The 57,671-nt window shown below is 54.5% G+C and carries 43 protein-coding genes (2 of these 43 running past the window's edge); 19 read left to right on the top strand and 24 right to left on the bottom strand.

The window, feature by feature from the left end:
- The 6 genes from CRO33_RS10060 to speA all read right to left on the bottom strand — a co-directional run.
- Positions 1-984, bottom strand: the 5' portion of a protein-coding gene (locus CRO33_RS10060; RefSeq protein WP_409566147.1) for an HlyD family type I secretion periplasmic adaptor subunit. 240 nt of this gene lie to the left of the window's left edge; 984 of the gene's 1,224 nt are visible here — the first part of the coding sequence; the start codon lies at positions 982-984; its stop codon lies beyond the left edge, outside the window.
- Positions 984-3,167, bottom strand: coding sequence for a type I secretion system permease/ATPase (locus CRO33_RS10065; RefSeq protein ID WP_097118052.1), 2,184 nt, complete (start codon positions 3,165-3,167; stop codon positions 984-986). Before CRO33_RS10065 ends, CRO33_RS10060 begins: the two co-directional genes overlap by 1 nt.
- Positions 3,164-4,618: a TolC family outer membrane protein gene (locus CRO33_RS10070; RefSeq protein WP_097118053.1), complete on the bottom strand. Its 1,455-nt coding sequence runs from the start codon at positions 4,616-4,618 to the stop codon at positions 3,164-3,166. The genes CRO33_RS10065 and CRO33_RS10070 overlap by 4 nt, the downstream gene beginning before the upstream one ends.
- Positions 4,619-4,694: 76 nt before the next feature.
- Complete coding sequence (locus CRO33_RS10075; RefSeq protein ID WP_097118054.1) at positions 4,695-16,823, bottom strand: Ig-like domain-containing protein; 12,129 nt, start codon at positions 16,821-16,823, stop codon at positions 4,695-4,697.
- Positions 16,824-17,133: 310 nt separating this feature from the next.
- Positions 17,134-17,829, bottom strand: a complete 696-nt coding sequence (locus CRO33_RS10080; RefSeq protein WP_097118055.1) for an EAL domain-containing protein — start codon at positions 17,827-17,829, stop codon at positions 17,134-17,136.
- A 718-nt stretch (positions 17,830-18,547) separates the two neighbouring features.
- Entirely contained in the window at positions 18,548-20,527 is a 1,980-nt protein-coding gene (gene speA, locus CRO33_RS10085; RefSeq protein ID WP_097118056.1) for a biosynthetic arginine decarboxylase, read from the bottom strand.
- A gap of 805 nt (positions 20,528-21,332) precedes the next feature.
- On the opposite strand from speA, the gene metK reads away from it, so the two are divergent.
- From metK to ruvX, 8 genes are all read left to right on the top strand, one after another.
- The gene (gene metK, locus CRO33_RS10090; RefSeq protein ID WP_058959339.1) at positions 21,333-22,484 is read left to right on the top strand and encodes a methionine adenosyltransferase; all 1,152 of its coding nucleotides are present in this window, start codon (positions 21,333-21,335) and stop codon (positions 22,482-22,484) included.
- A gap of 413 nt (positions 22,485-22,897) precedes the next feature.
- On the top strand, positions 22,898-24,292 hold the full coding sequence (locus CRO33_RS10095; protein WP_097118057.1) for a sugar porter family MFS transporter: 1,395 nt from the start codon (positions 22,898-22,900) through the stop codon (positions 24,290-24,292).
- Between the two features lie 96 nt (positions 24,293-24,388).
- Positions 24,389-24,901, top strand: coding sequence for a SprT family zinc-dependent metalloprotease (locus tag CRO33_RS10100; protein WP_097118058.1), 513 nt, complete (start codon positions 24,389-24,391; stop codon positions 24,899-24,901).
- Between the two features lie 76 nt (positions 24,902-24,977).
- Entirely contained in the window at positions 24,978-25,685 is a 708-nt protein-coding gene (gene endA, locus CRO33_RS10105; RefSeq protein WP_097118059.1) for a deoxyribonuclease I, read from the top strand.
- A gap of 74 nt (positions 25,686-25,759) precedes the next feature.
- Positions 25,760-26,491 carry a 16S rRNA (uracil(1498)-N(3))-methyltransferase gene (gene rsmE / locus CRO33_RS10110; protein WP_038644914.1) on the top strand — a complete coding sequence of 244 codons (732 nt, stop codon included), beginning with the start codon at positions 25,760-25,762 and terminating at the stop codon, positions 26,489-26,491.
- Between the two features lie 92 nt (positions 26,492-26,583).
- A complete protein-coding gene (gene gshB, locus CRO33_RS10115) occupies positions 26,584-27,528 on the top strand; it encodes a glutathione synthase (RefSeq protein WP_034823266.1) in 945 nt (314 codons plus the stop codon).
- A gap of 82 nt (positions 27,529-27,610) precedes the next feature.
- Entirely contained in the window at positions 27,611-28,174 is a 564-nt protein-coding gene (locus CRO33_RS10120) for a YqgE/AlgH family protein (RefSeq protein WP_034823267.1), read from the top strand.
- Positions 28,174-28,590, top strand: coding sequence for a Holliday junction resolvase RuvX (ruvX, locus tag CRO33_RS10125; RefSeq protein WP_034823268.1), 417 nt, complete (start codon positions 28,174-28,176; stop codon positions 28,588-28,590). The genes CRO33_RS10120 and ruvX overlap by 1 nt, the downstream gene beginning before the upstream one ends.
- Before the next feature lie 342 nt (positions 28,591-28,932).
- Here the strand turns inward: ruvX and CRO33_RS10130 are convergent, their stop codons facing one another.
- Positions 28,933-29,925, bottom strand: a complete 993-nt coding sequence (locus tag CRO33_RS10130; protein WP_097118060.1) for a type IV pilus twitching motility protein PilT — start codon at positions 29,923-29,925, stop codon at positions 28,933-28,935.
- A 16-nt stretch (positions 29,926-29,941) separates the two neighbouring features.
- On the opposite strand from CRO33_RS10130, the gene CRO33_RS10135 reads away from it, so the two are divergent.
- The 4 genes from CRO33_RS10135 to hemW are packed head-to-tail and all read left to right on the top strand — an operon-like array spanning position 29,942 to position 32,953.
- Positions 29,942-30,649 (top strand): YggS family pyridoxal phosphate-dependent enzyme, encoded by a 708-nt coding sequence (locus tag CRO33_RS10135; RefSeq protein ID WP_097118061.1) that lies wholly within the window; start codon positions 29,942-29,944, stop codon positions 30,647-30,649.
- A gap of 12 nt (positions 30,650-30,661) precedes the next feature.
- Positions 30,662-31,216 (top strand): YggT family protein, encoded by a 555-nt coding sequence (locus CRO33_RS10140; protein WP_034823271.1) that lies wholly within the window; start codon positions 30,662-30,664, stop codon positions 31,214-31,216.
- Positions 31,217-31,236: 20 nt separating this feature from the next.
- On the top strand, positions 31,237-31,830 hold the full coding sequence (locus CRO33_RS10145; RefSeq protein WP_097118062.1) for an XTP/dITP diphosphatase: 594 nt from the start codon (positions 31,237-31,239) through the stop codon (positions 31,828-31,830).
- Positions 31,823-32,953 carry a radical SAM family heme chaperone HemW gene (hemW, locus tag CRO33_RS10150; protein ID WP_034823273.1) on the top strand — a complete coding sequence of 377 codons (1,131 nt, stop codon included), beginning with the start codon at positions 31,823-31,825 and terminating at the stop codon, positions 32,951-32,953. Before CRO33_RS10145 ends, hemW begins: the two co-directional genes overlap by 8 nt.
- Before the next feature lie 51 nt (positions 32,954-33,004).
- Here hemW and CRO33_RS10155 read toward each other — a convergent pair whose 3' ends face one another.
- The 3 genes from CRO33_RS10155 to trmB form a co-directional block, all read right to left on the bottom strand.
- A complete protein-coding gene (locus CRO33_RS10155) occupies positions 33,005-33,724 on the bottom strand; it encodes a DUF2884 domain-containing protein (RefSeq protein ID WP_058959333.1) in 720 nt (239 codons plus the stop codon).
- A 257-nt stretch (positions 33,725-33,981) separates the two neighbouring features.
- Positions 33,982-34,308, bottom strand: coding sequence for a YggL family protein (locus CRO33_RS10160; RefSeq protein ID WP_034823275.1), 327 nt, complete (start codon positions 34,306-34,308; stop codon positions 33,982-33,984).
- The gene (trmB, locus tag CRO33_RS10165) at positions 34,308-35,027 is read right to left on the bottom strand and encodes a tRNA (guanosine(46)-N7)-methyltransferase TrmB (protein ID WP_097118063.1); all 720 of its coding nucleotides are present in this window, start codon (positions 35,025-35,027) and stop codon (positions 34,308-34,310) included. The genes CRO33_RS10160 and trmB overlap by 1 nt, the downstream gene beginning before the upstream one ends.
- A 153-nt stretch (positions 35,028-35,180) precedes the next feature.
- Between trmB and mutY the strand changes: the two genes are divergently transcribed.
- The 4 genes from mutY (at position 35,181) to CRO33_RS10185 (ending at position 39,599) form a co-directional block, all read left to right on the top strand.
- Positions 35,181-36,266 (top strand): A/G-specific adenine glycosylase, encoded by a 1,086-nt coding sequence (gene mutY, locus CRO33_RS10170; RefSeq protein WP_034823277.1) that lies wholly within the window; start codon positions 35,181-35,183, stop codon positions 36,264-36,266.
- Positions 36,266-36,538: an oxidative damage protection protein gene (locus tag CRO33_RS10175; protein WP_034823278.1), complete on the top strand. Its 273-nt coding sequence runs from the start codon at positions 36,266-36,268 to the stop codon at positions 36,536-36,538. The genes mutY and CRO33_RS10175 overlap by 1 nt, the downstream gene beginning before the upstream one ends.
- A 53-nt stretch (positions 36,539-36,591) precedes the next feature.
- On the top strand, positions 36,592-37,671 hold the full coding sequence (mltC, locus tag CRO33_RS10180) for a membrane-bound lytic murein transglycosylase MltC (protein WP_097118064.1): 1,080 nt from the start codon (positions 36,592-36,594) through the stop codon (positions 37,669-37,671).
- A gap of 503 nt (positions 37,672-38,174) precedes the next feature.
- Positions 38,175-39,599 (top strand): amino acid permease, encoded by a 1,425-nt coding sequence (locus CRO33_RS10185; RefSeq protein ID WP_097118065.1) that lies wholly within the window; start codon positions 38,175-38,177, stop codon positions 39,597-39,599.
- 48 nt (positions 39,600-39,647) lie between these two features.
- Here the strand turns inward: CRO33_RS10185 and CRO33_RS10190 are convergent, their stop codons facing one another.
- On the bottom strand, positions 39,648-41,798 hold the full coding sequence (locus CRO33_RS10190; RefSeq protein WP_097118066.1) for an ornithine decarboxylase: 2,151 nt from the start codon (positions 41,796-41,798) through the stop codon (positions 39,648-39,650).
- Positions 41,799-42,346: 548 nt separating this feature from the next.
- Here CRO33_RS10190 and acuI point away from each other — a divergent pair.
- Positions 42,347-43,330, top strand: coding sequence for an acrylyl-CoA reductase (NADPH) (gene acuI, locus CRO33_RS10195; protein ID WP_097118067.1), 984 nt, complete (start codon positions 42,347-42,349; stop codon positions 43,328-43,330).
- 31 nt (positions 43,331-43,361) lie between these two features.
- Here the strand turns inward: acuI and CRO33_RS10200 are convergent, their stop codons facing one another.
- Genes CRO33_RS10200 through CRO33_RS10220 form a run of 5 tightly spaced genes read right to left on the bottom strand, consistent with a single transcriptional unit; the run spans position 43,362 to position 49,391 of the window.
- Positions 43,362-44,141, bottom strand: a complete 780-nt coding sequence (locus CRO33_RS10200) for a heme ABC transporter ATP-binding protein (protein WP_097118068.1) — start codon at positions 44,139-44,141, stop codon at positions 43,362-43,364.
- Positions 44,134-45,135, bottom strand: a complete 1,002-nt coding sequence (locus tag CRO33_RS10205) for a FecCD family ABC transporter permease (protein WP_097118069.1) — start codon at positions 45,133-45,135, stop codon at positions 44,134-44,136. Before CRO33_RS10205 ends, CRO33_RS10200 begins: the two co-directional genes overlap by 8 nt.
- Complete coding sequence (locus CRO33_RS10210) at positions 45,128-45,952, bottom strand: heme/hemin ABC transporter substrate-binding protein (protein ID WP_097118070.1); 825 nt, start codon at positions 45,950-45,952, stop codon at positions 45,128-45,130. The genes CRO33_RS10205 and CRO33_RS10210 overlap by 8 nt, the downstream gene beginning before the upstream one ends.
- Positions 45,949-46,971, bottom strand: a complete 1,023-nt coding sequence (locus CRO33_RS10215; RefSeq protein ID WP_097118071.1) for a hemin-degrading factor — start codon at positions 46,969-46,971, stop codon at positions 45,949-45,951. Before CRO33_RS10215 ends, CRO33_RS10210 begins: the two co-directional genes overlap by 4 nt.
- Positions 46,972-47,021: 50 nt before the next feature.
- Positions 47,022-49,391 carry a TonB-dependent hemoglobin/transferrin/lactoferrin family receptor gene (locus tag CRO33_RS10220; RefSeq protein WP_097118072.1) on the bottom strand — a complete coding sequence of 790 codons (2,370 nt, stop codon included), beginning with the start codon at positions 49,389-49,391 and terminating at the stop codon, positions 47,022-47,024.
- 230 nt (positions 49,392-49,621) lie between these two features.
- On the opposite strand from CRO33_RS10220, the gene CRO33_RS10225 reads away from it, so the two are divergent.
- Positions 49,622-49,909 (top strand): SelT/SelW/SelH family protein, encoded by a 288-nt coding sequence (locus CRO33_RS10225; RefSeq protein WP_097118073.1) that lies wholly within the window; start codon positions 49,622-49,624, stop codon positions 49,907-49,909.
- 68 nt (positions 49,910-49,977) lie between these two features.
- On the opposite strand, the gene CRO33_RS10230 is transcribed toward CRO33_RS10225, so the two are convergent.
- The 7 genes from CRO33_RS10230 to CRO33_RS10260 all read right to left on the bottom strand — a co-directional run bounded on the left by CRO33_RS10230 (position 49,978) and on the right by CRO33_RS10260 (position 55,891).
- Positions 49,978-50,517, bottom strand: a complete 540-nt coding sequence (locus tag CRO33_RS10230; RefSeq protein ID WP_097118074.1) for a PadR family transcriptional regulator — start codon at positions 50,515-50,517, stop codon at positions 49,978-49,980.
- 90 nt (positions 50,518-50,607) lie between these two features.
- Positions 50,608-51,390, bottom strand: a complete 783-nt coding sequence (locus tag CRO33_RS10235) for a siderophore-interacting protein (RefSeq protein ID WP_255253265.1) — start codon at positions 51,388-51,390, stop codon at positions 50,608-50,610.
- 395 nt (positions 51,391-51,785) lie between these two features.
- Positions 51,786-51,995 (bottom strand): hypothetical protein, encoded by a 210-nt coding sequence (locus CRO33_RS10240; RefSeq protein WP_034823294.1) that lies wholly within the window; start codon positions 51,993-51,995, stop codon positions 51,786-51,788.
- A gap of 184 nt (positions 51,996-52,179) precedes the next feature.
- Positions 52,180-53,046, bottom strand: a complete 867-nt coding sequence (locus CRO33_RS10245) for a helix-turn-helix domain-containing protein (protein WP_097118076.1) — start codon at positions 53,044-53,046, stop codon at positions 52,180-52,182.
- A gap of 256 nt (positions 53,047-53,302) precedes the next feature.
- Complete coding sequence (locus tag CRO33_RS10250) at positions 53,303-53,467, bottom strand: DUF2474 domain-containing protein (RefSeq protein ID WP_097118077.1); 165 nt, start codon at positions 53,465-53,467, stop codon at positions 53,303-53,305.
- A gap of 1 nt (position 53,468) precedes the next feature.
- Complete coding sequence (gene cydB / locus CRO33_RS10255) at positions 53,469-54,473, bottom strand: cytochrome d ubiquinol oxidase subunit II (RefSeq protein WP_097118078.1); 1,005 nt, start codon at positions 54,471-54,473, stop codon at positions 53,469-53,471.
- Between the two features lie 2 nt (positions 54,474-54,475).
- A complete protein-coding gene (locus CRO33_RS10260) occupies positions 54,476-55,891 on the bottom strand; it encodes a cytochrome ubiquinol oxidase subunit I (RefSeq protein ID WP_097118079.1) in 1,416 nt (471 codons plus the stop codon).
- Positions 55,892-56,460: 569 nt separating this feature from the next.
- Between CRO33_RS10260 and yghX the strand changes: the two genes are divergently transcribed.
- Positions 56,461-57,351 (top strand): YghX family hydrolase, encoded by an 891-nt coding sequence (yghX, locus tag CRO33_RS10265; protein ID WP_097118080.1) that lies wholly within the window; start codon positions 56,461-56,463, stop codon positions 57,349-57,351.
- 90 nt (positions 57,352-57,441) lie between these two features.
- On the opposite strand, the gene CRO33_RS10270 is transcribed toward yghX, so the two are convergent.
- Positions 57,442-57,671 carry the 3' portion of a winged helix-turn-helix transcriptional regulator gene (locus CRO33_RS10270; RefSeq protein ID WP_097118081.1) on the bottom strand. It continues 136 nt past the right edge of the window, so the window shows 230 of its 366 coding nt (coding positions 137-366); the start codon falls outside the window, past its right edge; the stop codon is at positions 57,442-57,444.

The raw sequence follows: 57,671 nt of genomic DNA on the forward strand, positions 1-57,671 counted from the left end.
CATGCCACCATAAATCGCGTAGTCATAGGCCGAGATCTTCACCACCGCACGCTGGCCGGGATGGATAAAAGCAATATCTCGCGGTGACAGGCGCGCCTCAATCAGCAGACGGTCGTTGAGTGGCACGATGTTCATCAGTTCGCCATTGGGAGGAATCACCCCGCCGACCGTGGAGACTTTGATGTTTTTCACGATGCCATTCATCGGCGCACGGATGGTCAGGCGTGTCACCGTATCTTCACGCCCTTTGATCACCTCAGCCAGGCTGTCCGCTTCGGCACTGGCTTTTGCCAGCTCCTCACGCGCCTGCACATAGTATTGCGAGCGCATGTCGGTGAGTTTCAGCTCCAGATCCGATTTATCGCGCTGCAAACGCAACACTTCAACGCTACTGGCGGCGCCGGTTTTCGCCAGTCGCTGTGTGATCGCTAACTCTTTGTTTGCCAACGCCAGCGACTCTTTGAACTGCTTTGTCGAGTCATTAAGCTGGGCGCGTTTGGTTTTATACAACCGCGTCTCGGAGGCAATCAAATCAGGATAAGCCTTGAGCTCATTGGGGAACGTAAGGGGATCGTCGTTGACCTCGGCTCTCAGGCGCGAGGCCGCTGCCAGTGCCGCACGATAACGCGCCGCACTTTCACCCACGCTGGATTGCGAGCGCGTGGCATCAAGACGCGCCACCACCTGCCCCGCTTTCACCCGATCGCCTTCGTGCACATAAAGCTCGGTAAGGATGCCGCCTTCTAAGGATTGCAGCACCTGGTCACGTGAGCTCGGAATCACTTTGCCCGTGCCGGTTGAGACTTCATCCAGTACGCCGAACCAGGCCCACACCAGCGATATCAGGATCAACGCGGCGCTGATGGTGATCAGCCTAACCGCACCGGTGTAGTGAGTCTCAGATTTGAGTTCCCCCAACAGATCGTCAGAGGAATTGACTTCTGCCGCGGTGACCAGTCGCAGTTTGCCGGGGAGTTGCTTCATCATGAGTGCACCTCCGGTGAGTTACCGCCGGCACGCGGTGGCGGCAACGCATTCTCTTTCGGGCTGTCCATCACCAGTTGCCCATCTTTGAGTACCAACACGCGATCCACCAATGCAAGGATCGCCGCACGGTGAGTGGCGACGATTAAGGTGCGGCCATTGAGCCAAGCCCCTAAACGCTCGATAAACTCTTTCTCGGTATGATCATCCAGCGCCGCCGTGGGTTCATCCAGCAGGATAATGTTGGGATCGCGCAACAGCATGCGAGCCAATAGTACTGACTGGCGCTGGCCGCCTGATAAGCCTACCCCGCCTTCCATAACCGGATGATCGAGACCGAGTGGCAAACGACGAATGAAATCCGCCCCGCCGCTGACCGTTAATGCACCGAAGATGGCATCGTCAGTCGCGTGGGCCGCGCCCATGGTGAGGTTTTCACGCAGCGTGCCGTGGAACAGGCGTGCGTTTTGCGTCATTAAACCCACGTTGCGGCGCACATCCGACACATCAATATGCGGTAAGCTGAGGTTATCCAGACGCAGTTCGCCGCCCACCAGATCCATGCCGCCGATCATCGCTTGCAACAAGGTTGACTTGCCCGAACCGTTGCGACCCAGCACGGCAATACGTTCACCCGGTTTGATCGTCAGGCTTTTAATACGCAGTGCGACGGTGAGTGAATCACTGTAATAGCGGAACATCGCATCATTGAACTGGTAATGGCCAAACAGCACCGGGCAATGAATACGGGTTTCGTCTTTACTGTTTTCCACCGGCAGGTTCATCAACGCATCCAGACCGATTTTGGCGGCTTTCACTTGCTGCCAGCGCGCCAGCACACCACACAGTGTTGCCATGGGGGCAATCATTCGAGAGGAAAGCAGGGATGCCGCCACAATCGCACCGGTAGAGATATCGCCATTAATCACCATTGGCGCGCCCACTACGATGACACTGGCATATACCAGACCTTGTACCGTCACACCCCAACTGATCAGCGAATGCATGACTTTTCGCATCTCAACGCCGGATTGCGCGGTAATGCGAATGTAGCTGTTCCACTGCTGCAGGAAGCGATCTTCTGCCTGCATCAGCTTGATATCCTCCAGCCCCTGCACACTCTCCACCAGCACCGCATTGCGTAGCGTGGACTCTTTCATCGCCTGCTGTGCCAGCTTCGCCAGTTTTTTCTGGCTGAACAGGCCTGGCAGCACCATCAAAATCACCGCGATGGGCGCTATCCATGCCAGCTGGGGAGCGATAATCGCCATCACCAGCAGGAACAGCAGGAAGAACGGCATATCGACGATGGCGGAGACGGTGGTTGAAGTCACCATCTCACGGATCGATTCCAGCTCGCGCAGCTGCGAAATAAAGGTACCAGTCGAACGCGGCACCGCACTGTTTCGCAGCCGCAGCGCATGGCCAAACACGCGATCCGATACACGCATGTCAGCGCGCTTACCCAGTAAGTCGGTGACGTGATCGCGGCCGACTCGCAATATGTAGGTGAACACCACCGAGATAATTACGCCGATATAGAGCACATACAGCGTGGGATAAGATTGCGCGGGGATCACGCGGTCATACACCTGCATGGAGAAGATAATGCCGACCAGCGCCATCAGATTGATCAGGAAGGAGGCCAGCATGACATGGCCGTAAGGCCGCATATCGTGCAGCACCAGCTTCATCAGCCAGTTGGGTTTTACGGTTGCCAGATAACGATCGACACGGCTGTCTTTGGCGGCCGTTACCGGGCGTAATGCGGCGGCGAAGCGGATTTCAGGCAGCAACGTTGCCAGCGCGACGGGGGCGGGTTGTTCATCTCCGGAGAAATGTACGCGCACTTCATCATCACCGTCAAAACTGGTGATAACACCGACTTGCCCATCGTTCAGTTCTACCGCCAGCGGCAAACGCCAGCTGGTGATTTCCCATTTATTCTCTTCATAAAGCTGTAGCGATAAACCAGCCTGACGCGCCAGATGGCGCAACGCTTTGTCACGCGTCTGTTTACCCTGCCATTCGGCGGCGGCCATAATCATGCCCGGAGAACAGGGCAAACGATAATGGGTGGCGATCTGAATGATCGCCGTCGCCCATCCATTTAACGGAACGTGACCGTCGGCACCACTGCTGGTATCACCATTCGGGGCATCGGGAATTTGTAATTGGGTCATGGCTGGATCTCCACATTCTGGATCCGCTGATTATTCAAAGCGAACGCCGATCGGATATGCCCGGTGCTGTATAAGCAGTCGAGTTGCAACGATCGTAATTGACTGATGGTTTGCTGCAGGGTGAAACGGGTCTGGAATACTTCCTGCTCGGCGTTAAGCACGTCCAGCAGCGGACGGGTGCCGAGTTGCAGATACTGATCCTGATAGAGCTGCTGGGTTTTCTCACCCAGCCTCTGTTGCCGCCCCATAATCGCCAGACTCTGCGACAAGCTAAGGGCTGCACTTTGCGATTCACTGAGTTGCTGCCGTGCTTTCAGGCGCGCGGAGTTGACGGCCGCGTTGGCCGCTTGCAAGGCGTTGGCAGCGGCGTCACGCGCGGCAGTGATCCCGCCTCCCTGATAGATCGGCATCTCCACTTTGACGAAGGCCTGATACTGAGTGCGATCGAGCGTTTCACTGCCGGAGTAGTGATTGTTGAGGTAGTGCGTGACCTGGGGTTCCAGCGAAATCGTTGGCAGGTTCTGCGCGTTAGCATTATCCAGTTTTGCCTGTGCCTGATTGGCCTGTGCCCATGCCGACAGCACTGCCGGGTTGAGTTTGTCATCCGCTTTACCCACCGCGCAGGAGCGCGTCAGGTTCACCGGAAAGTCCTCATTCACTTTCTTCACCAGCGGCCAACCGAGATAGGTCGCCAACGTGGCACGCCAGCGATCGAGGTTGGCCTGATACTGAATCAGCGTGGTGCGCGCCCCTTCAATACGCGCATCAGTTTGCGTGGCATCGGAGAGCGAAGCCGCGCCTTCATCATTTCGCTGACGGGCCAGATCGCCAATTTTGCTCAGTGCATCGAGCTGCTGCTGGGCAATTTTCACCAGTTGCTGATAGCCCTGCACTTCCACCAGCGCGGAAGCCGTGTCATGTGCCACCGTATCAATACTCACCAGCACGTTGGCTTGTTCCATCGCCACGCCAGCTTCAGCGGATCGCACAGAACTGCTGACTTTGCCAAAGTCATACAACATCTGCGAAACCGATAACACAAACGATGGGCTGAATCCCTTCTCGGTATAGGCATTGCTGTAGCCGTTGTTCATCCCGCCGCTGATCTGCGGATAATATTTGGCTTTCGCCACATCCACCTGGTTGGCCTGTTCCAGCATTTTCCCCACCGCCTGCGCGATATCCGGATGCCACTGAATGGCACGCTGTACGGCCTGGTTAATCGTGAGTGAATCCGGGACGTGAGCCAATGCGGGTTCGGCCACTTCACCGGTTAATGACGGCAGATCCTGCTGCTGTTGTGCCAGGCCTGCGGAGGTGATTCGGCTGGCCGAGGTGAGCGCATCACTGGCAGCCATGAGTTGTGAACAATGAAATAAAGCGATGCCCGCACAGAAGACGCTGAGCTTAGAATAACGGCGAGTTGGAGCGCCTGATTGCATCAAATCCATCGATAATCCACCAGTCAGTAACAAAGAAAGGGGCACATCCCTGTGCCCATACTGCTTCCCTGCTTGATTTACACCGTTAAGCCGTGGTGTTTTGGTGCGGTTGTTGCAGCAGTTCCTCCAGAGATACGTTGACGCCTTCCAGCGTGACCAGTTGAGTAATGCTGTACGCCGTACCTGTACCATCACGGTCAATTGAGAGCACGGTATTGCCATCAGAAGTATGATCTACTTTGACGAAATCATTAATATTACTTGTTGAATCATTCCAGCCAATGAGCAAGTTACTGATGTCAACTTTGTCGCCTTGCGCAACATTAAAGTCGGTCCAGGTATCGTGCCCGTTACCACCAGTGGCATCCGCAGTCGCCAGCAGGTGGTATACCAGCGTGTCTGCGCCGGCACCGGTGGTGATGGTGTCGTCGTAGGCACCGCCGGTGATGGTGTCAGCGCCTGTCGTACCCGTGATGGTCGGGTGTAGATCGATGGTGAACGAGTGGGTGGTGATGGTGCCATCGGTTGCTGCCAGCGTGTAAGTGAATACCTCTTTATGCAGAATGTTTTGCCCCTCGACATTCGCATTCAGGTTATAGGTGTAGCTACCATTGGCGGCAATAGTGAGCACACCGTACTCGCCCGCAACCGAGGTGGTACCCGTACTGCTCACGGTAGTAAGATCGCCGTTTTCATTAGTGATACTCAAGGTTCCGGTATGCGTGGCAGAGGAATCACCATAAATACTGCCGCTGGCGTCATGCTCTGCAGAGGTGGTTTCAGCAACCAGAGTGCTCACGGTGATCGACGTTGCCGCACCGTTATGCAGAGTCACGGTCAAGGTGGCAGAGGTGACTGCACCACTCGCATCCCTCACCGAGTAAGTGAAGGTATCGGCTGTTGGCAAGGTATCAATGTTCAGACCCGCCTTCAGGGTATAGGTATAATCACCATGATAATCAATAGTTAAGGTACCGTAGGTGGTATTAATAACAGTGTTTCCACTTGAGGAAACTGCGCTACCTGAGACGGCGGTTACCGTGGTGCCAGTGGGTATCGTTCCTGCAATCGAACTGGTGTCATTCGTTAACAGGTTCCCGGTGACCGTCGCCGCAACCGTCACCGCCAGCGTAGTGATATCCGATACTGTGCTGATAGTGGTGGTCGGCAACACGCCCACACTCACGTTTGAACCGATAACTACTGCATAGTTGCCCGTGCCCAAATTGCTGTAGGTGATGTTGGCACCGGTTTGTGTACCCAGTGAAATCAATCCCGTTGACAGATAACTGCCGTTAGTTTGGATCAACAACCAGGTCCCATCCGTCTGCTGCTCGTACAGATACAGAGAGTAAGTTGAAATCAGACTGATGCCGCCCACAGAACCGTTCAACGTGATGGTGCGGGTATCTTCCGGCCCTACCGAGAACACATAGGCGTTACCGTTCGACAAGACAGTCGCATTCAACACGCTTCCTAAACCGACATTGGCGAGCGCCACATGCGAAACACTGGTCGTGCCATTATTGATGGTGCCTTGTGTGGTACTGTAATCCACCTCATTGGTGTCGTTTGTGGCAACTACACGAATGGCACCGACCAACGGTGTGCTGGTTGAAACGTTACCTGCCCGATCCGTCTGAGTCACTGACAGGGTAGCTCCGGTGATTTGCGCAGTAGTGAGTGAGACTGACCATGTGCCGCCCGTACCTACGGTCGCTGTTCCTATAGCTGCACCGCCTGCATCACGGACGGTGACGGTAGCGCCCACTTCACCGCTACCCGTCACCACCGTACCCGCGGTGTTAATCGCCAGACCCGATACGGCCGCAGGGGCGACGGTATCAACATTGACCGTTGCCGTGGTATTCCCTGTACTGACGTTCCCTGCAGTGTCGGTCACCGTGGTGCTCAGGGTATGAGCACCATTACTTAGTGCCGCGGGGGTGAATGTCCAGGTGCCCCCTGCCCCTACCGTGACCGAACCCAGCGCCGTTGCGCCATCAAAGATAGTCACAACTGCACCGACTTCTGCTGTGCCACTCAGTACTGGCGTGGTATCACGGGTATACGCGCCATTAGCCAGGGTGACCGGCGTTGTACCGGCATCATCAATAATCGTGAGCGTACTGGCTGATGGGGCCACAGTGTCAACAAGCAGCGTGGTTGAGGCTGCCGGACTCACGTTGCCCGCTGCATCGGTCTGAGTCACGCTCAACGTATGCGTACCGTTGCTTAAGGTGCCAGTGACAAAGCTCCAGCTTCCGTTGCTGGCAACCGTCGCAGTACCCAGCAGCGTAGTGCCTTCATAGACGCTGATGCGCGCACCCGCCTCACCGGTTCCGCTCAACAGTGGTGTACTGTCGTTGGTGACACCATTGTTTGGAATCGTGACGGGTGTATTGCCATTGTTGTTACTGGCAATCAGGCTCACAGCAGAGGGTGCCGTGGTGTCCACGATGACTGTGGCACTGGTGGTGCCACTGACATTCCCTGCTGCATCCGTCACGGTTGCGGTCAACGGATGGCTGCCCGTACCGAGCACTGCTGTGGTGAAGGTCCAGGCACCGTTGGTACCCGCCGTCGTGGTACCAAGAAGAACCCCGTTATCATAAATGCTGACACGACTGCCCGCCTCTGCCACACCGCTCAGGGTTGGTGTGGTGTCATTGGTTAAACCGCCTGTCGGTACTACCACACCGGTAATATCATTGGTAATCACCAGCGTGGTGGCGGTTGGTGCGATGGTGTCCACAATCACCGTGTAGATGCCAGAGGCTGGGCTGACGTTGCCCGCGGCATCTTTCACCGTCACGCTTAGAGCATGGCTACCGTTGGTCAGGGCAGTAGCCGGTGTGAAACTCCAGGCACCGGATCCATTGGCAGTAGTCGAACCCAGTACCGTGTTGCCGTCATACACCGTCACAATCGCATCCGCTTCCGAGGTGCCGCTGAGCACTGGCGTACTATCGTTGGTTGACCCGCCACTGGACACGGTAACATTAGGCGTCACGCTGTCGTTGGTCACTGTCAGGTTGGAGGCCGCGACCGGCACGCCTGTATCAATGGTCAATGTGATAGGGGTTGGCGTACTGACATTGCCCGCCGCATCCGTTGCCGTGACGCTCAGGTTATGCGTGCCGTCAGTCAGTGTGGCGCTGGTGAGGCTCCATGCTCCACTGCTGCTCGCCGTCGTTGATCCTAGCACCGTGTTGCCTTCACGTACGATAACGATACTACCCGCCTCTGCAGTGCCGCTCAGCGCTGGCGTGTTGTCATTGGTGCTGCCGCCGTTGGCGATGGCAATCGGTGTTGAGCCATTGTTGTTGCTGGCTGCAACCGTGACGGCGCCCGGTGCGGTGGTATCAATGGTGACCGTCGCCGCCGTTGAGCCGCTGACGTTACCTGCCGCATCGGTCACGGTCGCTGTGAGCGGATGGCTGCCTGCGCCGAGTGCCGCAGTCGTGAAACTCCATGCACCGTTGGTGCCCGCAGTGGCGGTTCCCAGCAAGACCCCGTTGTCATAAATGCTGATACGGCTGCCCGCTTCCGCCACCCCGCTTAAGGTTGGCGTGGTGTCATTGGTTGCCCCGCCCGCTGGCACAACCATCCCCGTGGTGTCATTGGTGACCACCAGCGTTGTAGCGGTCGGTGCGACGGTATCGACGATAAGAGGGAAGTTGGTTGCGCTGCTGGTATTCCCTGCGGCATCCGTCACGGTGACACTCAATGAATGCGCGCCGTTAGTGAGGGTTGCGGTGGTAAATGTCCAGGCGCCATCGGCCCCGGCAATCACGGTACCCAACACTGTGGTGCTATCGTAAACAGTGACGACATTACCGGCTACACCGGCAGTACCTGACAAGGTTGGCGTGCTGTCATTGGTGGTCGCACCACTGGTCAACTGCCCCGTAACCGGCGCCACGTCATCTGTCACAATCAGGTCCGTCACTGGCGCAGGTCCCGTCAGGGAGACGTTGACTGTCACGGTCGCCGCTGTACTCACGTTTCCTGCCAGATCCGTTGCGGTCACACTAAAGGTATGTTGCCCTTCAGCGAGAGCAGCACTGATATAACTCCATGACCCGGTGCTACTGGCGGTAACTGAACCCACCACGACGTTATTCTCACGAATAATCACCAGGCTGCCAGGATCGGTGGTGCCGCTCAGTGCCGGGGTGGCATCATTCGTGATGCCATTGTTGGCGATCGGGATGGCGGTAGGACCATTATTATTGCTTAGAGCAAGGGTCAGAGCCGGAGGAAGGGTATCAACAATCACGGTAGCGGTAGCAGATGCACCACTGACGTTACCTGCGGCATCCGTGACACGGACACTAAGCACATGTGTCCCCTCCCCAAGCTCTGGGCTGTAAGACCAATTACCGCTGCCATTAGCAATGACCGTGCCTAACACGGTGGTACCATCATAAATCGTAACGGTGCTGTTGGCTTCCGCAAGACCGCTGAGTAACGGGGTGCTGTCATTGGTTGAGCCACCGTTTGGTATGACCGTATTCGGCGTGGCGTCATTGTTGGTGACCACGAGATTGGTCGCCGCCGCTGGTGCGAGGGTATCCACGATGAAACTCACTGAGGTTGACGCCGGACTGATGTTGCCAGCCAGGTCAGTCACCGTAACACTCAGGGCATGCGCTCCGTTGGTCAACGTTGACGTGGTGAAACTCCACAAGCCTTCCGTATCTACGGTAGTAGTGCCAATGATGTTCGCACCATCGTAAACGGTGATAATTGCGCCTGCTTCCGCTGTGCCTGTCAGTTGCGGCGTGCTGTCATTCGTTGACGTTCCTTCACCAATGACGACTGGCGTTGAACCGTTGTTGTTATTGACAACAAGATTAACCACCGCATCGGGTGCAATACTGTCCACGTTGATCGTAACAGGACCTGCTCCTGTCCCATCATTGCCTTGCGCATCCACAACGGTCACTGAAAGAACATGCTCACCCTGGTCTAACGCAGGGGTGAAGGTCCACTGACCGTCAGCGGATGCAGTGACTGAACCCAATACGTCTGAACCATCCAGGATAGTGACCACGGCATTGGTTGTTGTTAACCCTGTCAGTACCGGGCTGGTGTCCCTGGTGTAATCGCCGTCAGTCAGCGCCACCAATGTTGAACCACTGTCATCGGTGATTTGCAGCGTGCTGGTCGCCGGAGGCAAATCTGCCTGAATGTTTAACTCAAAAGCAGGCTGTGGAGCCGCAGGGCTGACGTTGCCCGCCGCATCGGTTGCCGTGGCGGTGAAGTTGTGCAGGCCGTTACTTAATGCATCGGGCGAGAACGTCCATGCCCCTGTTGTTGCGTCAGCAATGACGGTGCCTAATAAGGCGGTGCCGTCATAAACCGAAACAATGCTGCCCGGTTCCGCGGTTCCGCCGAACGCAGGCGAATTGTCATCGGTGGTCGCGCCGCTCAGAAGATCGCCGGTTGTATCGCCGACATTATCTGTCACGGTAAGACCCGCAGGCGCCTCTGGGGCGAGGGTGTCCACGCTCAGTGTATAGGTGGATGCTGCAGAGTTGTTCCCGGCGGCATCAGTGGCCGTTACGGAAAGCGTTTGTGGACCTTCACTCAGTACACTGGTCACTACACTCCACGTACCGTCTTCAGCGACCACCGCTGATCCTACCAAGATATCACCGGAATAAACGGCGATGATGGCACCGGCTTCACTTCCGGTTCCGCGCAGTTCGGGCGTGCTGTCATTTGTGGTCGTGTTCACGGGGATGCCGACAGGATTGGCACCGTTGTTGTTGCTGACGGTGAACGTCCCGACATCCGGTGCGGTATTATCAATGGTGAGCGTAAAGTTGGTGGAAGCACTTGCATTGCCCGCATTATCGGTGGCCACAATCCCCAGATTGTAAGTTCCCTCAGCCCAGGCGGTGGTGGTGGTGTAAACCCAGGCCCCTGTCACCGCATCAGCCACTGCCGTGCCCAATATTTCACCCGTTGCGGTGTTAATAATGGATACAGTGCTACCCGGTTCTGCATTGCCACTGATCGCAGGGGTCGTATCGTTTGTAGCACCACCGTTAGTCAGGGTCACAGGGGCATCAGGATCGGCATCATTTTGTACCAGCAGAGCGCTAACAGGCTCTGGCGCCGTGATATCCACACTGATTGTAAAGCTGGTTGAAGGGCTGCTGACATTACCAATTTCATCGGTCACCGTTGCCGTCAGGGTATGCGCTCCCTCTGACAAAATTGGCGACTGGAAGCTCCATGTGCCGTCATCCAGAGCAATCGTTGAACCCAGGGCCAACTGATTGGCATCATAAATGATGACAAGGCTGCCTGCTTCTGCCGTACCGCTCAGCAGTGGGGTATTGTCATTGGTGGAACCGCCTGCCTGCACTTCAACATTGGTCGTACCGTCATTATTGAAAACCTGCAAAGTGGCGACTGGGGGAACGTCGGTATCCACGGTGAAAGTGATCTCAGTTGCAGGGCTGAGGTTACCCGCAGCGTCCACAACGCGCACGGAAAGCGTATAAGTATCATCCGTCAAATTTGGCAGAGTGAAGGTCCATGCCCCATCACTGCCTACCGTCGTGGTGCCCAGTAACGTGTCACCGTTATAAACGTTGATAATACTACCTGCTGTCGCAGAGCCTGATAGCAGCGGTGTGCTATCGCTGGTGAATGTGCCCTCAGCATTGGTGACAGGCGCTGTGCCGTTATCGGTGCTCAGGATGATGCCTGTAGCCGCAGGCAAAGGTGTGGTATCTACTTCGACACTGAGCGTATAAGGGTCGCTGGTATTACCGGCAGGATCCCGTGCCGTGATATTTATCGTGTGCGGACCCTCTGATAGTGCGCTGGTGACAGCAATACTCCAGTTGCCCGTCGCGTCCACCGTGATCTGGCCCAATACCGTCGTGCCTTCGGTGAGGGTAATGACCGTGCCTTCCTCAGCGGACCCGCTGACCACGGGCGTGCTGTCATTGGTCAGTCCGCCGCTGGGGATAGCCACAGGCGTATCGCCCTGATCATTGCTTAACGCCAGGTTAGTGATGTACGGCGCCACGGTGTCAATAGTGACCGTGACCGGTGCACTTGCCACGCTGGTATTGCCCGCCGCATCCGTCACTGTGACAGACAAGCTGTGAGCCCCATCAGTGAGTGCAGGCGTGAAGCTCCAGTCACCATTTGCATCAGCGGTCGTCGTGCCGAGAAGGGTATCGCCGTCTGAGACCGTGATCGTGCTGTTCGCCTCAGCGGTTCCGGTCAGCAGCGGGGTATTGTCGTTCGTTACGCCACCCGCAGCAACTGGGATGGCAGTGCCGCTGGAATCGTTTGCCAGAGCGAGATTAAGAGCCGCATCCGGCACCTCTGTATCGACACTAAACGTTATCGGTGCAGAGGGCTCACTGCGGTTACCTGAGGGATCGGTGACCACGGTCGTCAGGCTATGATCGGTGCCAGAATCCAGCGCTGGCAGGGTATAACTCCAGTTGCCATTCGCGCCCACCGCCACTGAACCCAACACGTTGCTCCCATCCGATATGGTCACCACACTGCCTGCCAATGCACTCCCACTCAATACAGGCGTAGTGTCATTGGTCGCGCCGCCGTTAGTGATCGTTACCGGCGTGGTGCCCTGATCATTCGTAAGCTGAAGATTGATGGCCGTGTCTGGCGCCGTGGTATCTATGATAAGGGTAACAGGAGCGGATTCCGGACCAATATTTCCGGCAAGATCGGTGACGGTCGTGGTGAAACGATGTTCTCCCGTTTCCAGTGGCGTATCTGAAGTAAAGGTCCAGGTACCGTTATCACCCACAATGGTACTGCCCTGTTCTACGCCATCAGCGTAAACGGTCACCGTCGCACCTGCCTCAGCGGTGCCGCTTAATACTGGCGTAGTGTCGTTAGTGGTGCCATTCGTTATCGCCACCGGCGCACCGCTCTGATCGCTGCTCAATACCAAATCCGACGCGGCGTCAGGTAAAACTGTATCCACGATAAAGCCAATTGCTACAGAGGGTTCACTGACGTTGCCAGCAGGGTCTGTGACGGTAGTGGTCAGGCTATGGGCACCGTCGCTTAACGTTGGAAGCGTAAAACTCCAGCTACCATCGGCACCCACAACTGCGGTACCTAACACGTTCAGACCGTCCGATACCGTGATGACACTGTTTGCTTCCGCGCTACCCGCAGCACCGTTCAATACCGGTGAGCTGTCGTTCGTTGCGCCCCCTGCAGGAATCGCCGTGCCCCCGTCGTTCGCCAGGGTAATCGCTGTCGCCGCGTCTGGCGCAGTCAGGTCGACAGAGAAAGCAAAGGATTCAGACGGATCACTAACGTTACCTGCCGGATCGGTTAAGGTGACGGTTAGACTGTGCTCACCCGCATCCAGCGCTGGCAAAGTGAAGCTCCAGCTTCCATCTGCTGCGACTGTCGTGGTGCCCAGAGGCGTCACAGCATCATTATCATAAACCGTGACAATGCTGCCCGGTTCGGCGCTGCCCGCTGCACCGCTCAACACTGGCGTGGTGTCATTGGTCGCACCACCATTGACAATAGCAACTGATGCACCGCCCTCATTGTTGCTGAGTTGAAGATTGATCGCCGCATCCGGGGCCGTAATATCAATGGTGAAGTTGATTGCCGAGGAGGCTGGACCGGTGTTGCCTGCGGGATCGGTCACGGTGACGCTCAGACTGTGTTCGCCTGCCGCCAATGCTGGCTCAAAGCTGAAGGTCCAGTTACCATCTTCTCCAACCATCGCTGTGCCGATTATCGTGGTGCCATCCAATACATTCACCGTACTGCCTGGCTCAGCGCTACCACTCAACACCGGCGTGGTGTCGTTGGTCGCACCGTCGACGACAATGGCATCGCCATCGTCATTTGCCAATGAGACATCCGTTGCGGCCAGAGGCGCTGTCACGTCAATGATAATGGCGACAGGCGCGGAGGCCGGACTGGTATTACCGGCCAGGTCTGTCACCGTTGTGGTCAGGGAGTGGGTCCCTTCCGCCAGCGCAGAGGTGGTGTAACTCCAGCTCCCATCGGGACGGACACTGACTGAACCCAATACGGTGTTGCCATCCGATATCGTCACGGTGCTGCCCGGTTCAGCCCGACCACTTATTACCGGGGTACTGTCGTTGGTAGTCTCACCCGTAATCAGTACGGCAGTTCCTGACTGATCATTACTCAGTTGGATATCAAAGGCCGCCTCAGGTGCAGTGGTATCAACATTGACGTTGATCGGCGCTGAAGCAGAACTGGTATTCCCCGCGGGATCGGTCACGACCGTGGTCAGGCTATGATCGCCCGGTGTCAGCGTTGGGGTATAGCTCCAGTTCCCATTCGTATCGACCGTGACGGTACCCAGCAGCGTGCCGTTGTCAGAAATGGTCACCGTACTACCCGCTTCAGCAGTACCGCTCAACACCGGTGTGGTGTCGTTAGTTGCCCCTGTCGTGACAGGAACAAGCGTACCGCTTAGATCGCTGCTCAGTTGGACATTCTCCGCGGCCGCAGGGGGCAGCGTATCAATAACAACGGCAATAGGATCGGATGCCGGGCTGGTATTACCTGCCGGATCAGTCACGGTGGTGGTAATGTTATGTGGACCATCGGTCAAAGGAGGCAGGGTGTAAGTCCATGTGCCATCCTCACCGACCGTTGTGGTGCCTAATACCGTTGTGCCGTCTGAGACAGTAACGGTACTGCCCGGTTCGGCATTGCCATTAAGTTGTGGTGTGGTGTCGTTGGTTGAGCCACCGTCTGCGATCGGAACGTCGGCATCATTGCGAAGCTCGATGCCCGATGCGGGTAAAGGCGCAACGGTATCAATGGTGACAGTAATGACATCAGATTCAATGGTGTTACCCGTGGCATTGACATAGCTGGACTGGAAGGCATGCGGACCATCAGGCAAAGCATCCGGCGTAAAGGTCCATTGCCCATCACTATCGGCTATCACGGAACCCAGTACGGTGCTCCCGTCGGTTAAGGTCACTACCGCCCCGGCAACGGCCAAACCACTCAATACCGGAGTGGTATCTTGCGTACTGGCGCCATCAGCCAAAGCCACCAGGGTGTTTCCACTATCATCGGTCACCTCCAGCGTAAGGGTTGCTGGAGGTAAATCCGCTTCAACATTGACTTCAAATGGCGGGGTAGCTTGGCTGACATTACCTGCTGCGTCGGTAACGGTGACGGTCAGGCTATGACTACCATTGGTCAACGGCGCAGTAGTGAAATTCCATGAACCTCCTACGCCTGTGGTAACAGAACCTAGCAGAGTTAAGCCATCGTAAATGCGAACGACAGAACCCTCCTCTGCCTGGCCTGAGAGATCCAGTGTATTGTCATCGGTGGTCTCTCCTGAAGCCAGGGGGCCCGTCGCCTCACCGACATTATCTGTGACCACTAACTCACTGGCTGCCGCGGGTGCCACCGTATCCACGGTGAAGGTCAGTGGCTCTGAAGCAGGGCTGACGTTACCCGCACGGTCAGTCACGGTGGCAGTCAGACTGTGCGCGCCATCCGTCAGCGTTGGGCTGGTGAAAGTCCAACTGCCATTGCCGCCGACGGTGACTGAACCGAGTACGGTATCGCCATCACGCACGGTGACCACGCTACCGGGCTCTGCGGTCCCGCTAAGGGATGGGGTGCTATCGTTGGTCGCGTCGCCGGGAACAATCGGCACAAGGGTGCTTCCGTCATTATTATCCAATGCCAAATTTGTTGCGGTATCAGGGACAACGGTATCAATGTTGATGGTGATAGTGACAGAGGAAGTACTATTCCCTGTGGCATCGGTAATAGTGGCATGAATGGCGTGTGAACCGTCAGCCAGTGCGGAGGGCGTGAAGACCCATTGCCCATCCGTACCCGCTACCACGCTGCCCAGCACGACTGCACCGTCATACAGGGTAACTACGGCTCCCACGGTGGTAAGCCCACTTAGCACCGGAGTGTTGTCATTGGTGTAAGCACCATTGGTCAGCGGAACCAGCGCAGGACCGTTATCATCGTTGATTTCCAACGTGGAGGTTGCTGGAGGCAGATCCGCCGTCACGCTGAAGTTAAACGGATCTGTGGCTGCACTCACATTGCCCGCCGTATCGGTAACCGTCACAGTCAGGCTGTGCGCGCCATTACTCAAGGCTGGCGTGGTGAAACTCCAGGTGCCGTCCGCCCCAACGGTTGCAGTGCCGAGCAGTGTAGTGCCGTCATACACGCTAACGTAGGTGCCCGGTTCAGCAGTACCGCTGATAGTCGGGGTATTGTCATCGGTAGTCGAGCCAGCGGTTAATGGGCCTTGCGTACCGCCAACATCATCACTGACCACCAGACCAGCAGCCGCAACTGGTGCAACGGTATCCACGATAAACGTGATCGGATCGCTGGAGCCGCTGGTATTGCCGGCCGCATCCGTCACCGTGGTGGTAAAGCTATGCTGGCCTTCAGCCAACGCAGGCGAAGTGAAGCTCCAGTTGCCATTAGCTCCGACCACGACGGTTCCAAGCAGTGTGCTGCCATCGTAAATACTGACCGTAGCACCCGCTTCTGCGGTGCCGGTCAGCGTCGGGGTATTGTCGTCAGTGGTGACGCCGTTAACAATCGCGCCCTGAATCGCGCCAACATTGTCGGTAAGCGTTAAGTTGGTCGCAGCAGTCGGTGCAGTAGTGTCACCACCACCATTGTTGCCACCGCCGTTATTACCCCCACCGTTGTTGCCGCCGCCGTTATTCCCGCCGCCATTGTCGCCGCCGCCGGTATTTCCATCATCGACCGCTGCATTACCGCCGCCGCCGCCCGATGAACCAGCAAACATCGCACCCAAGCCCGCCAGCGCCGCACCACCGATACCGAAGGCGGCAATCGTGCCGTCATTGGTGGTGTTCTCAGCTAACAGCCCTTCGGTACTGTCGATGTTGACGTACTGGAAGCCATCAGTGCCCGGATCTTCGACCCACCACAGCGCGCCTTTGTCGTCCTGCAGCACCAAATCACTGTCGCCAGCTGCGGTGTAAAAGTTATGAATAACAACGACTTCACCAGACTTTGTGGTGACGACCAAATCATTACCATTGCGTGTGAAAGACTTAATATCTGATTGATTAAGGTGAAGTTTAACTACGCTTGGCGCAGTTAAATTGACTTGAGAGCCGCTAACTTCAGAGGCTACTGTCCCACCTTTAGGAGTGATAGAGATATTATTCATTTTATCGAAATCCCGCGCAGTTATTAAATTCCATAAAAACGCCCGGTATCCGCAGATACCGGCTTCAATGGCGAATAATCCAGATGACTATTCACTTCTTCTCTTGGTCGATTTCATACAAACTCATGATGAAATCGCGCTGAGCCGAGTTAAGCCTCCATCCGGGGAATGGGCTGGGTTTATTTTTCAGCGGAACAAAGGGGGAAATGCCTTTATTTTCCATTGGGCGAGCACAAATCAAATTGAATGCAATGAACCCATTTTTAGACTTTTTTTCTACCCCGATTGTAGTGGCCGAACCCGCACAAACTCAGGATTGCTTAAGAAAATCATTTAGATAGACACTCTGCCAGTGATAGCCCTGCATACCGTAGATCGCTTTATGCGCCAGCAAATCGAGGTGTGATGGGTTTTCAACGCCTTCAACAATCACGCCTTTGCATAATTGGTTGAGGTGGCTAAGCAGCGTGTCAAAAATGTGACCGTCGCCAAATTGCCAAAAAAAATCTTTGTCAATCTTGACGATTTCAAATATTCCGCTATCAAGCATGGTCAGGTTGGAATAACCCGGACCAAAGTCATCAAGCCATAAAGGGGCGTGTGTCACTTTCGCGACACCTTTTAATATCAGCAGGTCTGCGCTGTTAAAACGCGCGGTAAAGAAGGCGGATATCTCTAAACGCAACAACGTTAAACTCGCCAGTTTTTGTTGTATTTCAGCATCTTCAAAAATACCGGCGACGATATCTCTATCCACATTTACACTGACTACCTGATCAAACCCTTTCTGGTATAGCTGAATAAGTTTTCCGATCTGGTGGAGGAATAACTGCCATTTCTCGTCAGCAGGAAGCCGACTGAAGAACCCCTCATCCCTGCAAGGGTTACGTTTATTATTAATATCTGCATCATCTGAGAATCGGGTTAACAATTCCCATGCAATCAACTCGCCGGCTTTACCATGAACGGGTTCCAGCAAGAAAATGTATTCAGGTTGATTGCTCATTTCACAGTCCCTTCCGCAACTTACTGATACTCCTGAACTGTCAGGATTACTCATGTGAGATGTAAGGGAAACATCGATAAAACTTAACGCGTTAACTGAAGCCTAACGTAGGATTTACACTTTGCAAAATAGATTTCAGTAAAGATCCAACCACACTTTAATCGTTTAAAGCTATCAATATTAATATTAAACTTATTTTACTTTCACAAAATTATCGGATAATTCCTAGGAAAATTTAAGTTAATACCAGCCTTGACGGATGCAAAAACAAATAACGCATTGAATTTATTGTATAAATTATTATTAATTTGTCTAATAAAGATAATTACATCGCAAAATTCATTTTTTCCGTTCTGGAATACATGGTTCCAAAAGACGTCAAAAAATGTAGTTTCTTTATGGGACTATTCAATCCTTAATGTTTAAATTTTTATTATACATCGATAAGAAAACATAACAGATTAACTATCCAATCCTTACAAAATCAGTAGCTAATGCAGGGATATTCGGGATTGAAGCGCAGCGGTTATTTAGCTTTGTGAATAAAAATGAAGGGGATAGAAAACACGTATTTTAGGCGCGAGTTATAAATGGATGATTAACATTTATTGAGAGTGATCTTCATCACACTTCGAATAAAAGAATAGAGGAATAAGAAAATAGAATGGCAGGTAAATAAAAACGGGCCCTGTACAGGGCCCGCTATGCGTATTAACCGTTACTCATCTTCAAGATAGGTGTAACCATATAAGCCACTTTCAAACTCTTCAAGGAACTGTGCACGCAGCTCTTCGTCGATGTCTTTCTGCTGTGTCACCTGATCGCGGAACAGCGTCATCAAATCGTTAGGGTTCAGCTGCACATACTCCAGCATGTCTGCCACGGTATCGCCTTCATCTGACAATTGCACTTCAACGCTGCCATCCGGGAAAGCGAATACGTCAACCGCTTCGGTATCGCCAAACAGGTTGTGCATGTTGCCGAGGATTTCCTGATACGCGCCAACCATAAAGAAGCCCAGCATTGGCGGATTATCAATGTCGTACTCTGGCATCGGCATGGTGGTGGCAATACCGTCGCCATCTACGTAGTGATCGATGGTGCCATCGGAGTCACAGGTAATGTCGAGTAACACCGCACGACGCTGAGGGATCTTGTTCAATCCTTCCAGCGGCAGCACCGGGAACAGCTGATCGATACCCCACGCATCCGGCATTGACTGGAACAGCGAGAAGTTGACGTAAATCTTATCCGCCATGCGCTCCTGCAGCTCATCAATGATAGGACGGTGCGCACGGTTGCTTGGATCCAGATGCTGCTGGATATAGTGACAGATGCTTAAATAAAGCTGCTCTGCCCAGGCGCGCTGGCCGAGATCGTAGGTGCCGGAAGAGTAACCGGTATGGATATCGAACAGATCCATCTGGCTATCGTGCAGCCATTCACGCAGCGAACGACGGACGTTCGGCTCGTGCATCTCCTGCCAGGTATCCCACAGGCTCTGAATCGGGCGTGGTGAATCGACATCTGGCGCCACTGGCGTACTGAATTCGTTGCGCTCTACACCGATGATGTTGGAGACCAGCACGGTGTGGTGTGCGGTAACCGCACGACCGGATTCGGTGATGACGGTTGGATGCTCCAGGCCGTGCTCTTCACAAGCATCACCAATCGCCCAAATCACGTTGTTGGCATATTCGTTCAGGCCGTAGTTCACCGAGCAGTCAGATTGCGAACGCGTACCTTCATAATCCACGCCCAAACCGCCGCCGACATCAAAGCATTTGATGTTCACGCCGAGCTTCGCCAGCTCAACGTAGAAACGCGCCGACTCACGCACACCGGTGGCGATGTCGCGAATGTTGGACATCTGCGAGCCAAGATGGAAATGCAGCAGTTGCAGGCTGTCGAGACGACCGGCTTTGCGCATGATATCCACCAGCTGCAATACTTGTGACGCCGCCAGACCGAACTTAGATTTCTCACCACCGCTCGACTGCCATTTACCGGAGCCTTGCGAAGCCAGACGCGCGCGAATCCCCAAACGTGGGATCACGTTCAGGCGCTCGGCCTCTTCCAGCACCAGGCGCACTTCGGTCATTTTCTCGATCACCAGGTAAACCTTGTGACCGAGTTTCTCGCCAATCAGCGCCAGACGAATGTACTCGCGGTCTTTATAGCCATTGCAGACAATCACTGAACGGGTTTTACCCGCGTGCGCGATCACCGCCATCAGCTCGGCTTTCGAACCGGCTTCCAGGCCCAGCGGTTCACCGGAGTTGACCAGTGATTCAATCACGCGCTTATGCTGGTTAACCTTAATTGGGTAAACCAGAAAGTAGTCACCCTTGTAGCCGTAGGATTCGCGCGCACGTTTAAAGGCGGCGTTAATTGAACGCAGGCGATGCTGTAAAATCTGCGGGAAGCAGAACAGCGCAGGCAGACGCTGGCCATCGGCTTCACGCTCTTTGACCAGTTTCGCCAGGTCAACGCGCACTACCGGCTGATCCGGATCCGGACACACGCTGATGTGCCCCAGCTCGTTGACGTCATAATAGTTATTACCCCACCAGGCAATATTGTAGGTACGCAGCATTCTGCTCGCTTCCTGGTCGTTCATCGCCACCTCCTGCATGGAGCGGAGTACACCCTGTTCGCCAGCTGACGAACCCTTGATATTCTTCATGTCGTCAGACATCGCGAACCTCAATTTTCCGTTGAAATATGAAACAGTTGCCGGGTCTTGCTGTTGTGAGTCCGGGTAAACATTTCCCCATCCTGCTGAGCTCCGATTATCGGGTTGCCGTGCACGTTGCTGACTCTAAGTGTAAAACACCACGCTGTAGTCAGTAAAAAACGGGCCAAAAGCCAACGCTTTTCACCGCCTAAGACGAGTGAAACACAGCGACAGAAATGAGGGAATAGCTTAGCCGGCGCTCGTGTCGGGATAATTACCGCAACGTGCAAAACTTCGACGAGAGAAAAGAATAAGACTGGATTGGGAAAGGATTGCCAGTGCGCCCGTTGAGCGCAGTGAACCGAAAAGAAGAGAAGTGTGGTTCATTACTTTTATCACCTCCAACGCCTGCAAACAGCAAACGAGAAACGGCCTGGGTGAAAATCAGAGAATAGCTCTGACGGCGCGACGCGCGGTGGCGTCATCCTTTTGTACTGTGGTCGACAGCAGCGGCGTTTTATACAGTTTGCAGGGTGAAAAAGCAAAATCTTTGTCTGGGATCTGTGGAAGGTGTCAGGAATTTCTTCCATCTGCTCACTTGCGTAAACGTGCGGAATCAGAAAAAGCACTGGAAAAGTGCTCACTGTGTAACCTAGAATAGCCGTCCAGATGGTTTTCCATCTAAACTGATTAACATCCAGGCGGTGTCGGTGATAAGCACCTACACTCCCTACTGCTCGCGGCTTTGCCTGAAGGGGCGTCGAGTCGGCCTGGTCCACTTACGCTATGCAGTCGAATTCAAACCATTTGTAAGGTAAAGAACAGAATGGCTAAACACCTATTTACATCTGAGTCCGTATCAGAAGGACATCCTGATAAAATCGCTGACCAAATTTCCGATGCCGTGTTAGATGCGATCCTTGAACAGGATCCTAAAGCACGCGTGGCCTGCGAAACTTACGTTAAGACCGGTATGGTGCTGGTTGGCGGTGAAATCACCACCAGCGCATGGGTGGATATCGAAGAGATCACCCGTAATACCGTACGTGAAATCGGCTATGTCCATTCCGATATGGGCTTTGATGCGAACTCTTGCGCCGTACTGAGCGCGATTGGCAAGCAGTCTCCTGACATCAACCAGGGTGTTGACCGTACCGATCCGCTGGAACAGGGCGCGGGCGACCAGGGCCTGATGTTCGGCTACGCCACCAACGAAACCGACGTGCTGATGCCTGCTCCGGTAACCTACGCCCACCGTCTGGTGCAGCGTCAGGCTGAAGTGCGTAAAAGCGGCTCACTGCCGTGGTTGCGTCCGGATGCGAAAAGCCAGATCACTTTCCAGTACGATGGCGGCAAAATTGTCGGTATCGATGCGGTTGTCCTGTCGACTCAGCACGCTGAAGAAATTTCGACAGCCGATCTGCGTGAAGCGGTGATGGAAGAGATCATCAAGCCGGTACTGCCTGCAGAGTGGGTGAATGCCAGCACCAAATACCATATCAACCCAACCGGTCGCTTCGTGATCGGCGGCCCAATGGGCGACTGCGGTCTGACTGGTCGTAAAATCATCGTTGATACTTACGGCGGTATGGCGCGTCACGGTGGCGGTGCGTTCTCTGGTAAAGACCCGTCTAAAGTTGACCGTTCTGCTGCTTACGCTGCACGCTATGTCGCGAAAAATATCGTCGCGGCTGGTCTGGCTGACCGTTGCGAAATCCAGGTTTCTTACGCGATTGGCGTGGCTGAGCCAACCTCCATCATGGTGGAAACTTTCGGTACTGAGAAAGTCCCTACCGAGCAGTTGACCCTGCTGGTGCGCGAGTTCTTCGACCTGCGTCCTTACGGCCTGATTCAGATGATGGATCTGCTGAAACCTATCTACAAAGAGACCGCTGCTTACGGTCACTTTGGTCGCGAACACTTCCCGTGGGAGCAGACTGATAAAGCTGCTCAACTGCGCGAGGCTGCGGGCCTGTAATCTTACCGTCCTGCAAAAACGAGCCCGCTTATTGCGGGCTTTTTTATGCCCGCTAACCAGCCTGCACATTTTTTCCCGCCGTCTACACTTCTTTTTCGATGTTTACAACAAAGTGTTAACGATTACATTTTGAAAACCTTTTGTAATCTGTCATTTAGAGAATTTTCAGCGTAGTTATTCGTATGAAAATGCGTTATTTTCAGCGTCGTCTGATAGCCGATATTTAGAGAGATGTCAGAAACTTAAAGGGTGCTATACCTTACTGGTTACGTAACTATTTCAGGCGGAAAATGCTGGATTGCAGGGTTTCAGTGTGTGTAACCGATTACACTGGTGTGATCGCCCTCACTTTTTTCCGTCGGCAGGTTTCATAACATTGATAAAAACAATGATAGATAAACTTCGGAGGCATTATGCCTGGTAATACTCATAAGAGCAGAACGTCGAACAAGATGATGACCATGTTTGTCTGCTTCTTAGCGGCTCTGGCCGGCCTGCTGTTTGGTCTGGATATCGGCGTTATCGCTGGTGCCCTGCCCTTCATCGCCAAAGATTTCAACGTGACTGCACATGAGCAAGAGTGGATTGTCAGCTCAATGATGTTCGGTGCGGCTGTAGGTGCGATTGGTAGCGGCTGGATGTCTTCACATCTCGGCCGTAAAAAGAGCCTGATGGCGGGTGCAATTCTGTTCGTGATCGGTTCACTGTGGTCAGCCATGGCGGTTAGCCCGGATATGCTGATTGCTGCACGTGTAGTACTCGGTCTGGCTGTGGGTGTCGCGTCTTACACTGCTCCTCTGTATCTTTCTGAAATCGCACCGGAAAAGATTCGTGGCAGCATGATTTCTCTGTATCAGCTGATGATCACCATCGGTATCCTGGGCGCGTATCTGTCTGACACTGCATTTAGTGACGCAGGCGCATGGCGCTGGATGCTGGGTATCATCACCATTCCGGCCGTGCTGCTGCTGGTAGGCGTATTCTTCCTGCCAAACAGTCCACGCTGGCTGGCGGCGAAAGGCGATTTCCGCAGTGCAGAACGCGTGCTGGCTCGTCTGCGTGATACCAGCGAACAAGCTAAACGTGAACTGGATGAGATTCGTGAAAGCCTGAAGATCAAACAGTCTGGCTGGCAGCTGTTCCAGAGCAACAGCAACTTCCGCCGTGCGGTGTTCCTGGGCGTGCTGTTGCAGGTGATGCAGCAGTTCACCGGTATGAACGTCATCATGTATTACGCGCCAAAAATCTTTGAGATTGCGGGCTTCGCCAATACCACTCAGCAGATGTGGGGCACGGTCATTGTCGGTCTGGTCAACGTACTGGCGACCTTTATTGCGATTGGCCTGGTGGATCGCTGGGGCCGTAAACCGACGCTGGTGCTGGGCTTCATCGTGATGGCTGCCGGTATGGGTATCCTCGGTACCATGCTGCACATCGGCATTAACTCCGCTTCCGCACAATACTTTGCTGTCGCGATGCTGCTGATGTTCATCGTTGGTTTTGCGATGTCTGCCGGTCCGTTGATCTGGGTACTGTGTTCAGAAATTCAGCCGCTGAAAGGCCGCGATTTTGGTATCACCGTGTCGACCGCAACCAACTGGATTGCCAACATGATCGTCGGTGCCACCTTCCTGACCATGCTGAACACGCTGGGCAACGCGCCGACCTTCTGGGTATACGCAGGTCTGAATGTGTTCTTTATCCTGCTGACCGTGGCGCTGATTCCAGAGACCAAAAACGTCTCGCTGGAACACATCGAGCGCAACCTGATGCAAGGCAAAAAACTGCGCGATATCGGACAGCAATAAGGTCGATAAGCGATACGAAGGGCTGCCGATTGGCGGCCCTTTTTTTGTGTGTTTCGTCAGGTGCGCATTTGTGCGTACCAGGTTATCCTGCCCGGCATGAAAACACCTCGCCTTCCCATTGCCCTGCAACAAGCCGTGATGCGCTCGTTGCGTCACCATTTGCAGCTCGCCAATGAAAAGCTGGAGCGTCACTATGACGAGCCGAAGCTGGTGTATCAGCAGCGCGGCACCGCTGCCGGTACCGCCTGGCTGGAGAAATGGGAGATTCGCATCAACCCGGTGCTATTGCTGGAGAATCAGCAGGCCTTTGTGGACGAGGTGGTGCCGCACGAACTGGCGCACCTGCTGGTATGGAAAACCTTTGGCCGCGTGCCGCCGCACGGCAAAGAGTGGAAGTGGATGATGGAGAGCGTGCTCGGCGTTCCCGCGCGTCGCACCCATCAGTTCGAAATCGCTTCGGTGCGTAGCAATACCTTCCCCTATCGCTGCCGCTGTCAGCAACATCAGCTCACCGTACGCCGCCACAATCGCGTGTTACGGGGTGAAAGTGAATACCGCTGCGTACATTGCGGTACATTGCTACAACCTGGTGAATTTTCAGCAGGTTAATCCGTTTATCTGATTTCCCACCCTGCGCCATTCTGTTACCCTGCCGCCTTTTTACGCATCAGGTAATTTTTGGAATATGTCTCGCAAAACGCTGTTGTTACTCTCCTTATTAGTTGCCCCCATTAGCGCCTTCAGCCTCAGCGTCACCCACTACAATCAAAACAACTTCCAGCAGGCCAAAGTGGTCGCCGCGCAGATCAATGCCGATGCCCCGGCAGAATTTTACTGCGGCTGCAAAATCAGCTGGCACGGCAAAAAGGGCGTCCCTGACCTCAGCAGCTGTGGCTACAGCGTGCGTAAAAATGCCAACCGCGCTGAACGTATTGAGTGGGAACATGTGATGCCCGCATGGGAGTTCGGCCATCAGCGCCAGTGCTGGCAAAATGGCGGACGCAAAAATTGCAGTAAAGATGCCGATTACCGCCGCATTGAAAGCGACCTGCACAATCTGCAACCGGCGATTGGTGAAGTGAATGGCGATCGCAATAACTTCCAGTACAGCCAGTGGAACGGCGGCGACGCGCAATATGGTCAGTGCGCAATGAAAGTCGATTTCAAGCAGAAGCTGGCGCAGCCACCCGAGCGTGCACGCGGTGCCATCGCCCGCACTTACTTCTACATGCGTGACCAGTATCAGTTGCGTCTGTCACGCCAGCAGACCCAGCTGTTCACCGCCTGGAACAAGCAATATCCGGTAAGCCAATGGGAGTGTGAACGCGACAACCGCATCGCGCAGGTGCAGGGAAATCACAATCCCTATGTACAACAGGCTTGCCAGCGCTAAAAGCGCTACCCTACACTAGCTTTTTTCCGATTGGGCCGTGTCCGAAGACACGGCATAACGCTGGCAGGAACCGCATGCGCATACCTCGCATTTATCATCCCGAACCTCTTGAAGTTAACAGTGAAGTCTTCCTCGACGAAGATGCCGCTAACCACGTCGGGCGCGTGCTGCGCATGACCGCCGGTCAACAAATTGAGCTGTTTGATGGCAGTAATCTGACTTTTAACGCCGAAATCACCCAGGCTGATAAAAAGCGTGTAAAAGTAAGGGTCCTTGCCAGTCAGCCTGATGACCGTGAATCTCCGCTCCATCTCCATCTTGGGCAGGTGATGTCGCGCGGCGAAAAGATGGAATTCACCATCCAGAAATCGATCGAACTCGGCGTGAACGTAATTACACCCTTGTTTTCGGAGCGCTGCGGCGTAAAGCTGGATGCTGAACGACTGGCGAAGAAGATTCAGCAATGGCAAAAAATTGCGATTGCCGCCTGTGAACAGTGCGGCCGTAATCGTGTGCCGGAAATCCGTGAAGCGATGACGCTGGAAGCCTGGTGTGCCGAGCAGGAAAGCGGTTTAAAGCTCAATCTGCATCCGCGTGCCAGCCACAGTATTAACACTCTGCCGCAGCCGGTTGAACGTGTACGCCTGCTGATTGGTCCGGAAGGCGGCTTATCCGCAGACGAAATTGCCATGACCGCGCAGCAAGGTTTCACCGATATTTTGTTGGGCCCACGCGTGTTGCGTACAGAAACTACCGCACTGACGGCCATTACGGCACTTCAGGTGAGGTTTGGTGACCTGGGTTAAGGGATACTTTTAGGGTTTTAAAACTACGCACGTGAAAAGCCGCAGCGCTGTCACGGAACGGGGCAATAAATTCCCCCTTTGAGGAGAGAATAATGATTAAGCTTGGCATCGTTATGGACCCAATTTCGTCCATCAACATTAAAAAAGACACCAGCTTCGCCATGTTGCTGGAAGCACAGCGCCGTGGTTACGAAATTCATTACATGGAGATGGGCGATCTCTCACTGCGCGGTGGCGTGACCTACGCCCGCACGCGCCTGCTGAGCGTGGAGCAGAACTACGACAAATGGTACGAGTTCGGCAGTGAGCAGGTAATCCCGCTGGCCGATCTCAACGTGGTGCTGATGCGTAAAGATCCGCCGTTCGATACCGAATTCATCTATGCCACCTACCTGCTGGAGCGCGCGGAAGAGCAAGGTACGCTGATCGTCAACAAACCGCAGAGCCTGCGTGACTGTAACGAGAAACTGTACACCGCGTGGTTCGCCGACCTGACGCCAGACACGCTGGTGACCCGCAATAAAGAGCAGCTGCGTGCCTTCTGGCAGGAGCACGGTGATGTGATCCTTAAGCCGCTGGACGGCATGGGCGGCGCCTCCATCTTCCGCGTTAAGCAGGACGACCCGAACTTTGGTGTCATCACCGAAACCCTGACCAATCACGGCCAGAACTTCTGCATGGCGCAAAACTACCTGCCGGCGATCAAAGAGGGCGATAAGCGCGTGCTGGTGGTGGATGGCGAGCCGGTGCCTTACTGCCTGGCGCGTATCCCACAGGGTGGCGAAACCCGTGGTAACCTTGCAGCTGGTGGCCGCGGTGAAGCACGCCCGTTGAGTGACAGCGATTGGGAAATCGCCCGTCGCGTGGGTCCAACGCTGAAAGCTAAAGGGCTGATTTTTGTCGGTCTGGACATCATTGGTGATAAACTCACCGAAGTTAACGTAACCAGCCCAACCTGCGTGCGTGAAATCGAGGCTGCATTCCCGATCTCGATCACCGGCATGCTGATGGATGCCATTGAGAAACGCCTGGGCTGATGTCAACGGCGTGTAAGCGCCGTGAGAACCCAAAACCGACGTGGCTGCGGCCGCGCCGGTTATTTTTGGTATACGAGTGAGAATGAATTTACAGCACCATTTTTTGATTGCGATGCCGTCGCTGCAGGACCCGCTGTTCAAACGCTCGGTGGTGTATATCTGCGAGCACAATGAAGATGGCGCCATGGGCTTGATCGTGAATAAGCCGATGGAAAACCTGACGGTCGAAGGCATTCTGAAGAAACTTAAAATCAGCCCATCAGAGCGTGATCCTGCCATTAAGCTGGATAAGCCGGTGTTCGCTGGCGGCCCGCTGGCGGAAGATCGCGGCTTTATCCTGCACTCTGCCCAGAAAATTTACTCTTCCAGCATCCGTATCTCTGATAACACCGTGATCACCACTTCACGGGATGTGCTGGAAGCGATCGGCACCTCAGAACAGCCCGATAACGTGCTGGTGGCTTTAGGTTATTGCGCCTGGGAAAAAGATCAGCTGGAGAACGAACTGCTGGAAAATGCCTGGCTGACCACACCCGCGAACAGCAATATTCTGTTCCAGACGCCAATCGCCGAGCGCTGGCGCGAAGCCGCACGCAGCATGGGCATTGATATTCATAATATGACCAGCGATGCAGGGCACGCCTGATGGCCAGTGAAACCTTGCTTGGCTTCGATTTCGGCACCAAAAGCATCGGTGTGGCGGTCGGTCAACAGTTAACCGGCACCGCTCGCGCTCTGACCGCGCTTAAAGCGCAAGATGGCACGCCAGACTGGAAGCTGATCGAGAAGCTGCTGAAAGAGTGGCAGCCTGATTACGTGGTGGTGGGCTTGCCGTTGAACATGGACGGCACCGAGCAGCCGTTAACCGATCGCGCCCGTAAGTTCGCCAATCGCATTCATGGCCGATTCGGCGTGCGCGTTGAGCTGCAGGACGAGCGGTTAAGCACCGTGGAAGCGCGCGCCGACCTGTTCGAACGCGGTGGCTTCCGTGCATTGCAAAAAGGTCAGGTCGATTCGCAATCGGCGGTGATCATTCTGGAAGATTGGTTCGATACGCACTGATTGAAATCCAGGTGCGCGTGAATGCGCACCTGACAAATTGCGGCAACAGCTTGCTTGTTATTCGCTCGGCTATAGTGCTCCCGCCATTTACGGCAACCTGCAAACACGCCAATCAATTCTGCCACTTGTATTGACTCACAGGCGCGCAAATCATGCCCCGCCCTTTTGTAACGACTCGCAGGCATTAAAATCATCCCCGCCTCTTTGTATCAACTCGCAGGCACTCAAATCATGCCCACTCCCTTGTATCGACTTGCAAGCATTCAAATCATGCCCCGCCCTTTAGTAGCAACTCGCAGGCACGCAAATCATGCCCGCCCTTCTGAATCGACTCGCAAATTCTCAAATCAATCCCGCCTGTTGTCGCGCCTGTTCGCTCTGCGCGAACGTCTGCATCCCTGACTGCGCGCCGGTTTGCAGCACGCCAGGCAGTTGATGCATCTTGCCCTCACGGATTAAATTGGTCACCGCAGGCGTGGCCACCAACACCTCGAACAAGCCAATTCGCCCGCCGTTTTTTGCCGGCACCAAACGCTGCGCCAGCACCGCTTTCAAACTGCCCGCCAACTGGGTGCGCACCAGGTTTTTTTCCTCGGCAGGAAACACATCCACCAGCCGATCCACCGCTTGCGTGGCACCTCGCGTGTGCAACGTTGCCAGTACAAGATGCCCGGTCTCTGCCGCCGTCAGCGCCAGCCGAATGGTCTCGCTGTCACGTAGCTCACCCAACAGAATCACATCCGGGTCTTCGCGCAGCGCCGCTTTCAATCCTTGCTGGAATGACACTGTGTGTGCGCCCACTTCCCGCTGCTGTATCAACGAGCGCTGGCTGTGATGCAAAAATTCAATCGGATCTTCCAGCGTAATAATGTGGCGTGCCTGTTCGCGATTGAGGCTGTCCACCATCGCTGCCAGCGTGGTGGATTTACCGCTGCCGGTGGCACCCGTAATTAAGATCAGCCCCTCCTCCAACTGCAACAACTGCTGTACTACGTCGGGCAGCTGTAATTGGTTGATATCGGGTGCCTGGCTGGCAATCAAGCGCAACGCCAGCGATAAACCGTGGCGCTGCATAAACAGGTTGGCACGCAAACGCACGCCGCTTTTCAGGGTGATGGCAAAATCAACGTGCCCGCTCGCTTCCAGCTCATCCTGCTGTACGCCGCTGAGCCACTGTTGCAAAAAGGTTTCCAGCCAGTCGCCATCCAATGCGGTTTGTTGTGGGATCGGCTCCAGCCCCCCCTGCCGTCGCCAGTGCGGTAAATGTCCGCTGCAAAGGTGCAGATCGGCGGCGTTATGCTTTACACTAAGGGCCACAACTTCATCCAAATCCATTTAACTTCTCCTGACTATGACTTCCATTGAGCACAACCTACAGCAAGTGCGTGAGCGTATCGCCACTGCCGCTGCACGCTGCGGCCGCGCGCCAGAAGAAATTACCCTGCTTGCAGTGAGCAAAACCAAACCTGCGAGCGCAGTCGCAGAAGCGATTGCTGCGGGTCAGCGGGCATTCGGTGAAAATTACGTACAGGAAGGGGTTGAAAAGGTGGCTGAGCTGGCCGCACATCCTGATCTGCAGTGGCACTTTATCGGGCCGCTGCAATCCAATAAAAGCCGCCTGGTGGCGGAGAATTTTGCCTGGTGTCACACCGTGGATCGTGAACGCATTGCACAACGCCTCAACGATCAGCGTCCGGCAGCGTTGCCACCGCTTAACGTGTTAATTCAGGTAAATATCAGTGACGAGAACAGCAAATCTGGCATCATGCTGGAGGCGATTCCGGCGCTGGCGGCGCATATAGCCGCATTGCCACGTCTGCGTTTGCGCGGATTGATGGCGATCCCGGCGCCGGAGTCAGATTACGATCGACAGTTCGCGGTATGTCAGCAGATGGCTGACGCGTTTAACGCTCTAAAACAGGATTACCCTGACGTCGATACGCTTTCTCTGGGAATGAGCGACGACATGGATGCGGCAATCGCCGCAGGCAGCACCATGGTGCGCATTGGCACCGCCGTATTTGGCGCGCGGGATTATGCGCGACCTTCACAACAATAATTGAGGAACCTCATGTTAACAATGACGTTTTTAGTCAAAACGCTGATCGACCTGTACGTGATGGTATTGCTGCTACGCATCTGGATGCAGTGGTCACGCTGTGATTTCTACAACCCGCTGTCACAGTTTGTGGTGAAGATTACACAGCCGATTATCAAGCCGCTGCGCCGCGTGCTGCCAGCGATAGGCCCGATTGACACAGCCTCGCTGGTGCTGGCCTTTGTGCTGACCACCCTGAAATATCCGGTGCTACTGTTAATTCAGGTTGGCGTGTTCTCGGTGGATCCCACCAATCTGTTAGTTGGCCTGTTGTCGCTGGTGAAATCCGCCGGTTATCTGGTGTTCTGGGTGATCATCATTCGTTCGCTGATGAGCTGGATCAGCCAGGGACGTGGCCCGATTGATTACGTGTTGATTCAGCTGACTGAACCGCTGATGGCACCGATTCGCCGCATTCTGCCTGCGATGGGCGGCATCGATTTCTCTGCCATGATTGTGATTCTGGTGCTGTACGCGCTGAATTTCCTCGGCATGGACCTGTTCCCGGGTCTCTGGTATTTGCTGTAATTCGTTAATCTGGAACTGTTATGCAAAAAGTCGTACTCGCCACCGGTAATCCGGGCAAAGTTCGTGAACTGGCCGATTTATTAGCGGCCTTCGGCCTCGATATCGTGGCACAAACCGAGCTGGGCGTTGAGTCAGCGGAAGAAACCGGTCTGACTTTTATTGAAAATGCCATTCTCAAAGCGCGTCATGCGGCGCAGATCACCGGTCTGCCAGCGATTGCCGATGACTCTGGTCTGGCGGTGGATGCGCTCGGCGGCGCGCCAGGCATCTACTCTGCGCGCTATGCCGGAGAAGACGCCAGCGATCAGCAAAATCTCGATAAGCTGCTGGTGGCGCTGGAAAACGTGCCGGAGGGCGAGCGTCAGGCGCAGTTCCACTGTGTGCTGGTTTACCTGCGCCATGCTGAAGATCCGACACCGCTGGTGTTCCACGGCAGCTGGGCGGGTGAAATCACCCGTGCAGCCGCAGGTGAAGGCGGCTTTGGTTACGACCCGATTTTCTATGTTCCTGAACTGGGCAAAACCGCAGCAGAGCTGAGTAAAGATGAAAAGCGTGCTGTTTCCCACCGTGGCAAAGCATTGACGCTGTTACTGGATGCGATGCGCAATGCCTGAGTTACCTCCGTTAAGCCTGTACATCCACATTCCGTGGTGTGTGCAGAAGTGTCCGTACTGTGATTTCAACTCCCACGCGTTAAAAGGCGAGGTGCCGCACATCGAGTATGTGCAGCACCTGCTCAGCGATCTTGAACAGGACCTGCCGCTTACCGCTGGCCGCGAAGTGCGCACCATCTTCATTGGCGGCGGCACACCGAGTCTGCTCAGCAGCAATGCCATGCAAATGTTGATGGATGGCGTGCGTGCGCGCCTGCCGCTGGCGGCCGATGCAGAGGTCACCATGGAAGCCAATCCGGGCACCGTGGAAGCGGATCGCTTCAGCGGCTACCAGAAAGCCGGTATTAACCGTATTTCGATTGGCGTGCAGAGTTTTAGCCCGCAGAAGCTGGAGCGCTTAGGGCGCATTCACGGCCCTGATGAAGCGGTACGTGCCGCCCATCTCGCGGCCGGTCTTGGTCTGCGCAGCTTTAACCTCGATCTGATGCACGGCTTGCCCGATCAGTCACTGGAAGAGGCACTGGACGATTTGCGTCAGGCGATTGCGCTGAATCCGCCGCACCTGTCGTGGTATCAGCTGACCATCGAGCCGAACACGATGTTCAGCTCGCGTCCGCCGGTGTTGCCGGATGACGATGCGCTGTGGGACATCTATGAACAAGGCCATGAGTTGCTGAGTGCCGCTGGTTATCAGCAGTACGAGACTTCAGCCTATGCCAAGCCGGGTTATCGCTGCGAGCACAACCTCAACTACTGGCGCTTCGGTGATTACCTCGGTATCGGCTGTGGTGCGCACGGCAAGCTGACGCAGCCGGATGGCAGAATTGTGCGTACGGTGAAAACCCGTCATCCGCGCGGCTTTATGCAAGGTAATTACCTCGACAAGCAGCACGATGTGGAGAACGAAGACAAGCCGTTTGAGTTCTTTATGAACCGCTTCCGTCTGCTGGAAGCCGCACCGCGTGCAGATTTCAGCCGCTATACCGGGCTGGATGAACAAGTGATTCGTGCACAGATGGATGCAGCGATCGAGGCAGGTTACGTGGTGGAAACCGCAGAGCAGTGGCAGATAACCGAAAAAGGGAAGTTGTTCCTGAATTCGCTGCTTGAACTGTTTATGTAGGCCAAACAGTCATATAACCCAGCGGCACGCTACTTCGTCCCGCTGGTTTTTTTAACCTTTAACGCCCTGCACTAACGCTTTGCGCTGCCCTTCCAGATCCGTCACGCGATTACACACCTCATGACCGAAGTTCTGGAAGTCCTGTTCCTGCTTATTCCATTCTGCCTGAACCGCCTGCTGCAGACCGCCGAGGTTGCCCATGATCGCCTGCAGTGGATTACTGCCGCTGGCGGCCTGGCTGCTGCCCATCTCGTTCAGGCTGTCCTGCATAATGCCGCCCAGCGTGCTCTGCACCAGCTTTTCGCCTTCAGCGCGCACCTGGTCAATCGCCTGATGGTGGAAGGTCAAACCATCCGGGCGATGCTCAATGATACGGTTCATCTGCTGCTTCAGCTGTCCATCCAGCCTGGTCAGGCGGTTGCGCACGTTGCTGTTGGCACCGAGCTTTTCCACAATCACTTTATCCAGCGCCACACGGCTGCGTTCCAGACGCGTCGAGGCCCCGTTATCTACCCACGGCAAATCCCGACGTAACGCATTCTGATAGTCGATGGCTTTCTGTCGCGTGGCGTTATCCACGTTGGCTTTCTGCCCGTTAAAGGTCACATCGCCCTGCGGTGAGATTTCAAGATTACCGTTGGTGCCGACCACCTGCACGCTCTGCGGTTTGATGATCACATCATCCTGAGGATTAACGCTGCACTGATAATCAGCCTGCGCCTGTGTCGCTGCGGCCAGCAGCAGTGCGGTAAGAAGCGCCTTACGAACCATGAAATCTCCCTAAAATGAAAAGCCGCCCACGCCTTTGCTGTTAGTACAGGTCAGGCGTAAGCGGCGCAGCGAATTTGGTGACGGTCAGCGCACAATAATCGGAGCGCGCCTGAGTACATAAGATGACTCACGTTGCTCGCCCCTTTCGAATCCGCCCTTTGGGCGTACAAGTCGCTTTCGCAACTTGTGAGCGCACTGCCCGGCGCCAAAAGCGCAAGTGAGCTAGCCTGAAGCGATATCTCAGGCCAGTAAAGTACTTAGTCCCACCAGACGTCAAAGAGTTCAGTTACCTGAACATCTGACAGCTCGCGTTTCTCCAGCCATTTGCGCACCAGCTCACGGTGCTCATCGGTGCACTTACCGGTTTCCTGCAGGCAAACCAGACCTTCCCACACCAGATAACCGCTGCCGTCATACGCCAGGCCATTGGGATCGATCACTTCAGTAATAAACTGATCCAGCGTGGCATCAATCTGCTCCTCGGTGGTGCCTTCGGCAAAACGCCAGGCCACAGAGAAACCTAACTCCTGAAACTCATCGATATGCAGTTTTTTACGTAAACGACGGCTACGCTGTACGGCCATTATTTAATCCTCTCAAACATCAGATCCCAAACGCCATGGCCCAGTCGCTGCCCGCGCTGCTCAAATTTCGTTAACGGACGCGTTTCCGGACGCGGCACGTAATCGTTAGCTTCTGACAGGTTTTTATACCCATCCACGCTGTTCATGATTTCCAGCATGTGTGTCGCGTAATCTTCCCAGTCAGTGGCCATATGGAACACGCCGCCCAGTTTCAGCTTACGCATCACCAGCTCGGCAAAAGGTACCTGCACAATGCGACGTTTATTGTGGCGCGCTTTATGCCATGGATCCGGGAAGAACAGCTGAACCATGCGCAGTGAGTTATCCGGAATCATCTGCTGCAACACTTCTACTGCGTCGTGACACATCACACGCAGGTTTTTCACGCCTGCCTCTTTGGCAGAAGCCAGACAGGCTCCCACGCCCGGCGCATGCACTTCAAGACCGAGGAAGTTCTGGTGAGAATTATTTTGCGCCATGGTCACCAGTGAGGCGCCCATGCCAAAACCGATTTCCAGCACCACTGGCGCTTCACGGCCAAACAGTGCTGCCAAATCCAGCGGCTCCTGCTGGAACTCGACGCCCATCTCCGGCCAGTAATTATCGAGCGCGAGCTGCTGTCCTTTCGTTAAGCGCCCCTGGCGGCGCACAAAACTGCGGATACGGCGTAATGGCCGCCCGTTCTCATCAAATTCCGGGGTGATGACGTCATTAATCATGTTGAAGCCTGCTGGTTAGCCTTTTCTGGGAAACGGGCATTATGCAAAGTTAGATAGCAGAAGCAAGCCTTTGCAATCTTCCGGTTTACACCCCGATGTCTCTGTGCTGGAATTCCTGCCTGATTGTAGAGCAAACACGGAATATTTCCTCAAATGATGCAAGCGCCGCAGTTCGCGCAACAGGTGCTGGAGTGGTATCAGCGCTTCGGCCGCAAAACCCTGCCGTGGCAGCAGGAGAAGACACCTTATAAAGTGTGGCTCTCCGAAGTGATGCTGCAGCAGACGCAAGTTGCCACCGTTATCCCTTACTTTGAACGCTTTATGGCGCGCTTCCCGACGATTGCCGATCTGGCCGCTGCACCGCTGGACGAAGTACTGCATCTGTGGACCGGACTCGGCTACTACGCCCGTGCGCGCAACCTGCATAAAGCGGCGAAGCAGGTGGTGGATAAGCACGGTGGCGAGTTCCCGCGCAATTTCGATGATGTGGCCGCGCTGCCCGGCGTTGGACGCTCCACCGCGGGTGCAGTGCTGTCCTTATCGCTAGGCCTGCATTTCCCGATTCTGGATGGCAACGTCAAGCGCGTGCTGGCCCGGTGTTATGCAGTTGGCGGTTGGCCGGGCAAAAAAGACGTTGAGAAACGTTTATGGCAGATTAGCGAAGAAGTAACACCTGCCGAAGGCGTAAGCCAGTTTAATCAGGCGATGATGGACCTCGGTGCGTTAGTGTGTACTCGCTCACGTCCTAAGTGTGAAATTTGCCCGGTCAGCAACGGTTGTGTAGCGTATGCCAACAATAGTTGGGCCGAATATCCGGGTAAGAAACCCAAAGTGACGATTCCAGAGCGCACCGGCTGGTTCCTGATGATTCAGCACGGCGACGACGTATTCCTGGAGCAACGTCCGCCGGTGGGATTATGGGGCGGTTTGTTCTGCTTCCCACAGTTCACCAGTGAGCAAGCGCTAACTGACTGGCTGGCCGAACGCGGCATTCACGCCAAACCACAGCAGCTGACGGCTTTTCGTCATACCTTTAGTCATTTCCACTTAGACATTGTGCCTATGTGGCTGGCGTGGCCTTCTGCCGGGTCGCTGATGGATGAAGCGAGCGGTCTCTGGTATAACTTAGCGCAACCACCGTCAGTGGGTTTGGCAGCGCCCGTAGAGCGTTTACTGCACGAATTGCGCCATCCCCAGCAACTGGCACTGCACACGCGCGTGATCCAAGAGGAAGAGTAATGAGCCGCACCATTTTTTGTACGTTTCTGCAACGCGACGCTGAAGGGCAGGATTTCCAGCTCTATCCAGGCGAGATCGGTAAGCGCATCTACAATGAGATTTCCAAAGAAGCCTGGCAGCAGTGGATGTCCAAGCAGACCATGTTGATTAACGAGAAAAAGCTCAACATGATGAACCCGGAAGATCGCAAAGTGCTGGAAAAGGAGATGATCAATTTCCTGTTCGAAGGCAAAGATGTGCACATCGAAGGTTTCACCCCGCCAGAAAAATAATCGTTCAGGGCCTCCCTTTGAGGCCCTCTTTTTGAATCAGGCACGCATTTACAATGAATAAAAAACTGATAGCGCTGTTAGTGATTGCTCCACTTTTGGTTTCCTGCTCCGGACAAAAAAAATCGCAGTATCACGAAGAGTGGGTTAAGGACACCAACGGTTTCGACATCCTGATGGGGCAGTTCGCCGCCAACATTGAAAATATTTGGGGTATCAATGAGGTTCTGATCGCCGGACCGAAGGATTACGTCAAATATAGCGACAGCTATTACACCCGCAGTCACATCAACTTCGACAGCGGTAGCATCACCATTGAGACCATTGCTGGCACCGATCCGATGGCCAGCCTGCGCCAGGCGATCATCACCACGCTGTTGATTGGTGACGATCCGGGTAATGTCGATCTCTACTCCGATGCCAATGATATTCAGATCAGTAAAGAGCCGCTGCTTTACGGCCAGGTGCTGGATAACACCGGTCAGCCGATTCGCTGGCAGGGACGCGCGGCCAATTTCGCCGATTATCTGATTCAGAACAAACTACAAAAACGCACTTCTGGCCTGCATGTCATCTGGTCGGTCACCATTCCGATGGTGCCAAACCACCTCGACAAACGTGCGCACAAATATCTGCCGCTGGTGCGTAAAGCCGCTGAAGAGTACGGCGTAGATGCATCCCTGATTCTGGCGATTATGCAGACGGAATCGAGCTTCAACCCCTATGCGGTCAGCAACTCCGATGCGCTGGGCTTGATGCAGGTGGTTCAGCACACCGCTGGCGTGGATGTGTTCCGCATGAAGGGCAAATGGGGTAAACCAAGCCGTAGCTATCTGCTCGATCCTGCCAATAACATCGATGCGGGTACCGCCTATCTGTCGCTGTTGCAGAAGAGTTATTTAGGCGGAATTCAGGATCCAGTGTCACGCCGTTACGCGGTGATTACTGCTTATAATGGCGGCGCGGGCAGCGTACTGCGCGTGTTCTCCAGCGATAAAGATCGCGCCTTCGCGAAGATTAACGACATGTCGCCGAATGAAGTTTATCAGACGCTGACCACCAGCCATCCATCTGGCGAGTCACGCCGTTATCTGTATAAAGTGAATCAGGCACAGCGTAGTTATCATCGGTATTAATCATCAACTGATGAGTTAATGCATTAGTTATTTTAGGGGCAGACAGAGAGAAAAAGATTGACTCTGACTGCCTCTTTTTTCATTACCCTTGCAGATATAAACCTCGTCGATAAATTTCGCCTGACCTCACAAAAATAAGAAATCAATAGGGTGAAACTTCGCCCATTGCAACGCCTTGTTTTTCCAGCAACACAGATGACCTGCCGATCATTTATATTCTATATTCTTTACTTTTCATCCCACACTGCATTTCCGTCCTGATTGACCCTTTTTTAAATAAGGTGCAATGATTATTTCACGTCTCCACAGATAAATTAACAACGTCCCACATCGCTCTATAAATAATTTCTTGCATTGATTTAAATAATTAAAATATCGATGAAGATCACACTTCATCGCGGAAAATAACATCGTATCGGGCATATCAACATTATTTCATCAACACGGATGCTTGCATCCCGTGGGATATCCAATGTCATGCCTGAATTGCTAAGAGGAAATGTATGAGCCATTCACCCGCAAAACAGGATTCGTTAGGCGACGGCCTTTCAGATCGACAGGTTGGTATGATCTCCATCGCTGGCATTATTGGTGCCGGGTTATTTGTCGGCTCCGCGAATGCCATCGCCACGGCGGGCCCGGCCGTATTGCTCTCCTACGCGATGACCGGCGTGCTGGTGCTTCTGGTAATGCGCATGCTGGGTGAAATGGCCGTGCTGCAACCCGATTCGGGGTCCTTTTCCACCTACGCGGCGAAAGCCATTGGTCTGTGGGCCGGTTTCACTATCGGCTGGTTATACTGGTGGTTTTGGGTATTACTGATTCCGGTTGAAGCGATTGCCGGTGCCGATATTCTGCATGCTTACTTCCCTTCCATTGCCTCGTGGCAATTTACCACCGCGATTATCCTGCTGCTCACTGTCACTAACCTTTTTAGCGTTAAAAACTTTGGCGCCTTTGAGTTCTGGTTCGCCATCATCAAAGTGGTAGCGATTATTGGATTTATTGGCATCGGGATTGTGGCGATTTCCGGATACTGGCCGCTGGCAAATGTCAGTGGTGTGGCACATTTATATAACAGTATTGGCTTTATGCCGCACGGTTTTGGCGCAGTATTAACCGGTATTTTACTGACCATTTTTTCATTCTTTGGCGCGGAGGTGGTCACCATTGCCGCCGTGGAATCTAAAGACCCTGGTAAAAAAATCAGCCGTGCGATTAATCTGGTGGTTTACCGCATCGCATTATTTTATTTGCTGTCTATTTTCCTCGTGGTGTCGCTGGTGGCATGGAATGATCCGCAGCTGTTAGCCCAGGGAACATTCCAGTATGTGTTGTCCACACTGAATTTCCCCGGTGCCAAACTGGTGGTGGATTTGGTGGTGCTGATTGCCGTGTGCAGCTGCATGAATTCCGGGTTATATACCGCTTCACGCATGCTCTATTCTCTGGGTAAACGCGGTAATGCCCCGTCCTCTTGTGCCACGGTATCCAACGGTGGCGTGCCACGTGTGGCGGTATTGGGTTCCACGCTGGCGGGCTTTGTCGCTTGTATTGCCAACTACGCTTTTCCGGGCGAGGTGTTTGCCTTTCTGATCTCCACCACTGGCGCGATTGCGCTGATTGTCTATCTGGTGATTGCCGTTTCACAGCTGAGAATGCGTACGGCGATGGAAAAACAGGGCATCACGCCTGATTTTAAAATGTGGTTGTTCCCGTGGCTGACCTGGCTGAGCATTTTGATGATTGTCAGTGTGCTGGGCTATATGTTCTATCTGCCGCAGTATCGCTACGAGAGCTTAATGACGCTGATGGTGACGTTTATGGTGCTGTGCGTCGGTATTTACATCACCGGTAAACGCCGTAAGCAGGCGACATACCGCACAGGAAGGCTGGCTAAAGAGAAAATTCAGGTGGTTCGACACTAACAGGATGCTGACGGCGTGTGGTGATTGCACCGCACGCCGTCAGGCAGGTTAGCGCACCATCATATTTGCCACTAAGTGTTTACGTCCGCTGTCATCTTCCTCGGTGTAAACCCCTTGCAGCTCCGGTGAGAAGCCCGGCAACAAGTTGATACCCTCTTCCAGCGCGAGGAAGTAACGCTGCACCGCGCCACCCCACACTTCGCCTGGCACCACGCACAGCACGCCTGGTGGATAAGGCAATGCGCCTTCGGCAGCAATGCGCCCTTCAGCTTGCGCAATTGCCACCAGTTCCACCTCACCACGGATGTAAGCCTGATGCGCATCCTGTGGATTCACTTCGACTTTCGGGAAGCAGGCCTGGCGGAACATCGCTTTCTGCAGATCTTTCACATCGTAGCTGACGTAGAGATCGTGCATCTCCTGACACAGGCGGCGCAGCGTGTAGCCTTTATAGCGCTCCATGTTTTTGCGATAAATGCTCGGCAGCACTTCAGCCAGCAGCGCATCCTCTTTCACATGGTGTTCAAACTGCTCCAGCATCGCCACCAGATGCGCCATCTTCTCCGGATTCTCCGCTGGCGTCAGCAGGAACAGGATGGAGTTGAGATCGCACTTCTCCGGCACAATGCCGTTCTCGCGCAGGTAGTTCGCCAGAATAGTCGCCGGAATACCGAAGCTGGTGTATTCACCGCTGGCGGCATCAATGCCTGGCGTGGTCAGCAGCAGCTTGCAGGGATCGACCAGATACTGCTCGCTGGCGTAACCCTCAAAGCCGTGCCATTTCTCGCCTGGCGCCAGGCTGAAGTAAGCCGGATCGGCGGCGATAACCTCGGTTTCCGCCGACTGCCACAGCTTGCCGTGCACTTTCTCCGGCAGGAACGGCTGAATCATCTCGCAGCGTTCCAGAATCGCTTTACGTGCATCAATGCCGATGGTGACGCATTCGTGCCACATGCTGCGTCCGGCTTCACCTTTGTGCATGCGCGCATTGATATCCAGCGCAGCAAACAGCGGATAGAACGGGCTGGTTGAGGCGTGCAGCATAAAAGCGTTGTTGAGACGCTTATGTGGACAGAAGCGCTTCTGACCCCGGATGTGGTTGTCTTTCTTGTGAATCTGCGAGGTCTGCGAGAAGCCCGCCAGCTGTTTGTGCACCGACTGGGTGACAAAAATGCCGGGATCGTTCTCGTTCAGCTCCAGCGTCAGCGGCGAGCAGCCTTCCATCAGCGGGATAAATTGCTCATAGCCCAGCCACGCCGAATCAAACAGGATGTAGTCGCACAGATGGCCGATGCGATCCACCACCTGACGCGCGTTGTAGACGGTGCCGTCATAGGTGCCAAGTTGGATGATCGCCAGACGGAACGGACGCTGATCTTTGGCACGATGTGGCGCGACTTTCTGCACCTGTTCGCGCAGGTAAGCTTCATCAAAGCAGTGCGCATCAATGCCGCCGATAAAGCCGAACGGATTACGTGCCGCTTCCAGATACACCGGCGTAGCGCCCGCCTGAATCAGCGCACCGTGATGGTTGGATTTATGGTTGTTGCGGTCAAACAGCACCAGATCGCCGCGCGTCAGCATGGCGTTGGTCACCACTTTATTGGCGCTGGAGGTGCCGTTCAGCACGAAATAGGTTTTATCGGCGTTAAACACTTTCGCTGCGTACTTCTGTGCATGCTTGGCCGAACCTTCATGGATCAGCAGGTCGCCCAACTTGACGTCTGCGTTGCACATGTCGGAACGAAACACGTTCTCGCCATAGAATTCATAAAACTGACGCCCGGCCGGATGCTTACGGAAAAACGCCCCGCCCTGATGGCCCGGACAGGCAAAGGTGCTGTTCTGCATATCAACATAGCGCGTCAGGGTATCGAAGAACGGCGGCAGCAGGTCAGACTCATACGCCTGCGCGGCTTCTTCCAGCGCTTCCCACTCTTCCGGTGCACCGTTGATTTCCCCGGTCACGCCCGGCAGCTTCAGCACTTCTTCATCGAACGCGTTGGCGACAAACACCGGCAGATTAAAACCGGTCTGGCGCAACAGCGTTAACACGCCACTGCGTGTATCCGCCAATGAGACGACCACCGCCGCCACATCGGTAAAATCAGTATTGTCGAGCGTCACCACATCACGCGCGGTGTTCAGGCTCAGGCTTGGCGCTACCGCAACGCTGGCAGCGATTTTCAATGGATTCATAACACAAATCCCCGTAATGAAGGATGAGTGGGTGCCAGTGGCACAGCAATGAGGAAAATTCCCCGGCGAATAACGTCTTCGGGCGGATCAACCGCCGCAACCGATAGACATCAGTAAAGTCAGATCGCGTCTGTCTTTAGTCATGTCCAACAGCATAGCGCGTTAAGCTGGCCTCACCGCATGGTGAGGGAGAATTGCGAACAACAGATGACGGAGGGCCGCTTATCGTAAAGCGAACGGAGACAAGTGCAAAAGCGCATTGTACCGAGCATGGCGGCGTCCTCAGGGTGGATGGAATCAGTGGAAAACTGCGGCGCAATGATGGCATCTTTTTTTTACTGGAACAACCCGTTGCAACGAGATTGATACGCATAAGCAACATTCAGCAACAATCTGATTAATAAGTGAATATCAAATCATCGAGTGATAAAAACGCTTAAATATCTTTATGTTATGCGAATTTATGCAAGGTGTGTCCGCCTTCATGTTGCTCCCTGTTTCCAGAGGAGTAATATGGCCCGCACTTTCCTCAATCAGCCGGAGGCTGCATGTTTAAGGCATTAGTCATTGAAAATGATGAGCAGGGATACCGCACTTCCCTGCAGGATCTGTCAGAACAACAGTTGCCCGATCAGGATGTCTCCCTCGAAGTTAGCTACTCCACCCTCAACTACAAAGACGCGCTCGCCATCTGCAATAAAGGGCCGATTGTGCGTCAGTTCCCGATGGTGCCGGGTATCGATTTTGTCGGTCGGGTGATCAGCAGCCGCCATCCAGAGTGGCAGCAGGACGATGTGGCACTGCTCACCGGTTGGGGTGTGGGTGAAAAGCATTGGGGCGGACTGGCGCAGAAGGCCAGCGTTTCTGGTGACTGGCTGGTGAAAGTGCCTGCGGCTTTAAGCCCGTTGCAGACCATGGCGATTGGCACCGCCGGCTTCACCGCGATGCTGTGCGTTCTGGCTCTGGAAAAACAGGGCATCACGCCGCAGCAGGGTCCGGTGCTGGTGACGGGTGCCAGCGGCGGCGTCGGCAGTTTCAGCGTCAGTTTGCTGGCCCGTTTAGGCTATGACGTGGTGGCCTCCAGCGGACGCGCCAGCGACAGCGATTACCTGATCAACACCCTCGGCGCCTCATCGATTATCGATCGCGCTGAACTGAGCGCACCCGGCAAACCCCTGGCGAAAGAGCGTTGGGCCGCAGCGATTGATAGCGTCGGCAGCCATACGCTGGCCAACGTGCTGGCGGGCATCAAGCGCGATGGTGTGGTGGCAGCCTGCGGCATGGCGCAAGGTCTGGATCTCCCCACCAGCGTGGCACCGTTTATTCTGCGCGGCGTGGTGTTAGCCGGAGTGGATAGCGTGATGTGCGCTAAGCCGTTGCGTGAGCAAGCGTGGCAGCGTCTGGCGGAACTGGTGGATGGCGCACTGCTGGAGCAGTTAACCAAAGTCATTCCGCTAAGTGAAGCGCGTGAAGGTGCCGAGGCATTGCTGGCGGGCGAAGTTCGTGGACGTCTGATTGTCGATTGCCGGTAACTTTTTGGGCGCCATAAATGGCGCCCCACTTCTACGCCCGCAGCTGAATTTGCGGCCTGCCCTGCTCTTGCGGCATCACAACATGCAGTTCCGCCTGATACCAGCGCGTCAGCGTGGTTTCCGTCATCACTTCTTGCGGTGAACCCTGCGCCACCAGCTTGCCCTGATGCAACAGCAGAATGCGATCGGACCACAGCGACGCCAGATTGAGATCGTGCAGCACAGTGCAGACGCTAAAGCGACCGTTGCGCGTCAGCTTATGCAGCAATCGCAAACTGTACTGCTGCCAATACAGGTCGAGTGCGGAGGTCGGCTCATCAAGAAACAGCCAACCGCGTGGACCATCATCATGCCATAACTGCGCCAGCACTCGCGCCAGCTGCACGCGCTGCTGTTCCCCACCGGAGAGCGAACGATAATCGCGCTTCGCCAGTTCCAGGCTGCCAGTGATGTGCATCACCTCTTCAATCACCGCTTTGGATTTGCTGGCAGGCCAGGGCGCACGGCCCATCGCCACCACCTCTTCAGCAGGCAGCGGAAAAGTCACGCTGTTTTGCTGGCGCATCACCGCACGACGTTGCGCCAGCGGTTCACGCGGCCAATCGATTAACGGGCGATCGCCGAGCCAGCACTCCCCCGCTTCAGGCGCCAGAAACCCAGTTAACAGGCGCAACAGCGTGGACTTGCCTGCGCCGTTGGGGCCGATTAAGGAAATCATCTCACCAGGCTGCAAGGTAATAGAGACATCATCAATCAGCGCACGCGTGCCATGACTAAAGCGCAGGCCGCGAGCCTGCATTGAATCACTCATTCATCCCCCTTTTCTGACGCAGAATCAGCCAGAGAAACCATGGTCCACCGATCAGGCTGGTGATCAATCCCACCGGCATTTCCGCCGGGATCACCACCGTGCGCGCCAGCGTATCCGCCAGCAATAGCAAGATGGCTCCCGCCAGCGCCGAACCCGGCAGCATCCAGCGATGATCGCTACCAACACAGAAACGCATCACGTGCGGCACCACCAGTCCGACAAAACCGATAATCCCGCTCACCGACACCGCCGTGCCCACCAGCAGCGCACTCAGCACCAGTAACTCACGCTGGGTGCGCTTCACATCAATCCCCATGTAATGCGCGTCTTCCTCACCGAGTTGCAGCAGATTAAGACGGCGCGCACGGGTCTGGATGGCAATCAACGCAGGAAGAATCAGTACAGCACACACCGCCAGACTCGGCCATTGTGCCGCGCTCAAACTGCCCATGCCCCACAGTGCCAGCTGGCGTAACTGCTGGTCATTACTGAGCCAGGAGAGCACACCCACCGCCGCACCGCACAAGGCGTTGATGGCGATACCGATCAGCAACAAACGTGACAGATTCCCCAGCGCCAGCCGGCTGAAACTAAAGATCAGCAGCGTGACGACCAGGCTACCGATAAACGCAGCAATCGATGGCAGCCACAGCGCCAGCAAAGGCGGCAAGCTGAGCGGCACCACAATCGAAACCGCTACTGCTAGCCCCGCTCCACTGCTGATCCCAAGCAAACCCGGGTCGGCCAGCGGATTGCGGAACAGGCCCTGCATCACCGCGCCAGAGACTGCCAATGCCATACCGAGCAACACCGCCAGCAATACGCGCGGCAGGCGGATGTTCAGCCAGATTTGCCACGCCATATCGCTGAGCGGCGCATGGAACAGCGTGCGCATCGACAGCGGCATGGCACCAAAATTGGCAGCCATCAGCATGCAAACCACCATGCTGATGCCCATCAATAACAGCCAGCGCATCACGGCGGTGTTAGTCATGTTTTACCGCTTCGGCGGCCTTACGCAGTTTCACGATGGTCTCCGGCGTATCAAGACCAAAGCCCAACATGGCCATCTCATCGACCACCAGCAAGGCGTGATGCTGGCCTGCAGGTGTTAACGCCAGCCCGGGCAGCGACCAGATATTCTCTTCGCCGCCCAGCGTGCGCAGGCCATCTTCACCCACCACCACCAAATCCGGCGCGGCAGCAACCACACCTTCCTGTGACAGCTGCTGATAATGCGGGATTGCCGCCATGGCGTTGACCAGACCGGCACTGCGGATTGCAGCATCAGCGCCGGTTTGGTTACCTGCCGCCTGAGTGCGCATGCCACCGTGCGACATCACAAACAGCACTTTGACTGGCAGCGGCTGCTGGGGAATCTGCGCGCGCTGCTTGTTCACTTTCTCAATCAGCGCCTTCGCTTCGGCATCACGATGGAGCGCTTTGCCGATGGTGGCGATCTTTTCCGGGATGGCGTCGAGGCTGGTTTTGCCGGTGACATCCACCACTTTCACGCCAGCGCTCTCGACCTGCTGTAACACCAGCGACGGTTTCGCCAGCTCGCTGGTCAGCACCAGCGTAGGCTTCATCGCCAGAATGCCCTCGGCATTAAGCTGGCGCATATAACCGATATCCGGCAACTTGTTAGCCTGCGCTGGATGCTGGCTGGTGCTGTCGCGCGCCACCAGATTGGCCTGCGCATCCAGCGCATAAATGATTTGTGTCACATCACCGCCGATCGAGATCACCCGTTCAGCGGCAAATGCCGGCAGTGCCAGCGCGCCCAGCAATAACAGCGTCAGACGTTTCATGCTGTCGCTCCCAATGCAGTGACCTGCTCACGCCAGCGCGCCTGCTCTGGCGTGCCTTCGCTACGCTGTCCATACAGCTGCGCGATCTGCGTGCCATCGGCAGCAAAGAGTTCGAGGCTGGTGACAAAGCCATCGCCACTCGGTTTGCGCGTCACCCAGCTCTCGGCAATGTGGTCCGCCATCAGGTGCAGCGTGAAGGTTGGGTTGAAGATGTTGACCCAATTGTCCATCGGCATCAGCTTCTCCACCGCACCGGTGAAGATCTGCGTGCAACCCCGGTTGCCGATAAAGATCATGATTTCGTTGCCATCCTGCTGCGCCTGCTCCAGCAGTTGAGCCAGCGAATCGTTGCTGACCTGACGCGCCAAATCGTCCGGCACCGCGTGAAACGCCTGCTGGCGTGAAATATTGTGGCGCTTCAGTAAGCCAAAGAACTGATGCACATCGGTGATGGCGCGCCATTCGGCTTCCACTTTATCGGCATCAATGGCGCGGCTGTGTTCCTGCGCGGTGGCAGGTTGTGGATCGAGTGCCGCAGCGGCTTCGCTAGTGAACTCAGCGATCAGCGCATCCCATGCCGCCATGTCGGTATTGTCGGTGGTGTAGATTTTCAGTACCGCATCCGCGTGGCGATCAAAAATCTGAATACTTTGACGTTCGCCGCGCGCTGTCTGCTCACGCAGGAAGAAGGCGCTGTGCCACTGTGCCGGGAACAGACGCTGATCGAGCGCACGTGGGTTAAGGATCAGCCCGGCATGTTCGCCGAGGTGCAGGTTTTCATATTTGCCTACCTGCTCATGCACCGCATATTCGTTGCGGGTAATACTTTTGGTTTCACCAACGGCTTCCAGTGCCTTCAGCAACGCCGGGAAATCTACTTTTAACGCTTGCGCATCCTGGCCGACGCGCGCTTCACACAGCTGCGCTTCGCCAATGCCCATCAGGGCCGCCAGATCGCGGGCATACTTCTTCGGATGCTCGCCCTTCAGCGCCAGGTAGTGATCGTAACGTGGGTTCATTGCTCTTGCTCCATGAAAAGGCCCTGCGCGAACGCAGGGCGAAAAAATGATTAGAAGTCGACGTTCACACCGAGTTGGAAGGTGCGGCCTGGCTGAGTTGTCAGTGCGATATCGTTGCGATCCTGTGCGGTATCGCTGGTCATTTCGCGGCTGCTCAGGTAATCCCAATATTTACGATCTGTCAGGTTATACACGCCACCGCTCAGCTTGACGTTCTTAGCCACCTGCCAATAAGCCGTCAGATCGACCATACCGTAACCCGGCACGCGCTCGTAATCGGTGGTGGAATCGGTCAGTGCAGAACCGGTATTGGTATAGCTCTGGCGGTTGGTCGCTGTGGCTTTTTTGCCCTTCACGAAGGTTGCCGTCACAGCAGCACCGTACTCGTTCTGCGGCGCATCCCAACCCAGGCCCAGCACCGCTTTCATTGGCGGTACGCTTTCCAGATCGACGTAACGGTCGCCTAGGTAACTCGATTTAGATTTACCTTCGTTATAGCTAAAGGCGAAGCGTGCGCTCAGGCCCTGCACATCTTGATACCAGGTGCCGAAATTCACCTTCCCACTCAACTCAGCACCATAGATATAGGCTTTATCGCGATTCTCTGACTGATAAGTAGTGTAAATGTTGCCTGGAACGTTGGTGAATTTCTCCGGGCTACCGGCACGGGTGTAACGGTTATAGGCAATGAAGTTTTTGTAAGCGTTGTAGTAAACCGCTGTGTTCATCACCACGCCTTCGGTCGGCTGTCCTTTCAGACCCCATTCGAAGTTGTTGCTGGTTTCGGTTTTCAAATCCGGGTTACCAATCAGCGCATATTGCTGACTACCCGCATAGCTGGAACCGAGGTTCCATGAACCATACAGCTGGCTGGCGTTCGGGAATTGTGCGCCGCGCTTGTATTGTAGATAGGTCATCAGTGTTGGCGTGAGCTCATACTGGAATGCCAGTGATGGCAGAACCTGCGTATCGCTATTGCCTGAGCCATAAAGCGTTTCAACTTCTGATTCGGTTAGAACGGTGCTGCCGCTGGTCAGGCTGCTGAGGTTATCAGGCTTGGTATTTTGGTAAGCCACACGTACGCCCGGCACCACAGCAAAGTTGTGGCCATCCAGGTCGAAGTTGATCTTATCCTGCACAAAGCCGCCCAGCGTGTAGCTGCGGCTGTCTGCTTCAGGCTGCATGATTACACTGAAGGTACCAGGCGTCGGTGACTGGCGGAATGGGCGCTCGGTTTTTTCCAGACGTCCATTTAAACCGGCGGTCAGCTCATGACGACCCAGCGTTTTAGCCAGGTTGGTTTCAAAGCCGTAGCTGTCAGTGTTGTAGTCCGAGTAAACCGTTTCATAGGCTGACGCACTCGAAGGCATATAGGTGTTGTCATGCGCTTCGGTGTGCTGCCAGTAGACACGCGTGCTCAGGCTGTCGATGAAGTCGTTGTAAGGCGTGTACTCGTCCGCCAGGCTCAGGCCGAAGCGACGGGTATCGCTCTGCTGCTGTGCGGTGCCGTATACGGTATTGCCTGAAGTATCCCAGCTGTCGTAATGGGTGTGATTGGTTTTATGGTAGAAATCGGCGGTACCGGTGATTTTGTGCGCGTCATTCGGCTCCCACACCACGCTGCCCAGCAGTGCGTCAGAGTGCCAGTTGGCAGGATAGGCGCCACGGCTCGCATCATTGTTTTGCGTTTCCTGGCCATCGCGACGGCTGTAAACAAAGATACCGCGCAGTTCCTGATCGCCTGCTGCGGCAGTGATGCCGTTGTGCCAGCTGCGGTTTGAGGAATCGAAGTCGCTCTGGTAGCCAAAGTAGGTGGTTTTACCAGGATGTAAGTAGTCGTCTGGCGTCTTGTTGCGGAACGATACCGCACCACCAATCGCGGTGTTGGCCTGAGAGACTGAAGTCGCGCCTTTATCAATATCCACGCGACCAAACATGTATGGGTCGATGTAATCGCGGCCAATACCAAAGGTATCCAAACCGGCGCGGCTGACGTAGCTACGGCCAGTGGCATCCGGCAGAGAAACACCGTCAACGTTGATATCGACGCGGTTGCTTTCAAGACCACGGATGTTGTAGCCGGTGTAGCCCGCGCGATCAAAACCACTTTTACCTGCAGAAGAGCCGCCGCTTGCACCAGTTGCCGTCACGCCTGGTTCGTAGCGCATGATGGTACCGAAATCATTGCCGCCATCCCGCTGCATATCGGCGGCGGTAATGGTGCTTTTGCTACCGGCTTGTTTCTCCAGCTTCGGCGCAGTTACCGTCATAACCGGCTCTGCACTGGTGGATTTGTCAGAAGATAAAGCAAGTGTCGTGTTGTCGTTGGCTGCATAGCTGCAAGCGGCGTGAATAGCGGAAGACAAAATCGCAACTTTAAACAGACGTTGCTGGGTCATTCCCTGAAAGAGTGAAGACATGCGCGAAATACCTGGTTAATTGTTAGTATTCGCTCACTGGATTGCCGCCAAAAAAACGCGATATGCGTTAATAAACCGTAAAATGTGTGGACTTATTTTATGTAATAAATAATTTCGTCAGGAATGTAATGCAATTGGTAATCATTATCAATAAACTTTACACTAAGATGTATCTTAGACCGCACATTTTGTTAACTTGTTTATAATCAATAATTAAGAAGAGGCGCCTGATGTCGCAAAAACCGGCTGTGACGATTTACTACTGCACTCAATGCAACTGGCTGCTGCGTTCGGCGTGGATGGCGCAGGAACTGCTGCACACTTTTGCCGAAGATTTGAGCGCGGTGACGCTGAAACCTGGTACTGGCGGCGTATTTGAAATCTCGATTGATGGCACGGTGATTTGGGAGCGTAAACAGGAAGGCGGATTCCCGGATGCGGCCGCGCTGAAACAGCGCGTGCGTGATTTCTGCTGGCCGGATCGCGAGTTAGGGCACGTGGATAAGAAGAAGCCCTAAAGAGGGTTTCAATAAGGGCGCCAGGTTGCGCCCATGACAGAAAATCAAAACGTTAATGCCTGTGAGGGTTAACTGCTGGCGATTTTTTCCGTCGCTTCATTCAAAGCGTTAATCACAATTTCCAGCGCCTCAGGAGAAATATCTTCCTGCGACAAACGATGGTTCAGCGTATGCCGAATATGATGAATCGCCTGCTCGACTTCCGGAATACTGCGATTATTCACCAGAATCGCCAGCGAAGTCAGTCGCTCAATAATATTGGCAATATTCTCGCCGTTCTCGGCTAATAATGCGCGACCACCTTCATTGAGTGCGTAGGCTTTACGCGACGCATGCGCATCCACTACGCGGATTGCATCCATCTCTTCGAGCAAAGTGAGGTTAGGATAGATGATGCCAGGGCTGGGGGAGTATTCCCCTTTGGACAGCTCTTCCACTGACTTGATCAGCTCATAGCCATGCGCAGAACCGTTGGCGAGGAAATGCATCATCAACAGGCGGATATCACTGGCATCCAGCATCCTTTCCCGGCGCTTTTTACGCGCACCTGCACAAATTGCACGTTGTGCATTATCGGACTGCCATGGAAAATCCCGCTGCTGTTTCATTGCCTTCCCTGAGGTCAATTAAGGGAGGTTGATAGTAGTCTGCCGCCTGGCAAAATTCAACACAGGCGGCAGCGGGCGCGGCGAAGTCAGTTATTTCTGATGCCAGTAAGCCACCGCGCGTACGAAATCAGTGTGCGCACCACGGCGTTGCGTGAAGTAGTCGCTCAGCAGTTTTACCGCTTCACCTTCACCTGTCAGCCAGATGAAATACTCTTCTGTGGGCAGTGAGATCTGATCCAGCTGCGCAATCAGCGGGCCGAGGTTATCTACCTGCATGCTGCCACTGCCGAGCCAGGTCACCTGCACATTTGGCAGATCGCCGAGATAATCGCGTCCGGTGGTTTCATCGGCGTAGGCCAGCAGATGGATCTGCTGCGCCTGCATCTCAGCGTAGCGACGCTTGAAGGCTGGCAGACCGGTCTCATCGCACACGTAAATCTGGCAGGCATAATCCACGGGCACCACACAGGAGCCACGCGGGCCGCCCATGGCGATTTGATCACCTGGCTTTGCCTCATTCGCCCAGCTGCTGGCCACGCCGCCATCGTGAATATAGAAATCGAGCGTCAGGGAATCCGTACCGTTAAACGCCAGCGGCGTGTAGTCACGCGCAGCCGGACGTACGCCACCAGGCCAGACGATCCCTTCTTCGGTCATTTGCGGCAAGGCCAAAGCACTGCCAGCGTTGTCCGGGAAGAACACTTTGATGTGATCGTCGAACGATGGCGAATTGAAGCCCGCCAGATCGCTGCCGGTAAACTCGATGCGCCAGAATTCACCGGCGATTAAGGTTTTGCTCGCCACGGTGATATGACGGAAACGTAATTCGTTGCGTACGCGCTTCGGTGCGCGATCGTTAGTGTTTTTTTGCAAGAGATCTCTCCAGACAAAGGCGTTACTAAATGCGAACCTGCTGTTACCCATCCGGGGTGGCAGGATTGCCGACCCTTCAGCTGACGATACCGTAACTTGAGAGTCGTTCACGTCAAACGTTATCGAAAATCATTCTCATCTGACGTCAGGCAGAATAGCTATGATATATCTTCGATGCAATGCCGAAAAATGCTATTGGGAAAAGTTGCAGAATTTTCGGTGTGGCTTGGCAGGTATTAACGCTGAAGGGGTTTCAGGAGAGCACCGCAGCGAGTTCTCCCGCAAAGGGAATTGAGTTCGACTAGCGAACAACAGCAAGCAACGATCGCGCCGCAACAAACGTGCGGCGTGTCATCGATATTAACGGAGTAAAGCGCGGTAAAACGGAGGTGAAATCAGGCCTGATGGTTACTGCAGTTGACAAAGCTATTGTCATCCTGGCTGTGCTGCGGCAGCGGGTTATCACCCACAATTTCATGCTGCTGGCAGTGAGTCTGATGAGGATGCAGGCCGCCCGGCGGAGAGAAAGGCTCAGCCATCTGTGCACTTGCCAGCGAGGAAAACGCCACAAGCGCTGTCATGAGGAACAACGGTAAAAGTCGCATAATTTTTTCTTTTTCACTTTAGCGGTCCAGAGCGGACCAGGAATGCAGGTGATTATCCAGCCTGATGTGTGGCGGCTGGTGTTTTACGCGGCCAATCAGGTTTCAATGAAGGATTTTACGCCAGTTACGGCGAATATTTTATAAAATCGTGCGGTTAGTCACAGATAACCGCACGATTTATGCATTAGCAGGTGGAGACCGGAATGTAGAAAGTGCCCTGCAGCAAATCGGGCGTGCTGTATTTCAGATCCAGCTTGAGCAGGTCTTTACCGGCCCGGCGCGCCACACCCAGTGCAGGCAAGTGGTTGTAGTAAATCTCGGCGGTAAACGCGTTGATCTCTTCCGGCGTACCGTGCCAGTCAATTTCCGCATATAAACCACTCTCGCCGGTCCAGTTCTGCACGTTGCGCGGCAGCACATCGGCATACTGACTTTCCAGTGCCTGGAACAAGCTAATGTGCTGCTGATCGGCTGAATTCACTCCCGGACTGAACTGGAATCCCAGCCAGCCACGACTGACATGCTTACCGGCAAAACGGACAAAATCGCGGGTATACTGCGCGACCACCTGATTATGATGATCGATGTACTCGCCAAAGCGGCACTCCCACTCAATCACTTCGCCACACAGCTGCAACTCCGGCTTCTCGGCCAGACGCGCGTTGACCCACGAACGCTGCGTGGAAATACGACTGTGGAAATCCTTCATCAGCATGTCCGGGATACGACGATAGGCGCCGGGCGTCATGGAGAAGTGGCTTTTGAATACCCTCGTGAAATTCTGCTGGTTATCGAAGCCAAAGCGCACGGCAATATCGATGAGCGGCATGCTGGTCAAACGCAGCGCCATCGCTGACATGGTCAGGCGACGCTTGCGCGTATACGAGGCCAGCGTTTGGCCGGTCATCTCTTTGAACATGCGCTGCATGTGCCACTTGGAGTAACCAGATTTCAGGGTAATCAGATCGATATTGAGCTCATCGGTCAGATTCGCCTCTATCCAGTCCACCAGATCGTTGATGTACTGTTTTTTAAGATTCAGGCTGAGCATGATTTTTTCAATCGAGTGATAAGTGTGAAGGTAATGAATTTGCGCGATTAGTCACATAAATATAACAAAAACGTATTACTTACGTAAGGAAGAGTAAAGGCAGCGAGGCGGGAACAGCATTAATTGCTTAGGTTACTAACGTTTTAGGGTCAATTTTTGCACTGCGATAATGTGAATAAGGTCGCTATTACCAGCGACCTTCACGCAATTTTTGTAACGGGGCGCACACTGTTGCGAAACCGGTCTCTGTGAAGACTCAGTGCGTATGCATGCCTGCCGCGTTCATCATCATACGAAACAGTGATGCCACCACACCCAGTGCCAGCACGCTTGCGCCATAAATAATGACCAGCCATATCACCCGCTTCCACCATGGCGACGGCGTTACCCTGTCTTTCATCTTGCTGACCTGGATTGGCATATCAATGGTACCCCTCATCGGCTTTGATTTTTCCGCGGAACACGTAGTAACTCCAGAAGGTGTAACCCAGAATCACCGGAATAATCAGTAAAGCGCCCACCAACATAAACGCCTGGCTACTGGCCGGAGATGCGGCCTGCCAGATAGTGATCGACGGCGGTACGATGTTTGGCCAGATACTGATACCCAGACCGGAGAAACCGAGGAAAATCAGCGCCAGCGTCAAAAGAAACGGTGAGTAATGCGCCTCACGCTTGATGGCGCGCACAATCCCCCACGAGCACAGCACCACCAGTAGCGGAACCGGCAGGAACCAGAACAGGTTGGGACGTGAGAACCAGCGTTGCGCGATATCCGCGTGGGTGAGCGGCGTCCAGACACTGATAATGCCAACCACCAACAGCAGCGTCAGGGTGAGCGGTGTGGCCAGCGCTGACATTTTGCGGTGCAGGTCGTGCTCAGTTTTCATAATCAGCCAGGTGCAGCCCAGCAGTGCATAAGCAATCACTAAGCCAATACCGCAGAACAGCGGGAACGGCGCCAGCCAATTCATTGCTGAACCGACATATTCACGGCCTGATACCGGGAAGCCATTAAGAATGGCGCCCACGGCCACGCCCTGACTAAAGGTCGCCAGCAGCGATCCGGCGATGAACGATTTATCCCAAAACGGACGATGCTCTTCAGTGGCTTTAAAGCGGAACTCAAACGCCACGCCGCGAAAAATCAAACCGATGAGCATCGCGGTTAATGGGATCGATAGCGCATCCAGCAGCACCGAATAGGCCAGCGGGAAAGCGCCATACAGCGCTGCGCCCCCCAGTACCAGCCAGGTTTCGTTACCATCCCACACTGGCGCCACGGTGTTGACCATCATGTCGCGCTCGATCGGATCTTTGTTGAATGGCAGCAACAGCCCAATCCCCAAATCGAAGCCATCCATCACGATATACATCAGGGTGCCAAACACGATGATGGCGAACCAGATGATAGAAAAGTCGATCATAATTATTGCTCCCCACGTTTATGGGTATTGGCCGCTGACAGCGGACGAGCCGGAGTGTGTTGCTCGCCCGGGCCACCGTGCGCCACTTCTCTACCTTCACCGGTCACTGGACCTTGTTTAATCAGGCGCATCATGTAGTGATAGCCGACACCAAACACCGAGCAGTAGACCACGATGAACGCCATCAGGCTGATGCTCATGTGCAGATTGCCATGGGCGGAGACCGCATCAATGGTGCGCTGCACGCCATACACTACCCACGGCTGGCGACCCATTTCGGTGGTGATCCATCCCGCCAGAATGGCGATCAGTCCCGATGGCCCCATCAGCAAGCAGAACCACAAAAACGGCCGTGACTGATACAGGCGCTTCTTCACCCGCAGCCACAGGCTGATCACACCCATACCGATCATCAACAAACCGAGCGCTACCATCACGCGGAACGACCAGAAAATCACGGTGGAGTTTGGGCGATCCTCTTTCGGGAAAGTTTTCAGTGCCGGGATCTGCTTCTGAAGGCTGTGCGTCAGAATCAGGCTACCGAGATAGGGAATCTCCAGCGCATATTTGGTGCGCTCCTGCTCCATATCCGGCACACCGAACAGAATCAGTGGCGTGGCTTCACCTGGCTTGTTTTCCCAGTGCCCTTCTATCGCCGCGATTTTGGCTGGCTGATACTCCAGCGTGTTCAGGCCATGTGCATCGCCGAGAAACGCCTGAATCGGTGAGACGATCAGTGCCATCCACAGCGCCATCGAAAACATCTTGCGCACGGCAGGGTTGTCATTGCCTCGCAGCAGATGCCAGGCCGCTGAAGCGCCGACAAAGAAGGCACTGGCGAGGAAAGCCGCGGTGGACATATGTAGCAATCTGAACGGGAATGACGGGTTAAAAATGATCTTGAGCCAGTCCTCCGGCACCACAACGCCGTTTTCGATGATGTAACCCTGTGGGGTGTGCATCCAGCTGTTACTGGCCAGAATCCAGAAGGTCGAGAAGATGGTGCCTAACGCCACCATGCAGGTGGCGAAGAAGTGCAGACCAGGACCGACGCGATTCCAGCCAAACAGCATCACACCGAGGAAACCCGCTTCCAGGAAGAAGGCGGTTAACACTTCATAGGTGAGCAGTGGCCCGGTGATACTGCCGGCAAACTGCGAGAAACCACTCCAGTTAGTGCCGAACTGATAGGCCATTACCAGCCCGGAGACCACACCCATACCGAAGTTAACGGCAAAGGCTTTGGACCAAAAATGATAGAGATCGCGATAGGTCTCGTTGCGGGTTTTCAGCCACATCCCTTCGAGCACCGCCAGGAAACTGGCGAGGCCGATGGTGATGGCTGGAAAAATAATATGGAAGGAGACAGTAAAGGCGAACTGTATCCTTGCCAGGTGAAAGGCATCTAATCCAAACATTGCTTACCTCATTGCCACAAAGTGCACTGGAATTTTTACTTATAATGAACCACAGCGTGCGGGGAGTTATTTCGTCTTATCGGATGAAAGGTCGCACTAATGTAAAAGGAAGCAGTCAGAACGAAAATAAACAGAGGAAGTCTTTAAAACTATAACAGTGTTTGTTGATAACGATCATTGTCTTCATCAAAGACTAATTGATTGATATCACAATTCTAAGGTTAACAACCCTCGATTATTGTAGCGATATTGTTATTAATCTTCACGCTAAGATCTCAACGTTAAACGTTAACTCTCTCATTTGATTATTTTTTAGTGCGGATAACAGGAAGGTTAATTCAATCCTTAACCAGATAGCGTGTCAATAATTCCAGACAATATGATGTTATCTCGATTGTTAATTAAAATAGCCCTCTTTTAAAACCAAAGGATATATTTTTTACGGGCCTGGGCCAGACACATTGCGCTCCTCTCTCTCTTAACGCTTTGCGGCATAGCGTTTGCAAGCATTAACCCGCTGTGCTTTTTTAGAGCAGCAAAGCCATCGGTTAATCAGCGAAGGAGAGGTTATGACCCGTCTTACCGCACAGGATTTTCCCCAGGAACTGCTTGAGTTATATGACTATTACGCGCACGGCAGGATCAGTAAACGTGAGTTCATCACCCTGGCCGCCAAATTCACCATCGCTGGCATGACCGGTGCCACCCTGCTTACCGCCATGAGCCCCAACTATGCACTGGCGCAGCAAGTTGAATTCACCGACCCCGAGATCAAACCCGAATACATCCACTATCCCTCTCCGCAAGGCCATGGCGAGGTGCGCGGCTATCTGGTGCGTCCAGCCAAGGCAACCGGCAAAGTGGGCGCGGTGGTGGTGGTGCATGAGAATCGCGGACTGAATCCATACATTGAAGATGTCGCACGTCGCGTGGCCAAAGCCGGATATATCGCGCTGGCACCGGATGGCCTGAGCTCAATGGGCGGTTATCCGGGCAATGATGAAGAGGGTCGTGCAATGCAGGCCAAAGTCGATCCCACTAAGTTGATGAACGACTTTTTTGCTGCCGTCGATTTCCTGATGCACCACGAGGAAGGCACTGGCAAGGTGGGGATCACTGGCTTCTGTTACGGCGGCGGCGTGGCGAATGCTGCTGCAGTGGCCTTCCCGGAACTGGCTTGTGCGGTGCCATTTTATGGTCGCCAGCCCAAAGCGGAAGACGTGCCGCGCATCAACGCCCCGCTGCTGCTGCACTATGCCGCGTTAGACAAAGGCATCAACGAAGGCTGGCCAGCCTACGAAGAGGCGCTGAAAGCTAACCATAAAACCTATGAAGCCTATATCTATCCCGGCGTGAATCATGGCTTCCACAACGACTCGACCCCACGTTATGACAAAGCGGCAGCAGAGTTAGCGTGGAGCCGGACATTGGGGTGGTTTGAGAAATATTTGCACGTCTGACAGTGCCGAACTTGCGTAGCGGACTGATTTATCGGGTGTTCCCAGGTGCTGACACATCAAGGAGATGCGCGATGCATGAGGCCGCTACGCCTACGCGTTATCCTTTACAATGCGGTGCACATTGCTTTCCAGCCAGTCGGCCAGGCCAATCACGTGCCCTTCAACTTCACGTCCGAGCGGCGTCAGTCGATACTCCACATGCGGTGGCACCACTTCATAGGCGATGCGCTCGATAAACCCATCTTCTTCCATATAGCGCAGCGTTTGCGCCAGCATGCGTTCACTGACGCCACCAATCTTGCGGCGCAATTCACTAAAAC

This window comes from Pantoea sp. GL120224-02 (genome assembly GCF_900215395.1).
GTDB classification, from domain to species: Bacteria; Pseudomonadota; Gammaproteobacteria; order Enterobacterales; family Enterobacteriaceae; genus Pantoea; species Pantoea communis.

What these genes read in the sequence shown, in the direction of transcription:
- CRO33_RS10065 (WP_097118052.1), bottom strand. Translation starts at nt 3,167, where the DNA reads ATGACCCAATTACAAATTCCCGATGCCCCGAATGGTGATACCAGCAGT.
- CRO33_RS10070 (WP_097118053.1), bottom strand. Translation starts at nt 4,618, where the DNA reads ATGGATTTGATGCAATCAGGCGCTCCAACTCGCCGTTATTCTAAGCTC.
- CRO33_RS10075 (WP_097118054.1), bottom strand. Translation starts at nt 16,823, where the DNA reads ATGAATAATATCTCTATCACTCCTAAAGGTGGGACAGTAGCCTCTGAA.
- CRO33_RS10080 (WP_097118055.1), bottom strand. Translation starts at nt 17,829, where the DNA reads ATGAGCAATCAACCTGAATACATTTTCTTGCTGGAACCCGTTCATGGT.
- speA (WP_097118056.1), bottom strand. Translation starts at nt 20,527, where the DNA reads ATGTCTGACGACATGAAGAATATCAAGGGTTCGTCAGCTGGCGAACAG.
- metK (WP_058959339.1), top strand. Translation starts at nt 21,333, where the DNA reads ATGGCTAAACACCTATTTACATCTGAGTCCGTATCAGAAGGACATCCT.
- CRO33_RS10095 (WP_097118057.1), top strand. Translation starts at nt 22,898, where the DNA reads ATGCCTGGTAATACTCATAAGAGCAGAACGTCGAACAAGATGATGACC.
- CRO33_RS10100 (WP_097118058.1), top strand. Translation starts at nt 24,389, where the DNA reads ATGAAAACACCTCGCCTTCCCATTGCCCTGCAACAAGCCGTGATGCGC.
- endA (WP_097118059.1), top strand. Translation starts at nt 24,978, where the DNA reads ATGTCTCGCAAAACGCTGTTGTTACTCTCCTTATTAGTTGCCCCCATT.
- rsmE (WP_038644914.1), top strand. Translation starts at nt 25,760, where the DNA reads ATGCGCATACCTCGCATTTATCATCCCGAACCTCTTGAAGTTAACAGT.
- gshB (WP_034823266.1), top strand. Translation starts at nt 26,584, where the DNA reads ATGATTAAGCTTGGCATCGTTATGGACCCAATTTCGTCCATCAACATT.
- CRO33_RS10120 (WP_034823267.1), top strand. Translation starts at nt 27,611, where the DNA reads ATGAATTTACAGCACCATTTTTTGATTGCGATGCCGTCGCTGCAGGAC.
- ruvX (WP_034823268.1), top strand. Translation starts at nt 28,174, where the DNA reads ATGGCCAGTGAAACCTTGCTTGGCTTCGATTTCGGCACCAAAAGCATC.
- CRO33_RS10130 (WP_097118060.1), bottom strand. Translation starts at nt 29,925, where the DNA reads ATGGATTTGGATGAAGTTGTGGCCCTTAGTGTAAAGCATAACGCCGCC.
- CRO33_RS10135 (WP_097118061.1), top strand. Translation starts at nt 29,942, where the DNA reads ATGACTTCCATTGAGCACAACCTACAGCAAGTGCGTGAGCGTATCGCC.
- CRO33_RS10140 (WP_034823271.1), top strand. Translation starts at nt 30,662, where the DNA reads ATGTTAACAATGACGTTTTTAGTCAAAACGCTGATCGACCTGTACGTG.
- CRO33_RS10145 (WP_097118062.1), top strand. Translation starts at nt 31,237, where the DNA reads ATGCAAAAAGTCGTACTCGCCACCGGTAATCCGGGCAAAGTTCGTGAA.
- hemW (WP_034823273.1), top strand. Translation starts at nt 31,823, where the DNA reads ATGCCTGAGTTACCTCCGTTAAGCCTGTACATCCACATTCCGTGGTGT.
- CRO33_RS10155 (WP_058959333.1), bottom strand. Translation starts at nt 33,724, where the DNA reads ATGGTTCGTAAGGCGCTTCTTACCGCACTGCTGCTGGCCGCAGCGACA.
- CRO33_RS10160 (WP_034823275.1), bottom strand. Translation starts at nt 34,308, where the DNA reads ATGGCCGTACAGCGTAGCCGTCGTTTACGTAAAAAACTGCATATCGAT.
- trmB (WP_097118063.1), bottom strand. Translation starts at nt 35,027, where the DNA reads ATGATTAATGACGTCATCACCCCGGAATTTGATGAGAACGGGCGGCCA.
- mutY (WP_034823277.1), top strand. Translation starts at nt 35,181, where the DNA reads ATGATGCAAGCGCCGCAGTTCGCGCAACAGGTGCTGGAGTGGTATCAG.
- CRO33_RS10175 (WP_034823278.1), top strand. Translation starts at nt 36,266, where the DNA reads ATGAGCCGCACCATTTTTTGTACGTTTCTGCAACGCGACGCTGAAGGG.
- mltC (WP_097118064.1), top strand. Translation starts at nt 36,592, where the DNA reads ATGAATAAAAAACTGATAGCGCTGTTAGTGATTGCTCCACTTTTGGTT.
- CRO33_RS10185 (WP_097118065.1), top strand. Translation starts at nt 38,175, where the DNA reads ATGAGCCATTCACCCGCAAAACAGGATTCGTTAGGCGACGGCCTTTCA.
- CRO33_RS10190 (WP_097118066.1), bottom strand. Translation starts at nt 41,798, where the DNA reads ATGAATCCATTGAAAATCGCTGCCAGCGTTGCGGTAGCGCCAAGCCTG.
- acuI (WP_097118067.1), top strand. Translation starts at nt 42,347, where the DNA reads ATGTTTAAGGCATTAGTCATTGAAAATGATGAGCAGGGATACCGCACT.
- CRO33_RS10200 (WP_097118068.1), bottom strand. Translation starts at nt 44,141, where the DNA reads ATGAGTGATTCAATGCAGGCTCGCGGCCTGCGCTTTAGTCATGGCACG.
- CRO33_RS10205 (WP_097118069.1), bottom strand. Translation starts at nt 45,135, where the DNA reads ATGACTAACACCGCCGTGATGCGCTGGCTGTTATTGATGGGCATCAGC.
- CRO33_RS10210 (WP_097118070.1), bottom strand. Translation starts at nt 45,952, where the DNA reads ATGAAACGTCTGACGCTGTTATTGCTGGGCGCGCTGGCACTGCCGGCA.
- CRO33_RS10215 (WP_097118071.1), bottom strand. Translation starts at nt 46,971, where the DNA reads ATGAACCCACGTTACGATCACTACCTGGCGCTGAAGGGCGAGCATCCG.
- CRO33_RS10220 (WP_097118072.1), bottom strand. Translation starts at nt 49,391, where the DNA reads ATGTCTTCACTCTTTCAGGGAATGACCCAGCAACGTCTGTTTAAAGTT.
- CRO33_RS10225 (WP_097118073.1), top strand. Translation starts at nt 49,622, where the DNA reads ATGTCGCAAAAACCGGCTGTGACGATTTACTACTGCACTCAATGCAAC.
- CRO33_RS10230 (WP_097118074.1), bottom strand. Translation starts at nt 50,517, where the DNA reads ATGAAACAGCAGCGGGATTTTCCATGGCAGTCCGATAATGCACAACGT.
- CRO33_RS10240 (WP_034823294.1), bottom strand. Translation starts at nt 51,995, where the DNA reads ATGCGACTTTTACCGTTGTTCCTCATGACAGCGCTTGTGGCGTTTTCC.
- CRO33_RS10245 (WP_097118076.1), bottom strand. Translation starts at nt 53,046, where the DNA reads ATGCTCAGCCTGAATCTTAAAAAACAGTACATCAACGATCTGGTGGAC.
- CRO33_RS10250 (WP_097118077.1), bottom strand. Translation starts at nt 53,467, where the DNA reads ATGCCAATCCAGGTCAGCAAGATGAAAGACAGGGTAACGCCGTCGCCA.
- cydB (WP_097118078.1), bottom strand. Translation starts at nt 54,473, where the DNA reads ATGATCGACTTTTCTATCATCTGGTTCGCCATCATCGTGTTTGGCACC.
- CRO33_RS10260 (WP_097118079.1), bottom strand. Translation starts at nt 55,891, where the DNA reads ATGTTTGGATTAGATGCCTTTCACCTGGCAAGGATACAGTTCGCCTTT.
- yghX (WP_097118080.1), top strand. Translation starts at nt 56,461, where the DNA reads ATGACCCGTCTTACCGCACAGGATTTTCCCCAGGAACTGCTTGAGTTA.